Raw genomic sequence first — 57,671 nt, forward strand, 5'->3', positions numbered from 1 at the left:
GGAACGCTTAAACTCTTCCGAAAAACTACGCTGCTTTTGAATTAATTTTACATTGGCTTTCATATAAATTGACTTTAAGTGGTCAACCTATATCAGGGACGTACATTATATTACTATTAACCCATAATATTATACCCTCCGTCCACGTGCCTTATTTCACCGGTAATTCTGCCGTTAGGTCTTAACAGGTGTAATACTTCATGCGCTAAATCTTCTGGCAGAGCATTACCCAGAGGACTCTTGCGATGTGCGTGTTCGACATCTTTTTGGTTTAGCGTTGCATTCCCAGCTTTACTTCCCATATAAGGGGAAAACCTAATGCAGTTCACCCGCGTGCCGTTTTTTCTACCCATTTCATCGGCAAGTTCAACAGTTATCCGTTCCAAAGCTGCTTTCGCGATGCTGATATTTCGGTAGGGGTGAAAAGTGACTTTTGAAGCAGCAATATAACTCAGAGAACAAATGGATGCATCGGCATTCAAAAGGTTATTTTTGAAAAGATGGCTTGTAAGGCTTATCAAGGAAAAAGCTGACACTTCCATGGTGTCACAAAACTCTTTAAAAGTGACATCCAATAGAGGCTTAACTACTTTATTTCTAATGGTTTTATCCATAGCTATTGCATGTAAAAAGCCGTCAACTTTCATTCCTTTAGACTTTAATGTCTCGCAGAAATCTTCTATGCTTTTTTCTAAGGACACATCTAAAATTTCTGTTGGTGTGTCTTTTCCTAATTCTTGATGAACACTATCTTGAAAATCTTTAAAATTTTGATTTAAGAAGGATTTAGCCTTGTCTGATAAGTCTTCGTGAAATTTACTCACACCTAAACCTGTACATATAACCTCACCTCCGTTTTCTTTTATTTTTTTTGCCACATACATGGCTAGTGAATGTTCATCTGCAATTCCTGTGATGAGATATGTTTTTCCTTTTAGCATTTTTTGAATTTTATTTACCATTTATAAAGTGCAGTTCCCCAAGTCCAGCCAGCTCCGACGGCTGCAAACAAGAGTAAATCACTTTCCTTAAATTTGTTTGCTTTATGTACCTCGTCTAATACTAAAGGAATCGTAGCACCAGAAGTATTGGCATACCTATCCATATTAGTCATCACTTTTTCAAAGGGCATATCGATTTTTTTTGCAATAGTTTTTAAGATTCCAATGCTAGGCTGGTGTGGAATCATAAAACTAATATCTTCAACTGAAGTATTTGTCTTTTCTAAAAGTTCATTTATAGACTCCGGAACAACTTCGGTTGCCGTATCAAAAACCTCTTTTCCATTCATCTGGAAATAATGCATTCTGTTCTCTATGGTTTCGTTTGAAGCGGGAGTTTCAGAACCTCCACCCGGAATAGTGAAATGCTCTTTTCCACGTCCATCAGAATGTAAATTGAAATCAATGAAGCCTTTGTCTTCTTCAGTTTTACTCAAAACTAAGGCACCAGCTCCATCCCCAAAAAATACAGAATCTCTGCGTTCCCAATCTATAATATTTGAAAACGTATCTGCACCAATGACCAATACATTATTATAAACCCCATTTTTTACAAACTGATGTCCTACAGAAATTGTGAACAATGCTCCAGAGCATACAGCGGCAACATCAAAAGCTACAGCATTAAAAGCTTTCATTTTTTCCTGTACAAAACACGCACAAGATGGAGCTTGTCGGTCTGGAGTTGTAGTTGCTACAATTATAAGATCAATATCCTCAACTTTTAAATTTGCATTTTCTACTGCATCCAATCCTGCTTTGTAAGCAAGATCACTAGTTGTTTCATCTTCAACAATGCGACGTTCTTTAATTCCAAGTTTGTTAAAAATCCACTCATCTGAAGAGCCAACTTTTTCAAAAAACGAATTAGGGACTACTTTTGGCGGCACATAAGCACCAGTTCCACTTATAAATACATTATGCATAGACGTTTATTTATGCGTTAAGTGGCGAAATTTAAGTTTTTAAATGAATTTTAAGAATGAATCTCTTATAAGTCTTTAAATTTTAACATTTATCCTGTTCAAATGTTAGGATTCAAACAAGTCAGATGATAAATAACGGTCACCTCTGTCACATATAATGCTAACAACGACACCTTGTTCCAGGCTTTCACAAAGCTTTACCGCAGCAGCTGTAGCACCACCAGAGCTCATTCCAGAAAAGATGCCTTCTTTTTCAGCCAGATACCTAGCCATTTCTCTAGACTCATCTTCATTGACTTCATAAATATGATCTACTCGTTTTGGGTCATATATTTTAGGTAGATATTCATCAGGCCATTTTCGAATACCTGGAATTTTTGTTCCTTCAGCTGGATGAACACCCACAAGTTGAATATCTTTGTTTTTCTCTTTTAGAAACCTCGAAGTTCCCATAATGGTACCTGTAGTCCCCATGGAAGATACAAAATGCGTTATTTTTTGATTAGTGTCACGCCAGACTTCAGGCCCTGTAGTTTTGTAATGAGCTTTCCAGTTGTCTTCATTTGCAAACTGATTGAACATATAGTAATTCCCGCTCTCTACTTTTTCTTCGGCATAATCTCTGGAATACATAATTCCCTTATCACCATCGGTAAGTGTAACTTTAGCTCCATAAGCCATCATGGTTTGCACCCGTTCTTGAGTCGCATTTTCTGGCATTACTAATTCAATGTCCAATCCAAAAATTCCTGCGACCATAGCAAGCGCAATTCCCGTATTTCCACTTGTAGGTTCTATAAGTTTAGTGTTTCGATCAATGTCACCACGTTTCATTGCTGATTTGATCATATTATAGGCCGCACGATCTTTGACACTTCCTCCAGGGTTTTGACCTTCTAATTTTAGATATAACTTGACATTCGGATTTTTTACTAAAGTTTTAGCCTCTACTATTGGCGTATTTCCTATAAGGTTTAATATGCTTTTACTCATGATTTTTATTTTCGTTTATTTTTACCATAGATTTATGTGAAACAGTGGAATGACCAGGTATGGATTTGGTTAACCAAACATTTCCACCGATAGTTGAGCCTTCACCAATAACAGTTTTACCACCAAGAATGGTAGCGTTAGCATAAATGGTAACATCGCTTTTAATGGTAGGGTGTCTTTTCTGGTGTTTCAAAGTTTTATCCACCGATAAAGCTCCGAGTGTAACTCCCTGATATATTTTCACTCTGTCCTCAATTTCTGAAGTTTCACCAATAACAACACCTGTAGCATGATCTATAAAAAATGGATTTCCAATTTTAGCTCCGGGATTGATATCGGTTCCAGTTGAAGTGTGAGCACATTCAGACATTAACCGTGGCACGATGGGTAAACCAAATTCTAGTAAAGCATGACTTAATCTGTAAATTGCTATAGCGTAAAATCCGGGATAAGCCAAGTATACTTCATCTATTGAATTGGCTGCAGGATCATTTTCTTTAATAAAGCAAGCGTCGTTATTCAGTTTCTGGAGAATATCGGGTAGTTTTTTCATGAAATCTGTCCAAATTTCTCGACAAGGATCTTCTTCCTTAAAGCAAACTAAATCTGCCAGATTTTTGAATTGCTTTTCCAATTCGTTCATACCAGTAGTAACATCTGTTTCTTTATCGAAAAGAGTTAAAAAAAGCTGTTCTGTAAATTTTACAGTTTCACTTTTAATTCGATATAAGTTTGAAACTTTTATTTTTTCAACTTCTATCTTTTTAATAATATCTTGTTTGAGTTTAGATGCCATAAAACTAATTTAAACAATTAAGAGTTTTTTCTCAAAATTGTTTTAAGATGTGAAAGTAAGAGTTCAATCGCTAAGTACATCTTTCAACCGTCAATTTTAAATTTACTTTACAATATTTGAATAAGTAAACATGATATTAAAATAGATATTTGCATTAAAAACCAGATGCCAAAAGTTTTAATAGTAGGAGCAGGATTAAGCGGATTAACTACAGCTTATGCTTTAGAAAACTCAAATTTTGATGTAGAAATTCTTGAAGCTAGACCAAGACTCGGTGGTCGAATTTACACTCTTAAAGATAAAAACTATAATTTAGAACTGGGTGCTACTTGGTTTGGGCTTCAGCATACAAGTCTTTTGGCGTTGATTAAGCAATTAGAAATTCCATATAAACACCAGGAAAATGGAAGAGAAGCGATTTATGATTTTAGACCCAAAGGGAACTTAGAACGTTTTCAAATCCCAAAACAAGGACCTCCTACATATAAAATTATAGGAGGCACGTCTTCGCTTATAGATAAATTACATCAAGAAATATCAGCATCTATCCATTATAAAGAAGTTGTAAACTCCGTAAAATTCGATAATCATTTTATAGTTGAAACTGAACACAACCAGTTTAAAGCTGATTATCTAGTCATAAGTATTCCTACCCAATTGTTAGCTCATACTATTGAATTTGAGCCGAGTTTACCTGAATCTTTCAAAGTTTTATTATCTAAAACTCATACGTGGATGTCAGATTCCATAAAGTTTTCAGTGGCATTCGATTCAGGATTTTGGAAAAACGAAAGATTCATTGGTACTTTGATGAGTCAACATCAAATCATTCAAGAAATGTATGATCACAGCGATATGGACGATTTACAAAATGCACTTGTCGGGTTTTTAAACTCAAGTTATTCAGTGCTTTCTGAAAAAGAGAGAAAAGCCCAGTTTTTAAAACAATTGGAAGGTATTTTTTCCAACAATACTAGTTCTATTTCGACATACGCCGATGTCAATTGGAGAAATGAAAAATATACAATCCATGAAGAAGCTGAATCTCTTGTGCCGCATCAAAACAATGGAAACGCAAGATTAAGACAGGTCTTTTTTGATGAAAGACTATTCTTTTCAGCTTCCGAAACAGCCGCTCAAACTCCTGGATATATGGATGGTGCTGTTCACCGAGGAATGGAGGTAGCAGATTTACTTTTGAAAAAGCTAGTATGAAGCCTTTGTGTTAATTTCTGAAATTTTCTCTAGTAGATATAAATAATCTTCTCTATTGTCAACAAAATCTAAATCTGAAATATCTATGATTTTCACATCAATTTTATTTTGTGAGTTGAAAAAGTTTAAATAGCCTTCATGTATATTTCTGAGGTAATCTGGTGATATATTTTGTTCGTAATCTCGACCTCTTTTTTTGATATTGCTTAACAGACGCTCTACATTTTGATAGAGATATACATAAACGTCAGGTTTAGGCACATCACTATACATGATATTGAATATCTTTTTGTACAAAGCGTATTCATCTTCCTGAAGCGTGACTTTTGAGAAAATAAGTGATTTATTGGGGTTATAATCTGAAATCGCAAAGTCTGTAAATAAGTCTAATTGTGAGATATCGTCCATCAATTGATGATGACGATCTGCCAGAAATGACATTTCCAGAGGAAAAGCAAAGCGTGTCTGGTCTTCATAAAATTTAGGTAAAAAAGGATTATCCTTGAAGCGTTCTAAAATCAATTTACCGTTAAAATCTTCAGCAATCATTTCAGCTAGACTCGTTTTTCCAGAACCTATATTACCTTCGATTGTCAAATAATTCACCTGTCTAAATTCGGCTTTTCTAGGTTGAAGTTTATCGGTAATTGGTTCAATAGACGAATCATCTTTACTATTCTGTATTAACGATGAAATAGGTTGATTTAAAGTAGGATGAATCATTTCCGGGACCAAATTAGCTAAAGGATACAATACAAAATTTCTCTCAGTAAGTTTTGGATGTGGAATAGTGAGTTGATTAGTTTCAATAGTTGTATTGCCGTAAAACAAAATGTCGAGATCTATTGACCTAGCCTGGTAGCCCTTTTTATTTGATCTTATTCTACCTAGATTTTGCTCAATTTTCAAAAGTTTTTCTAAAGTAACTTCAGCAGAAAACCTAGTTTTTACTTCTATAACAGCATTTAAAAAATCATCACTTTCAAATCCCCATGCTGGTGTTTTATATACTTCTGAAACTCTCGTTACATCTCCTATTGATTTATAAATTTCTTCAGTAGATTGCTTGAGCCAATTCAATTTGTCGCCTTGGTTACTTCCTAAAGCTATATAAGTAGTGATGGTGCTATTCAATTTGTTAAGAAAATTTTAATGAATATTGATTTACAATCAACTGCGAAATTGGTTAATTCCAAAAATTTACAGCTTAAATTTGTCACAAAGGTAAATATCAAATCCATATATTATTGACGGCATTACAAAAACTTTCAGCAGAGCGAATCTATCTTATACTGGCAGCTTTATTCATTACTTCTTTAGTAGTTTCTAATCTAATTTTTCAAAAATTCTTTTATTGGGATTTTTTTGGTTTATACAGATTTGAAATATCTGTAGGTGTTTTACCTTACCCTATCACGTTTTTAATAACTGACTCTATTAGCGAAATTTACGGAAAGGAAAAGGCAAATCAAGTTGTCACTATTGGAATATTCGCTTCTATATTTTCACTTCTTATTATTCTCGTTGCAAATGCAGTCCCTTCGACGACCTGGTCACCCATTGGCGATGAAGTTTTTGATAATGTATTTGGTGCGACAACCATTGCCGTCGCCGCCTCCATGATGGCTTATTTATTAGCTCAATACGTCGATATTTATGTCTATCATTTCTGGAAAAAACTGACTAAGGGAAAATACCTTTGGCTAAGAAACAACTTCTCAACATTTACCTCTCAATTTGTAGATACATTTTCCGTGGTTTTTTTACTTACTGTTTTTGGCCAACTGGACTGGTCTTTGTTTGGGGGCTTACTCTTAAGTGGTTTCCTTTTTAAAGTACTCATAGCGCTTTTTGATACTCCTTTTTTGTATCTCATAGTTTATATATTTCGAAAGAAATTTCAGCTTAAACCAAATGAAGAGCTTACCGAATTTTAATTTTTTCAACTTGAACAAATCTAAATTTTAATTCTTTTTTTGGTATAAAGGAAAAGGCTTTACGTAATTTTATCTTTAAATTATTAATTATGAAAAAGGCTTTAAAGATTATAGGAGTGGTTCTTTTAGTTATCATCATTGCTTTATTTCTTACTCCAATTTTATTTAAAGGGAGCATAGAAAAAATGGTGAAGAAAACAGCAAACGATAATGTGAATGCACAGGTAGAATGGTCATCTTTAGATTTAAGTTTGTTCAGGAATTTTCCAAATGCTAGTTTGAGTTTAGAAGATGTATGTGTAATCAATAAAGCTCCTTTTGAAGGTGATACTTTAGTGTATGCGAAAGAATTTGATTTAGCTATGGGAATTATGCAGCTGTTTAAAGATGAGGGTTTAAGTATCGACCAGATTTATTTGAACGAAGCTTTTATCAATGTAAAGATTGATTCTCTTGGAAATACAAATTATGATATAGCTAAAACTTCTGAATCCAGTGAAACCTCACCCGCTAAAGGTGAAGAACCTTTTCAGCTCAACTTAAATCATTACGAAATCAATTCGTCTAAAATCAATTATCTAGATGAAAGTGGAAAAATATTCTTAAAACTAAAAGACTTTAATCATACTGGTGATGGTGATTTCACTGCTTCCGTGTTTACACTCGAAACCCATACAGATTCTAAAATTTCTTTTGATTTTGACGGAACTAATTATTTAAGGAACAATTCTATCGTTTTAGATGCAGACCTGGAAATGGATTTAGAAAACATGAAATTTACTTTTCTAGATAATGAGGCTGTTGTAAATCAACTTCCCTTAGAATTTGAAGGTTACGTTCAGGTCTTTGAAGATTATAATGATATTGACCTTCAGTTTTCTACACCATCTTCAGATTTTAAAAACTTTTTGGCCTTAATTCCTGAAGCCTACGCAAGTAACCTAGATGGTGTCAACACAACAGGCGATTTTCAACTGGAAGGTTTGATAAAAGGTAGAGTAGATGAGCAGTATATCCCCAAGTTAGATATTTCAGCTTCAAGTTCTAATGCGTCTTTTCAATATCCAGACCTGCCTAAAAAAGTGGAGGATATTTCACTTAATCTAGAGATTAAAAATGAAACCGGACTTGTTGATGATACATTTATCAATTTTAACGATGTCAAATTCAGAATAGATGAGGATCGTTTTGTAGGAAGTGGCTCTGTGAAAAATCTCACCTCGAACATGCTTATAGATCTAAAAGCTGATGGAAGATTGAACTTGGCTAATATTTCTAAGGCTTATCCAGTTGACTTAGAGCAAGAACTAAGCGGTTTTCTAGATGCAGATTTGACAGCCAATTTTGATATGAATTCTATTGAACGTGAAGCTTATAAAAATGTGAAGGCCAATGGTTCCATGAAACTTTCCAAGTTTGATTATGCTTCACCAGAACTTGCTAAACCTCTGCATATTGAAGTCGCTACAGTAGACTTTACAACCGATGCGGTGAGATTGAACAATTTTGAAATGACAGCTGGCTCTACAGATTTAAAAATGACTGGTGATTTAACCAACCTGCTGGGTTTTGCATTTTCAGACCAAGCATTGAAAGGCAGCTTTAATGCCACATCAAATAGTTTTGATGTAGCAGATTTTATGGTAGAAGATGAAGTGACTTCAGAAACAGCATCAAGCTCATCGGCCGAAGCTATAAAAATTCCAGGATTTTTAGATATTCTATTAAATTTTGATGCTAAAAGTGTAAAATATGATAATCTAACTTTGAAAAACGCTAAGGGTAGTCTTGCTTTAAAAGATGAGAAGGCTGTTTTGAATAATGTCAATGCAGATATATTTGGAGGAAATATTAAGCTTGACGGCATTGTATCTACTGCCGATTCTCCAAACTTTGACATGAAATTGAGTCTCAATACTATCAAGATTTTAGAAGCTTTCCAGCAAATGGAGTTAGTCAAAGGACTGGCGCCAATAGCTCAAGCGCTTAATGGTATTGCTAGCTCAGAAATTGCATTGAAAGGTAACCTCACCAGAGATTTAATGCCTATTTATACATCGCTTTCCGGTAATGCTTTGGCCAAAATAATAAGTGCCCAAGTAGAACAAAATAAAATGCCTCTGGTGTCTAACCTTAATAATCAATTTCAGTTTTTTGATTTTGATAAGTTGAAGGTGAATGATTTGATTGCAAAATTGAAATTTGAAGATGGGGCGATAAGCACTGAAGATTTTGATTTTAAATTGGACGATGTAAATGTCATGGTATCTGGTAGTCATAATTTTGATAACACCATGAATTACAATCTAAAATTCAATGTACCAGCAAAATACTTTGGAGATGAAGTTGGAGGGAAATTAGCTCAACTTAGCGATACAGATATAAGTGAAATGAATGTAGCTGTTCCTGTATCTTTATCTGGAAGCTTTAAAAATCCTAAAATACAGGTAAATACTCAGAACGCCATCCAAAGCTTAACTCAAAAATTGATTGAAGTTCAAAAAGAAAAGGCCAAACAAACTATTACCGATAAGGCTGGAGAACAAATCAATAAGCTCCTAGGCGGCGGCAAAAGCAAAGACAGTACTGCAACAGACAGCACTAAAACCAAAGAAGAGGTTCTTAAAGATAAGGTTAAAGATATTTTTGGAGGATTTACTAACAAGAAGAAGAATAATTAGAATTTTCAATTTATATTATAGTTGATGTTTAATCTTATAAGAAACGGTTGTCTGGGTAAAAACATTCTGGGGTTTTTAATACTTGTGTTTTTAAACTCAAGTATTAATGCACCGGATATATACTTAAAAACGATAGATTATAACGAGCAGGAAACAATTATAGAACTTATAGTTGAAAAAGGTTTGGGTTTTGAAGACGCTATAAGAGAACAGGGACATGATAACGAACTCCCAGAAAAGTCAGCTTCAAAAAAAGTTCAACTAGACCTAATTTATAACTCATATAGTTCTGATTTTTTATCTTTTAATTTTAATACTAAAGATAGTTTGGCTATTAACTATTCAGACTTAATATATAGTCAAAATCATTCAAAAATATTTTTACCGCCTCCAGAATTTAGAGTTTAAAATCAAATTTTTTAAAATTCATTTTAACTCAAATTCATTAAAACAATGTCAACACAACTTTCATTGAGAATAGCCTTATCCTCAATATTCATCATATGTTCTACTTCTGTATTTAGTCAAATTACAAAACAAGAAAAAGATAGTATTTATATAGCAGAAACCGAAGAACAAGAAAACTTACCAGCCAAAGTTCTGCATGCAGAACCACTTTATATTGATCTGATTAGGGATCTCGGAGCTAGGAAAGGGGAGCGTGAATGGAACCTTGGCTTTGGTATTAAGGACAATAACAATTACGAAGAATACGAAACTTTAATAGAGTATGAATGGGCTGTAATAGATCGTTTAGGGTTGGAAGTAGAACTTCCGTTTACATTTTATTATGACAGACGTGGAGTATCCAATGGTGAAAATAGTTTGCCAAGTAGTAAATTAGAGGGTCTACAGTTAGCTGCTCAATATACATTTCTTGTCGATCCTAAATACAATTTATCTATGGCGGGAGGTTATCTTCATAAATTTACCATGAATGCTTTTGACAATTATAATTCGAGTCGTTTGTTCACTGGAAACTTAATGAGTCCATTTATGGTTGTTGCTAAACGGTTTGGGACAAACTTCCATTCATTAATTTACACTGGACCAGTATGGGAAAGAGGATTTAGCGGTTTTGAAAACGAATTTTTCTATCAGATAAATACGAGTTTTCATTATATGATTACAGGAACTCGTAACTTTATTGGTTTAGAAATCAATAAAATTATAATTGATGGTAATTTGGAAACTACTTTGAGGCCTCAGATGAGATTGGGGATTTCAGATCATTTAATGATTGGTATTGTAACAGGGGTTCCTATTGAAGCAAATAATGATCGTTTCAGTACATTTTTTAGATTAATTTATGAGCCAAAAACTAAGCATTAACCTTTTTATTTTAGTTATTTTACAATTTATAATTCACCTAAGCTATAGTATGAAAGCTCAAAAATACCATATTTATCCAGAGTCTATAAAAAATGAAATTGAGGTTGCTTTGGATCATTTTCCACAATTGAAAGATGTTAAGATCACATTTAAATTCAAATCTGATATTAAAAAATCTACGATGCAGGCTCAGCCTAGGTTTAAAAGTTTATTTAAACCTAGGTCAAAACGAGAATACTATATTTTTATAAGCGAAAAATTCAAAATTTCTGATAAGGAGTTCAAAACTATAAATGTCCCACCAGATGTAATGACAGGCTGGATAGGGCATGAGCTGGGACATATTTTGGATTACGAAAATCGAAGTGTTTTAAATCTGATTTGGTTTGGAATCAGATATTTGTATATGGAAAAACATATTATAGAAGCCGAACGAGCTGCAGATACTTTTGCAGTTAATCAAGGAATGGAAGAATATATTCTAAAGACTAAGAATTTTATACTTGATCATGCAGCTATTGATGAAAACTACAAAAAGCGAATAAAAAGGTTTTACTTATCACCAGAGGAAATCATGCAAATTGTACAAGAGCGCTAATTAATGCTCTTGTACAAATTTTTCCCAGTCTTCAAATTTCTCTTCATTCATTACCCGTTCCATTTTTACTTGGCCACCTTTCTTTTTATTTCTAGCGTTCCATTCGTAAAAAACTTCAGGTTTTATAAGATTTACTTTTACACCTTTTAGAGCTTTAGTTCTTGCTACTTTATAATTTTTATTAGCAGCTTGTAAAGCTTCATCAAGAGCATCTGCCACTTTTGAAGTATCTAAGTCTGTGGTTGAAGCACCGAGATACCAAAAGTGATAAAATTCTCCATCCTCAGCACGTTTTGCACAAATGGTATACTCTGAAATGTCTACATCAAACTGCTCTTCTAACTCTTTCATGGCAGCATCCATTTTATTCACAGAAAGCTGAGAACCGACTGTATTTAAGAAGAATTTGGTTCTCCCAGTGATTTTGATTTCTGCTTTTTCTATATCGGTAAATTGAATGGTATCTCCAATGCTATAGCGCCAGGCACCACTCACTGTACTTACTAATAGAACATAATCTTTATCGAGTTCTACATCTTCTATACTAATACTTGGAGAGTCTGGTTTTAAGGAACCATCTTGGTTGATATATTCTGGCTGGAAAGGTACAAACTCAAAAAAGATTCCGTTATCGGTCAAAAGTTGCATTGAATCTGTTTCTGGTCTGGTCTGTAAGGCAATAAATCCTTCTGAAGCTAAATAGGTATCAATCACTTCAACTGGGTTACCAGTTAAACGTTTAAAGCTTTTTTCATATGGACCAAAAGCTACGCCACCAGAAGTGTACACTTTTAAATTAGGCCAGATGTCATGAATGTTGTCAACCTTGTGATAGTCAATTACTTTTTCCATCATAAGTTCCATCCATGATGGAATTCCACTTAAGGCGCCGATATCCCAATTTTTAGCATTTTCGGCTATTTTTTGAACGCGTTCATCCCAATCATCAATTTTTGAAATTTCCTCACCAGGTTTATAAAAACCACGGAACCAAAATGGTATTCTACTTGCACTAATTCCACTAATTTCTCCTTCTACGTGATTATTATTTTTTTCAAGATTGGTAGAGCTTCCCAACATCATGATTTCCTTTTCAAAAAAATCGGCAGGTAATTTGAAGTTTTCCATCGCCAAAACCTGCTTGATTCCTGCGTTTTTAATAGCTTCAATCATGTCATCGGTTACAGGAATTCGCTTACTGGTTTTTCCTGTCGTCCCAGAACTCAAAGCAAAATAATTTGGATGTCCAGGCCAGGTCACGTCGTCCTTACCTTCATGAAGTTTGTACCACCACTCGTTCTGGATTTTTTCATAACTAAAATAAGGAATAGTGGACTTGAATTCTTTATAAGGATTTTCAGAGTCTAATACTTTGGAAAACTCATAGTGTTTTCCAAATTCTGTATGCTTAGCTTTCTCTAATAAATAAATTAAAGTTTCTTTTTGATTTTTGACGTGATCAGTTTCAGAAGAAATTGAATTTCTGAGGTTGATAACGCCTTTTATAAGATTTCCTATAATAGCCATGACGCGATTGGTTTTATGCTAAACTAAGATTTTACCTTTTTTTAATTCTGAATTTCTTATTAAAAAGCTCAAGAAAAAAATCAGATTAATCTTAAAAACTATCATTTAGAATCTCTAAAATTTGAATTGCCGCATCACTTATTCTGCTTCCTGGTCCAAAAACCGCTACAGCACCAGCATCAAATAAAAATTTATAATCTGCAGAAGGAATCACCCCACCTACAATGACCATAATATCTTCTCTTCCAAGTTTTTTGAGTTCAGCAATAACTTCAGGCACCAGTGTTTTATGTCCAGCGGCTAAAGAAGACACACCGAGAATATGAACATCATTTTCTACAGCTTGTCTAGCAGCTTCTTGAGGTGTTTGAAACAACGGACCAATATCCACATCAAAACCAACATCAGCATAGCCAGTGGCTACTACTTTGGCGCCTCTATCATGTCCATCCTGTCCCATTTTGGCAATCATGATTCTTGGTCTTCGACCCTCTTTTTCTGCAAACTCATCTGCTAAGGCTTGCGCTTTACTAAAAGATTTGTCTGTTTTCATCTCTTTGCTATAAACTCCACTGAAGGATTGTATTTTGGCCTGATGCCTTCCATAAACTTTTTCCAAAGCATCACTTATTTCTCCAAGAGTAGCTCTTTCTCTGGCTGCTATGACAGCAGCTTCTAGGAGATTATCATTTTCTTCTTTAGCAATTCGGGTGAGTTCGTTCAAGCTATGTCTAACTTTTTCATCATTGCGTTCTGCTTTGATTTTATCAAGTTTTTCAAGTTGCTGTTTCCTCACCGTTTGGTTATCTACTTCCAAAGTAACGATAGGATCTTCTTTCTTTAATCTATAAGCATTGATGCCAATGATCTTATCGGTTCCACTATCGATTCTAGCTTGTTTTTTTGCAGCGGCTTGTTCTATCCTCAATTTTGGAATTCCAGCTTCAATGGCTTTGGTCATGCCTCCAAGTTCTTCTACTTCTTCTATAAGTTTCCAAGCTTGTTGAGCTATATCATGAGTTAACTTTTCAACATAATAGCTTCCAGCCCAAGGATCTACAGTATTAGTAATTCCTGTTTCTTCTTGCAGGTAAATCTGAGTGTTTCTCGCTATTCTTGCCGAGAAGTCAGTTGGTAAAGCGATAGCTTCATCCAGCGCATTAGTATGCAAACTTTGAGTTCCACCAAAAGCGGCAGCTGTCGCTTCAATACAGGTTCTTGCTACATTATTAAATGGATCTTGTTCTGTAAGTGTCCAGCCACTGGTTTGTGAATGGGTTCTTAAAGCTAAAGATTTAGGATTTTTGGGATTGAATCGTTTTACCAATTTCGCCCAAAGCATTCTTGCGGCTCTCATTTTGGCAATTTCCATAAAGTGGTTCATGCCCACCCCCCAAAAAAAGGAAAGTCTTGGCGCAAACGTGTCAATGTCCATTCCTGCATCCAATCCTTTTTTGATGTATTCCAATCCATCAGCTAGAGTGTAAGCAAGTTCAATATCCGCAGTGGCTCCAGCTTCCTGCATGTGATAACCAGAAATACTGATGCTATTGAATTTGGGCATATTTTGAGATGTAAACTCAAAAATATCAGAAATAATTTTCATCGATGGTGTAGGAGGATAGATGTAGGTATTACGCACCATAAATTCCTTCAAAATGTCATTTTGAATCGTCCCAGAAAGCTGTTCCTGCTTAACACCAGTTTCTTCTGCAGCAGCGATATAAAACGCCATAATCGGTAAAACAGCACCGTTCATAGTCATCGAGACAGACATCTTGTCCAAAGGAATCTGATCAAATAAGACCTTCATATCTTCGATGGTATCGATTGCTACACCTGCTTTCCCCACATCGCCAACAACGCGTTCGTGGTCACTATCGTAACCTCTATGAGTAGGTAAATCAAAAGCTACAGAAAGCCCTTTTTGTCCGGCGGCAAGATTTCGTCTGTAGAAAGCATTACTTTCTTCAGCTGTAGAAAATCCGGCATATTGCCTTATTGTCCAAGGTCTTCTTACATACATAGTCGAGTAGGGGCCTCGTAGATTGGGAGCTAGTCCTGCAACAAAGTCACGGTGTTCTGTCTTATCTAAATCTTCTTTCGAGTAAATAGATTTGATTTTAATCTGCTCTGCGGTTTCAAACTTCGATAACTCGTCTTGTTTCTTACGAGACGCCGACTTTAAAGTCATTTCCTGTATATTCTTTCTTTCCATACTACGCATTTGATTTTGAAGATGGATTCATTTTTTCTTTTTCTAGCCTTTCTTTCTCTATATTCTCTGCTAAACGCCTTTCAAGAATAGGTTCGATAAGAGTTTTTCTTTGATGTTGTTTTAGGAACGGAAAAAGCTCCAGGTCTTGCGACATCTGGTCTTCAAGGTTTTCGTATTTGTTCAATCCAACAAGAGTAAATTTTCCAGTATTGACTTTCGCTTGTTCTTTTTCAGAACTTTCTTTTATTTTCTTCTGAATTTTCCCTTCGAATAACTGATGGATAAAGCCTTTTCCAGCTTCAATCGTTTTAAAGATAGCTAGAGCTTTTTCAGCTAGTTCTTTGGTCAAATTCTCAATGTAATAGGTCCCGTCTACTGGATTCAATACTTTATCAAAATAGCTTTCTTGTTTCAAAATCAGTAATTGATTTCTGGAAATACGTTCTCCAAACTCATTTCGCTTATGAAAAACTTCATCATAAGCTAAATTATTCACCCAGTCTGCGCCACCAAGAATCGCACTCATACATTCCGTGGTGGTGCGTAACATATTCATATTATAATCGTAAATCGTATGATTTCGCTTGCTGGGTTCAGCTATAATGTGAAGTTTTAAGTCAAAATCATATTGGCTAGCCAAACTATTCACCAAGAGTCGGAAGGCTTTCAATTTTGCTATTTCAAAGAAATAATTGGAGCCTTGTGAAATAAGAAGATTGATGTTGATTGAATTCAGCTTTAAATTAGAATCATTCAGAAGGTTTAGATATTCATTAAGGTGAGCCAATCCATAAGCAAGCTGCTGAATGATAAGACCGCCAGAATTTTGGTAAAGTCTGGCATCAACACTAATTTGATTTTTAAAACTTGAAAATTGAATTGTTTTTAAAAACACTTTAAAATCTTCTTTCTGACTTTTAAACCAATTCCCTGAAGAGGATAACTGGTGAACAGGATCAAATCCTAACCATATTTTTTTATTTTGTTTCTTTAAAACAGTATCTAACTTTTCTAAAAACTCAATATCTTGAAATAAAAACTCAACATATAGTGGAGTTTGATCATCACTAAGTGCTTCGAAGAATTTTAATTTCTTGTCATCAGCTTCAGGAATGATAATCCAGAGGCTTTCTGCACCGCGTTCTATTACGTCTTTGGCATTTTCAATGGTAATGTCAACATTTTCGAGATAAAGTTTTTCTGTTACAAACCAGGAAGGTGATTCTGGAAGCGAAAATTCGTAATCATGATCATCAGCGTGATAAAAAGGTTTTATATCGATACCTTCATCAGTAGAATTGACTAAAGTTTCATTATAATCTGCACCTTTCAGGTCAGCTTGTATTTTTTGCTTCCAAGCTTTGGCCGAAACAGGATCAAACTCTTCAAATAATTTTTTACTCATCTTTATCAGTTTTTAAGCTGTCTTCGTATTCGATAATGTAAATGTCTTCATTTGGCCGCTTCATGAAATAAGTTTCTCTGGCAAAACGCTCTATTTCAATACTATCATCCAACTCTTTCAGAATCTGCTTATCATTTTTTATTTCTTCTTGATAATAGGCTTTATTGGCTTTGATTTCTTCAATTTCCTGATTCAATTCTCTGTGAATCAACCACGAGTTGCTGTCCAAAAACAACATCCAAACAATAAAGACCGTGAGCACCAACACATATTTGTTGCTCATAAATTTAAACCAGGGCTTCTTTTTCAGGTCTTTATACTTCATAGTTGTAAGTTACTAAAATTACAGGAGTCTTTCCTTGATAATAGTTTGAACTATGTCTATCGCCACCGTATTGAATCTATTGTTAGGGATAATAATGTCTGCATATTCTTTGGTTGGTTCTATAAATTGCTGATGCATGGGTTTTAAAGTCGATTTGTAGCGATCCAAAACTTCATCGAGATCTCTCCCCCGATCGGTAATATCTCTTTTAAGTCGTCTCATCAAGCGTTCATCGCTATCGGCATGAACAAAAATCTTGATATCAAACATCTCTCTGATGTCGGGATGTGTGAAAATCAAAATTCCTTCTACAATCATCACCTTTCTGGGCTTGGTCGTAATAGTTTCTTGGGTTCTGTTATGTTCTTTGAAAGAATATACAGGCTGCTCAATAGAATTTCCGGATTTCAAAATTTTTAAATGCTCTACTAAAAGATCAAAATCTATGGACTTTGGATGATCAAAATTGATCTTTTTACGTTCTTCCATCGATAAGTGAGACAAATCCTTATAGTAAGAATCCTGATAAATCACATCGACTTCGTCATGTTGCAGTTCGTTTATAATTTGGTTCACCACAGTAGTTTTACCACTTCCGGTTCCCCCAGCAATGCCAATAATGAGCATAAAAATAGGTGTAAAAAATTAGTTGTCTTGTTTAGCTAGCCAGTTTTTGAAACTTTGAAAGTTTTGTGGATTGATCCCATGTCCCACAGGGTATTCTTCATAGGTGAAATCGATATTCAATTGATCTAGAAACGCCTTATTATTTCTGGCCCATTCCACAGGAATCACCTGGTCCACACTTCCATGAGAATTATAAATCTTCAAATGGCTAAAATCATTGGACTCATATCCCGCTTTCAGCATATTAGGATCTACATAGCCAGATAAACCTATGATATTCTTCACCAGGTGAGGATACGAGAGACCTAAAGCAAAACTCAAAATAGTTCCCTGGCTAAAACCAAGCAGCGTGATATTTTCAGTATTAATTGGGTAAGCTTCAAGTGCTTCTTCAATAAACTTCTTCACCAATTCTCTGGATTCAATCGCCTGTTCCACATCACTAAACTTCCCTTGCTGCGCATCAAAATTAATCGCATACCAGGCATTGCCCATGGGTTGCATAGAATGTGGAGCTCTCAGTGAAATAATCATGTACTCTTCTGGCAATTCGCCAGCAAACGAAAACAAATCATTTTCATCACTTCCATAACCGTGAAGCATGAGTATGAGTGGCGCTTTTCCAGATAAGCTCGAAGGTCTTATGAGGTGCGTCAGAGATAAGTCTTTAGTTGTCATTAAGTTAGTTTTTTAAAAATGGTTTGACACAAGTTTCCAATAATTGGGACTTTATTTTTCTTTCCGGAAACAGCTCCTATAAATCCGTAAATCCATAAAATGAAATGAGCCAGATAAAGAGGAGAGCTTATCATTATACTTTGTAGATTACTTATGTTTTCTGGAATTCCACCCACAATTACACCGATAAAAATCAGCAATAAATTGATTCCTAAAGCCTGTCTTATATGAAAACTTGCAAACTCATTTTTATTTTCATCAGTATTGAGAAATATGGCCAAGATGCTTCCAAAAATGGTAAAATAAGCCACAATAGCTGCGGTTTTTCCGCTTCTTTCCTTTTTAATTTTCATAGAACGAGTCGTTATAAATGCTTCCAAAAACTTTTCCTTTTAGGCTTTCGCCAATGAACATACTGTTCTTAGATTTTGAAATTAGATGCTGTTTTTGAAAGATATATTCTGAATTTGGGTCGAACAAGCTTAAATCTGCACGTTGGTTAACCTCTATTTTTGAGGTTTTCAATCCAAAATTCGTCTTTGGTTTGGATAATAATTCTGAAGCCTTTTCGATTCCAAATAAGGTATTCATTACTGAAAATGCTGATTCTAAGCCAATACTGCCATAGCTTGCATTTTCAAATTCAAGTTCTTTGTGCTCTTCATCCATAGGTTCGTGGTCGCAAGTCACCATATCGATAATTCTATCCTTTACCGCTTTTGTTAAAGCTTTGGAGTCTTCTTTGGTTCGCAGTGGGGGAAGGATTTTATACTTACTATCAAAAGTCTCCAGTTTATTGCTGGTAAAGAATAAATGGGGCAAGGCTACGCTACAAGTTAGGTTTAGGCCTTTAGCTTTAGCCTTTTTTATCAATTGAACGGAAGCTTTGGTGGACACATTAGGAATATGCAATTTTCCGCCAGTATATTCAAGAATATATAAATCTCTGGCGATTTGTAATTCTTCTGCTAGATTTGGAATCCCCTTGAGGCCAATGTAAGTTGTAAATTCGTCCTCATTGACTTGAGCTTTACCCGCTATGGATTTATCTTGAGGAAAAGAAAAAAGTAAACCATCAAAACTTTTTACATACTGTAATGCAATTTTGAATAAGTTGGCATCTGCAATAGGTTTTTTAAAATCGTAGAATCCTACAGCACCTGCCATTTTCATGTCATAAAGTTCTGCAAGATTCTTTCCGTCAAAACTTTTCGTAAGTGCACCAAGTGGTTTAATGTTGATAAGTTGAGTATCAATTTGTTGCTGTAAGAACTTTACGGCCGAATTTGTATCGGTAACTGGATTGAGGTTTGGATTTAAAAGAAAACTCGTAAACCCAGAACGTCTGGCAGTTGTTACACCGTTGGCAAGTGTCTCTCGTTCTTCAAAGCCAGGCTCACCAAAAGAGACAGAACTATCAAAAAATCCGTTGGAAACGTGTAAATTTTCGCGATTTATAATTTTATCAGCACTTTCAATGGAGTCTTCTATTTTGGTAATCTCTCCATTTTCTACCAAAATATCTTTGGTTTGCAAATGATGTGAACTCTCTGTATCGAGAATTTTTGCAGATTTTAAAAGTATGGAAGACATAGGCACTAATTTAAAAATCTTAGAATTATAAGTTCCGTTAGAAAGAAACCGATTGCAAAAATAAGCATCCAAATCCAAAGCTCAAGGATTTTCCTGTCTTCTGTGAAAGAATTAAATGCTTCTGGAATAGAAGAGAAGGTTTTGGTCTCCAAGGAGCTCACATCTATAGGATTGAGCTGACTTTCACTTCTATCTTGATTAAAGCTTAAATGCAATAGAGTGGAATCTCCTTGAACCAACTCAAAATGTCCAGAGGTTTCTGGCTGGTACTTTGTGTTGATTTGGATAGAATTTCCAAGTCGGTTTTGTTGTGGAATCACTTGTTGGTTTTTGTTTTTAAGTTTCAAAACTTCATCTTTTCCAAGATTTGCTTCAACATTGATGAGATTTTCTTCTCCAAGTATAGAGTAAAGCTGAGGGCTTGGAGTACTTTGCAAAGCCATATTATAAAATACAGGAACAACCAATGGTGAATTTGTGAAATTTGAAATTTTAGTATTTAAAGCTGATGCAAAGCTGAATATTTTATTGTTTTCGGCGAAAAAGGACTGACCATTACTGAATTTTAAAATAGGTGTAAAGGAGGCATGCATGTCCATGAATTTGGAAGTAGAGGGATAATCAAAATTTTGAATTTTCTCTGAAAAAACATTTTCAAATAATGGATGGTCAAAATTTATACTGGTGATTTCTCTTTTAGCATCTATTGAATTTAGAAAGATAGCAGGAGTATTGATAAGTTGCTTGAATGTTCCTGGAATTGTAGATTCATTAGGAATTATGACTAGAGTACCTCCATTGTTTTTAAACTCCCTTAATCTGCTGATGAGGATCGGATTCACCTCTTTAACTTCGTTCAAAATTACAAGGTTAGCCTCAGAAATTCTTGAATAATCAAAATTGGAAATGGAGTATTCCTTGAAATTAAACAAGTCCGTTTGGTAAATAGAAGCTAGAAAAGATTTGTATTGATTTGATTCAGAATGAACCGAAAGAACACTGATTTTCTTTCCTTTATTTAGGCTGAAAAACAAAGTATTATCATATGACATTCCATCTGTTTCAATTTCTAACTTTCCCTGTTCAAAATCTCTGTTGGATAAGTCGAAGTTCACTAATACTGATGTAGATTCTTCAAAATTAGCTTTGGTTTTTGCTATGAGTTCGTCTTTATCGTAAAGCGAAACAGTGATGTCTTTTTCTGTTTGTGAATGAGATTTTATTTCTGCTTGTATGGTTTTACTTGTATTGTTGGATAGCAACTGGGCTGAAGTAATATTGAAATTTTCAAGTGAAGATGGAGATTTCACTATCAAATTGATATTCAAATCAGTGCGAGACTTCAGGTGAATGTCATCTTTAAAATTAAGCGCATCTGAGATTATAAATAAACTTTTGCTAGACATCTGCTCTTGAAACATAGACTCCGCTTTAAGCAATAGGTTCTCAAAACTTAAATGAACGGGAGCAAATTCAATAGAAAAAAAATCTGCTTTGATATCGCTTTTTGTCACTTTTTTCCAAGACTTATCATTGGTAAATAATGAAAATCGCTGGTCTTGCTTGAGTTGTTCCCATAAATTCTGCTTAGCTTCTTCGAGCAATGTCAACTGTTTTCCTGGCAGTTCCATGGAAAATGAATTGTCTAAATAAATAACAATTTCATTTTCTTGCAGTGCAGTATTTGAGTTTGGAATGAATGGTTTTGCAAAAGCCAGAATTAAGAATATTAAACCTAAAAGTCTGGTTATTAGAATCAACCATTTTTTTATTATTGAGCTCTTTCTAGTTTGTAATGTGATGCGTTCTAATAATGCAACATTGCTAAATTTGGTGGTTTTGTATTTTCTAAGCTGAAATAAATGAACTAAAATGGGTATGATGAGCAAAAAGAGAAAGTAGAGTACATCTGGCTTTTCAAAGATCATCAATCCTCAATCTTTTTAGTTCGCTCTATTGTAAACTCGAAGGTTGTTCCTTCGCCTTCAACAGAATTAACTGTGATTTGACCTCCCAAATTATGAATCATTTTCTTTACTGTAGAGAGTCCAATTCCATTGCCTTTGTTGCCTTTTCTATCATTTTCTGCTACAATTGAAAATAGATTGAAAATTTCTTTCTGCTTATCTTTTGGGATACCAATACCGTTATCTTTTACATAAAATCTATAGAAATCTGGTTCCTTTTTAAAATCGATATCGATTTCAATTTTTGACTTATCGTTGTATTTGAGGCTATTGCCTATCAAGTTGAGTAAAATCTGCTCCAATGCTACACGATTAGTGAAAATATCTATACTTTCCTCTGGAAAACTTATATCACAATCATCTCCAATGTCGAGCATTTCTACAATATCTTCTACCAATGTGTGCACATCAAAAACTTCTAGTGAGTCACCATTATTTGTGATGTTATCACTTTCGTAGTGAGTAAGAATATTGGTAATGTAATCGCTTAATTGAAATGAAGATTTCTTAAGATTATTTAGGTAATCTAGCCCAGCATCGTCTAGAGTGTTTTTGTACTTTACTTTCAGGATGTCTATAGTTACAATCATATTGGCCAGAGGCATCTTCATATCATGAGAAACAACACCAGCGAAATTTTTTAATTGATTGTTTTTCTCCTTGAGTAGCTTCTGGGTTTTTTTTAATCCCTTATTTATGGAGTGGAGCTCAAATAACTTATTGACCTGGTTGGCTAAAAATAATAAGCCTTCTTTTTGTTTTTCGGATAAAGTTCTTGGTTGATGGTCTATCACACATAATGTCCCTAACGCATTACCATCTTTGTCTCTCAAGGGTGCACCAGCATAAAATATGATTTGCTCCTTTCCACTCACTAGAGGGTTTTTTTGAAATCTTTCATCCTCACGTGCATCGGATATTTCCATGATTTCATCTTCAGATTGTATGGCAAAATTGCAAAAAGAAAACTCTTTTTTGGTTCCGCAAGAATCAATCCCAACTTTGGATTTGAACCATTGTCTATCTTCGTCAAGTAGCGAGATAAGAGCCACTGGAGTATCACAAATAGAAGCCACCAGTTTGGTTATTTGATCATATTCTTGTTCTGGTAAGGTGTCTAAAATATCTAAGGACCTAAGCGCATTAATCCTTTGGGATTCACTTTTTGAATTGGTTTTCATCTAAACTTTATCTAAACTGATTCTAAATATCAACAATTCGCAATATACAAAAAATAGAGTTTTATACCTACTTTAGAAATTTTCAAAAGCACCGAGTCCAAAGAGAGCAAAATCGTATTTTACAGGATCCTCTGGGTCTAAAAGGCGCAAATTAGCATCCAGTTCTTTTACTGCTTTAGCATCGTTCTGTTTCCTCTCTAGAAGACCTAATTCTCTTGCTATTCTTCCAGAATGAACATCGAGAGGACATGATAGGAGTGAAGGTGATAAGCTTTCCCATATACCAAAATCTACACCGTTTTTATCTTTTCTTATCATCCAGCGTAGAAACATATTGATGCGTTTTGCTGCTGAATTTTTTTCAGGATCACTTACGTGTTTTTCAGTTCTTTTTTCATGATCAAGTTGAAAAAAAATGGATTTAAAATTATGAATAGCTGGTTGAAGAGAATCTCTAGTTTGATGTTTGTTAAAAATCGATTCTAAGCCATCATACTTTTTGTATATGCACTTCAGAGCCCTGATGAAATACTTTAAATCTTCAGCATTGAAAGTTCTGTGTACGAAACCGTTACATCTTTCAAGATCATCTTCAGTATGATTTAAAATGAAGTCATAAGGTTCAAACTGTAAAATCTCGCAAAGCTTTTCGCCATTGTTGAGAATACTTTTTCTGTTGCCCCAGCCAATGGTTGCAATCAAAAAACCTATAATCTCAATATCTTCTTTCTTTTGAAATTTATGAGGAATAGAAATGGGGTCTGTTGCAATAAACTTAAATTGATTATATAGGTTTACTTTTTCATCCAGAAAAGGCTTTAAATCATAGATTTTAGACAAATTTACCATCCTTCATTTCTAATTTTCGATCTGCCATATCAGCTAGTTCTTCATTATGAGTCACGATGACAAAAGTTTGATCAAATTCATCTCTCAATTTCAGGAATAGTTGATGTAGTTTGTCTGCAGAGGCAGAATCAAGATTTCCAGAAGGTTCATCTGCAAAGATAACTTTGGGCTGGTTGATAAGTGCCCTTGCTACAGCTACTCGCTGTTGCTCACCACCACTTAATTCGTTGGGCTTGTGGTTTGCTCTATGGGTTAAATCCAAGTAGCCAAGTAGTTCTTTCGCTCTTTTTTCTGCGTCACTTCTAGAAGTTTTATTGATGAAAGCAGGAATACAAATATTTTCAATGGCAGAAAATTCTGGAAGCAATTGATGAAACTGAAAGATAAAGCCAATATTCTCATTTCTAAATCTAGCCAAAGCCTTTTTCTTGAGGCCGTTAATTTGTTGACCGTTTATTTCTAGTATTGAGTTTTTATTTTGATCTGGCTGTTCCAGTGTACCTAAAATTTGAAGTAAAGTAGTTTTTCCAACACCAGAAGGCCCTACAATAGAAATAATCTCTTTTTGTTGAATCTCTAAATTTATATTGTTTAGAACTTTCAGCTCTCCATAGTGTTTGCTGATGTGTTTGGCCTTTATCATTTATCAAAATTGAAATTCAAAAGTCAGAATAAAATCTGAATTAAAAAAAAGTCTTCAGCTACTAATATTTCCTTAAATGAAAAAATAATGTTTAATATATGATTAGTTTTGTTCAACAAAATATAATTATGTCAGATCAAAATTTTGAATTAGCCACTTTTGCAAACGGATGTTTTTGGTGTACCGAGGCTGTTTTTCAACGACTTGAAGGTGTAGGGGAAGTTAAATCTGGTTTTACTGGAGGAAATATTAAAAACCCACCCTACAGAGAGGTTGTGATGGGAAGAACAGGTCACGCTGAAGCTATACAAATTGAATATAATCCAGAAATTGTTGATTATAAAATATTACTTTATGTGTTTTTTTCTACTCATGATCCCACAACTTTAAATAGACAGGGTTATGATGTTGGTGAGCAATATAGAAGCGAAATATTTTATCATACAAAATTTCAAAAAGAAATTGCAGAGTCATTAATTAAAGAACTTGAATCTGAAAATATTTTTGAAGATAAAATTGTGACCAAACTTTCTAAGGCATCTGAATTTTATACAGCCGAAGAAGAGCATCAAAATTTTTATAACAATTATACAGAAAATAGATACTGCCAATTGATCATTGAACCAAAACTAGCTACATTAAGAAAAAAGTTTAGCCATCAACTCAAATCCTAAATCATGTCTTACAAAACCTACGAAGAATATACACAGCCTTTTGTTGACGAAATAAAGTCAAATTACTTATCAATAATTGAAAATATTGGTGAAGATCCATCTAGAAATGGAATACTAAAAACACCAGAACGCGCAGCGAAAGCTATGCAGTTTTTGACTCAGGGCTACGAAATGGATCCTCAGAAAATTTTATTAGGAGCTATGTTTGAAGAAGATTATGATGACATGGTTTTGATTAAAGATATTGAATTATATTCTCTCTGCGAACACCATATGCTTCCATTTTTTGGTAAAGTTCATGTAGCTTACATTCCCAATGGAAAAATTGTTGGGTTAAGTAAAATTCCGAGGATTGTGGATGTTTTTGCGAGAAGATTACAAGTTCAAGAGCGCTTAACTCATGATATTCTAGAATGCATAAATGATACTTTACAGCCTAAAGGAGTAGCAATAGTTATTGAAGCCCAACATATGTGCATGATGATGAGAGGTGTGCAAAAACAAAATTCTGCAACTACGACCTCAGGATTTAGAGGTGAATTTAAAAAACAAGAAACACGTAATGAATTCCTTAAGTTAATAAGCTAATTGAGTATTTCAGTTTTATAAGATATAATGAGAACCTTGAATTTGCTTCAAGGTTTTTTGTTTTAAAAATGGTATTAATATTTAATAATGAAATTTTAATACCACTTTCTAGTAAACAATTTGAAAATCGTGGACAAATCTAAAGAGACAATAAATCTTATATTTCGATCATAGTTATCCTGTCCAATTTCCCAGCCATTGCTTGAGTATATGGGGAGGTAAAGTTCAAAATAGTCTTCAACAAAACTTAGTCTGATACCAGAATCGTATACAAATTGAGGATCTCTATAACTATTCTTGAAAAAACCAGCATCACCATAAACAAATATCCAGTTCCAAATGGTAGTACTTACATTCGTAGAAGCAATCCATTTATCTGCAAATCTTTCTTCAAATTGAGATTTGAAACCTCCTTCTGCCATGATAAACTGTTGGCTAAATAAACCACTTTCTTCACTTCTTCCGTAATAATTATAATCAAATAAATAATCAGTGGGTCTGTCTAAAGCAAAGCTGAAAAAATTGGAATCCTGAGTATCATTATACAAAAATAACCCTCCAAAAAAGCGTAGGTTAATCTGTCTATTGTTGTTAAAAAGCTTTCTGAAACTGAAAGTTGAAGAAACTTTACTAAACTTTTGCGCGATCTGATAATCGACGGAAGTTGTAAAAAATCGATCTAAATTTTTATCTGAGAAGTTATATCGTATGTTGAAGATATTATAATTCGGTTCTTCAGTTTCTATAAATTCATTTTCATCTTGATCTACATTCACTGTTCTTATGGATAAAACGTGTCTAGCATTATCCCGTAAGTCTTCTGGTCTATAGGTCATACTAATATAACCCGAGTATCTCTTGTAAAATAAATCTTGATTGTAAGAAAATCTAGAGCCAGTCAAACCATACCTCACGCTAAAAAGTTCTTCGCCTTTTAAAAACTGAGTATAGTCAATAGAAGCACCACCAACAAGAGCATTGCTTGTAAGACCATATTTAGGATTAATTTTAAAACTTAACTGTTTTGGAAGTAGGGATGTGTTGTATAGTTTTGGCCCTAAAGCAAGTCCATCGTACAAATTGTAAGTGAACTCTGGTGTAATAAACAATTGATTGTACTTAGGGTCATCAATATCTTCTAATAACCTAAACTGGAATGGTTTATTGAGTAGTTTTCCTCGGCTTTTGAAGTTGTTTCTAGGGTTGAATTCAGGAATGATTTCTTCATAATTTAAAGCAACTTGATCGCTACCCAGATCCTTTATATAAACAATTGTGTCTTTTTTAAATGCATTTACCCAGTCTTTTGAAATTATGCGATCATCTTTTAGTTGATAAACGGCAACGGGCATTGCATTTCTAGTTTTATTTAGGATTTCGACTCTAAGAGAATCCGAAGATTTTTTAATATTCTTGATTTTAAAATCAATATCTTTTTGACTACCTAAATAATTGGATTGAAACCAGTCGATATCTTTTTTAGTTAGGGAAGAAAGTATTTCAAAATAATCAGCTGGTTCAGAGCGTTCTATGCTATTTTTATTAAAGTAAATTTTCAGACTTTTATTTACGATATCTTTACCTAAATAATCTTCTAAATATTTGAATCCAAGCCCCCCTTTATAAGGGTTGGATAGCTTCTGATTAAATTTAAGAAGGCTGTCTTGCGGAAAATCAACTGGTTGTCCTAGATTTTGACGAATTGTTGTTTCATGAATGAATTTATATCTGTCGTTAAACATTAAGTCTGAGGCATGAAACCATCTCACCCCTAAAAAGTTTGAGAATGTACCAAGTAAATTGACATCTGGATAGTATGTTTCTACATAATCCATCATCATTTTTACTAATATAGCATCAAGAAACCATTGATTTTCTCTTGTATTAGTTAACAGAGAGCGTCTTAAGTATTGATCCGTAAGTGTTTTAAAAACTTTAAGATCATATTGAAAACCATCAGGAAATGGTCTTATAAAACTTGGTAATTGATTAAGACCATAAACGGGTGATAGGTTATAATCTTCTTCGGTTACCATCATGGTTTCAAAACCAAATTCTCCAAATTGTTCTTCAAGAAAATATACAATTCTATCCAAAATTAAAGCCTCAATTTCAGGCCTTAGTTCGCTATCCTTGAGGTTAGTGTAAACCTTAACATGGTCTGTTTGGATGGATTCAAAATTATCAATTCGCTTTACAAAAAGGGTAGAACCAACTAAATCTTTACCCTCAAGCTTCAATTTTTGAAAACCAGTCAGTGGACTTTTTAATTTTCTTTGGCTGAATATGGATTTTACTGAATAAGTGTTTGGAAATTCAAAATTTAAGTCATAGTCCAACTTTTGTAGTGGATAATCATTTAAGTCTTTATGACTGTATAAAACCCAATCTTGTTCAAGAATTGCAGGTAATATGAGCCATTGTTTCAAGTTCAGTTCACGTTCATTCCATCCAAATCCTGTAAATTTTTGATCTGGAACAATAAGAGAATAATTAAGATTTATATTTATAGATTCACCAGGTAGTAATAACTTATCTATATCGATTTGAATTAAATCCACTTGACCTTCAACAAACTTCCATTCTGAATTTATGTTTGGGATTGACAAAGAATTGATAGTTGTACCTCCTCTTTCATAACTTGACGCAAAGTGAAATCTACGGACAAATTCTTGCGCATAACGTTTAGCAAGTGGACTCTCTTTGTCTGAAAACGCATTTAACCAATTGTATAGAAAAATTGAGCTTAAAGGTTTATCACTTGTATTTTCGAAAGTGATAGTTTGGACTACGGTGAGTATTTTGAGATCTTCAGAGGTAAGAATATCTGCTTTAATCTTATTTTGAGCTACACTTGAGATAGAGAAAAAAGAGAGTGATAATAGAGCGTAAAATAAGATGTTAGTTTTCAATGGTTTATGTAAAATTTTTTTATTAATGGTAACTGTCCTACTTTTATATAATATATGCCACTAGACATAGTGGAAGTGTCAATTGTTTCGTTAATATCATAAACAATAAAGTTAAAAACTTCTTGCCCTAAAGTATTATAAATTCTTGTTGTTTTATAAAGCAATTCTGAAGAAAACTTTAAATCGAGTACTTTTGAAACAATATTTCCAGATATAAACGTGACTGAATTTGAGAAATCGTAACTGTTAGTAGATAAAAATTCATCATTAATTTTCAAATCCATTACAACAGGTAAATGGTCACTCATTTGATAAAGCCATTCTCTTAATTCTAGACTAAATACACCACTACAATCAGCACTGTTAATATTGCTATTAAAACAATTAGCATTATTTCCCCAGGCTTTATAACTATCTTCAATATAGGTGATATTGTTTGCTTCTGAATTCATTACATCTGAAATTAACATCATATCAAACCTATCATCTAAACCCCCACCAGCTCCAAAATCATCAAATTCTGCATTGCTTATGCGAGTACTTTGGGTATGAATACCAGCAAAAGCTGAGTTGTTATTCCAATCTCCAGAAGAATCTATAGGATCTAGTATTTTTATATTCTCTGTACCGTTCAATAAGGTTTGAAAAGCAGGCTCAGATGAAGAGTAAAGATTAAAATCACCAGCAAAAAGTATGTTTGTATCTGAAGAAAATTCGTCTATATAATTAATAAACTGCTGTGCTTCATAAAGGCGTTCGACTTCATTCTGTTCACCTCGAGAAGCTTTGAAGTGAGCTACAAAAACTTCTAGTGCAATATTAGAGTTGGTCTTCAATTCAAAGCTATAGTGATTTATGCTTCTTATATTAGTCTCAATTTGATTTGTATAATTTAATTTAAACTTTTCAGAGTTGTAATAGACTAATTGATGAATTAAAGACGCTCCCGAAGTATTAAATAGAAAGGGAGATTGAGCCATTTTAGCAGTCGTGTAGTTAAATGACTTTTTCAAAATATTTTGAGCATCTATTTGAGATTCAATTTCACAGACCATAAATAAATCAGGCTCATAAGTGCTCAATATTGAATTTAAGATTTCAAGTCGGTTTGCAGGTGGAGCACTTGAAAAATTCAATAAGTTATAGAACATAGTTTTAATTTCTGCTTGTCCAAAACTAATCTGAGTAAAAAGAAAAACAAAAAATAAAAACTTTATTTTTTTCATGAATTAAAAATTCGGACTTAAGTCGTACTTATTATAAAAATTCTCAAGGATTTCAACAACTTCGTCTTCTGTGTCAACGAGATCAATGAGATCAAGATCTTCTATATGTACTGTTCTGAGTTTTTCAGCTAATGTTGATTTAATCCAATCTAGCAGCCCACCCCAAAACTCGGTACCAACTAATATGATTGGAAATTTAGCTATTTTTCCAGTTTGGATAAGTGTAATTGCTTCAAAAAGTTCATCCAGAGTTCCGAAACCACCTGGTAAAACTACAAAGCCTTGAGAATATTTCACAAACATCACTTTTCTGACGAAGAAATAATCAAAATCAAGATTTTTATCAGAGTCTACATATGGATTATCGTGTTGTTCAAAAGGCAAGTCAATATTAAGACCAACAGAAGTACCACCTTCTAAATTTGCTCCTTTATTTGCAGCTTCCATAATGCCAGGTCCGCCTCCAGTTATAATTCCATAACCCTGTTCTACAATTTTGCTGGCTACTTTAACAGCTAGCTCATAGTATTTTTCGCCAGGTTTTGTTCTTGCAGAACCAAAAATAGAAACACAAGGACCAATCTCGCTTAAACGCTCATAACCATGAACAAATTCGCTCATGATTTTGAACAATGCCCAGCTGTCATTTGTCTTTATTTCGTTCCAGTTTTTAGGATGTTTGTCGACCATTTTGTTTTTTATAAATTTAATTCTTTCTTTAAAAATTGAGCAGTATAGCTTTTTTTATTTTTAATAATTTGCTCTGGAGTTCCTTTAGCAACTAATTCACCACCTTTTTTACCACCTTCATATCCAATGTCAAAAATATAGTCTGCAAGTTTAATTACATCCATATTATGTTCAATAATTAAAACAGAATTTCCTTTTTCAACTAATTTTTGGAGGACTTCCATTAAAACGCGAATATCTTCAAAATGAAGACCAGTTGTAGGTTCATCCAAAATATAAAACGTATTTCCAGTGCTTATTTTAGATAATTCTGTAGCTAGCTTAATTCGTTGTGCTTCACCACCCGATAGGGTCGTGCTTTGCTGCCCTAAGGTAATATAACCAAGACCAACATCTTTTATAGTTTTTAATTTTCTATGAATCTTTGGGATAGGTTCAAAAAATGATGTAGCCTCGTCAATAGTCATTTCTAAAACATCACTTATAGATTTTCCTTTGTAACGTATTTCTAAAGTTTCACGATTAAACCGTTTACCCATACAGGTCTCACATTCTACATACACATCTGGTAGAAAGTTCATCTCAATCACCTTAACACCAGCGCCACCACAAGTTTCACAACGACCGCCTTTTACATTGAAACTAAATCTGCCAGGTTTGTAACCTCTAATAAGAGCTTCTGGAGTTTTGGCAAATAAGCTGCGTATTTCACCAAACACACCGGTATAAGTTGCAGGGTTAGAACGCGGTGTTCTTCCAATTGGAGATTGGTTAATGTCGATAACTTTATCCAGATGTTTAAGGCCTCTCACCGTTTTATGAGGAAGCGCTTCCATTTTTCCATTGAAAAAATGATTGTTCAAAACTGGATATAAAGTATCATTAATTAAAGTCGATTTACCACTTCCTGAAACACCCGTGACGACTATAAGTTTGCCAAGTGGAATTTTTATTGAGACATCTTTCAGATTATTTCCGGTTGCATTTAGTAAGTGCAGATGCTTACCATTTCCTCTTCTTCTTTTTTCAGGAATTTCGATTTCTCGTTTTCCTGAAAGGTAATCAGCAGTGAGGGTGTCGTGTTTTAAAATCGTCTTGGGATCGCCTTCACTTATGATTCTTCCTCCATTCTTCCCTGCATGCGGACCAATATCGATTACATGATCAGCTCTTTCTATCATATCCTTATCGTGTTCCACCACAATAATGGAGTTTCCAACATCACGTAAAGCAACCAAAGAATTGATCAGTTTTTCATTATCGCGTTGATGAAGACCAATGCTCGGCTCATCGAGAATGTACAAAACACCGACCAGTTGTGAGCCAATTTGTGTTGCTAATCGGATACGTTGGGCTTCTCCACCTGATAAGGTTTTAGAACCGCGATTTAAATTTAGATAATTAAGACCTACATCTTCAAGAAAAGAAAGTCTGGTTTTTATCTCTTTAATAATTTCTTCGGCTATTTTTTGTTCGCTTTTACCAAGTCTTTTGTGTAAACCTTTAAAGAAAACGACTAATTCATCAACATCCATATTGACGATTTCTGCCATGTTTTTCTCGTCTATTTTATAATAAAGCGATTCTTTTTTCAATCGACTTCCTTGGCAAGTTTCACATGGTTTTTTATCCATGTATCTCTTTGCCCAGCGTTTTAAGGCTGCAGAAGATTCTTTTTGATGAAAAGTATCTTCAATGAATTTAGCAACACCTTCAAAATTATAACTCAGCGTCTTACTCACCTTAGAGGTCTCGCTGTATTTCTTGAAATTAGCTTTTCCACCATGTAGAATAACTTCTAAAGCTTCTTTCGGAATTTTTTCAATCGGATCTGTTAACTCAAAATCAAAATGTTCTGCAATAGAACGCAATTGCTTAAACACCCAGTTGTTCTTCTTTTCCTTACCATGAGGTTCTATACCACCAGCTTTAATGGATAAAGTTGGGTCTGGAACAATTCTCTCTAAATTAATTTCATAAACTTCTCCGAGACCGTTGCACCTAGGACATGCACCTTTTGGTGAGTTGAAAGAAAAGTTATTTGGCTCTGGATTGGGGTAGGAGATGCCAGTGGTTGGACACATGAGATTACGACTAAAGAATTTTGGATCTTCTTTTCCGTGCTCCAAAATCATCATCACATTATTACCTTGCTTCATGGCAGTGGTAATACTTTCGCTTAATCTTTTATTGGTATTGATATCCTTATCAATCTTTAGCCTATCAACAACTACTTCAATATCGTGGATTTTATAACGATCCACTTTCATACCTTTCTCGATGTCCTTTATTTCACCGTCAATCCTGACTTTTACAAAACCTTGTTTGGCAACTTGTTCAAATAGTTCTCTGTAATGACCTTTTCTGGAACGTATGACAGGAGCGAGTATATTGACTCTTTTTCCTTCAAAATCTTCAATAATTTTATTCTGAATTTGCTCATCGGTAAAACTTACCATCTTTTCACCAGTTTTATAACTGTAAGCGGTTCCAACTCTGGCAAATAGAAGTCTTAAAAAATCGTAAATTTCAGTAATTGTCCCGACAGTACTTCGGGGACTTTTTGAAGTGGTTTTTTGCTCAATGGCTATTACGGGAGAAAGACCATCAATTTTGTCTACATCTGGACGTTCTAAACCACCCAGGAATTGCCTGGCGTAGGCAGAAAAGGTTTCGATGTAACGGCGTTGTCCTTCAGCATAAATAGTATCAAAGGCAAGAGACGATTTTCCAGAACCCGATAAACCAGTGATGACCACAAGTTTATTTCTTGGAATTTTTACGTCAATGTCTTTTAAATTATGTACTCTAGCCCCGAGGACTTCAATAAATTCTTCTTTTTTCTTCATAGCGATTTCAACGCGCGAATTTAAGTAAACAAATTGATATTAAAAGGGATAATACCATTTGCTTATCAATTGTTGAAAGCTAGAATCAGATTATAGTTGGATTACTTAAATTGTGATTCCTGTAGGGAGTAAATCTTTATATTTTAGTCTGTTTCTTCTGAAGAATTTAGCTACTTCAGGTGACGTAGGCATAACCTTGATACGTGTATCAATAAAGCTATCTAAGATTTTTGAAATGAATTGATTTTGAATTTCAGAATCAATATATTTTTCAGGTACAGTTAATTTAGTTAAAAATATTTTACGATCGTGTTCAGAAAATTCAACTGCTAAAAGTTCATCGTCAATTTTAGTTTCGTATTGTCTTTGAAACTCATTTTTAGTAACATCAAATTCTTTTTCCATATTTCAAAGATTTATAAATTTTAAAATCTGTTAAACTACACAAATCTTAGCGAATTGTGTATAATTTATTAATCAACAAAGGTAAACAATAAATTTATAACCTATTTTTGCAAGTAGCCCTCAAATCAAAACAATAAGAAGTGATTAATGTGTATATGATGCCGGGAATGGCAGCAAATCCAAGTATATTTGAAAGGATAGAATTGCCTAAAGATAAATATCAAATAATTTGGTTATCATGGAAAATTCCAAATAAGGATGAGCCGCTTTCATCTTATGCAAAACGAATGGTAGAAGAAGTTGTTAAAAATGAGCCTATTGTGCTTATTGGGGTTTCTTTTGGTGGAGTTTTGGTAGAAGAAATGAGTAAATTTGTAACTATAAAAAGGCTTATTATTATTTCAAGTGTGAAGACTAAACATGAGCTTCCAAGACGAATGAAAATAGCCAGAGACACAGGAGTTTATAAAATTTTACCGACTAGTTTACTGGATTATATAGCACATATAGAAAAATTACCAGTAGGTAATTTGATAAGAAAAAGACTAAAACTCTATCAACAATACTTGTCTGTAAATGACAAAGAGTATTTAGATTGGGCAATTGAAGAAATGTTATGTTGGAGACAAGAAGAACCTATTAAGGGCATAATACACATTCACGGAGACGAAGACTTGGTTTTTCCAATCAAAAATATTAAGAATTGTATTGTCATCCCGAAAGGAACTCATATCATGATTTTAAACAAATACAAGTGGTTCAATAAACATTTACCAGAACTAATAACAGAAGGAAAAATAAAAACATAAAAAATATAGCATGAAATTAGACACTTTTTTCAAAAAATCAATATTTACATTAGGGATAATAACATTGACATTAGGAACCTATTTTGCAATTACAAGTTTTATAGGTTTAGACGAAGAAGAAACTGTAAACAAAAACCCTGAAAAGAGTTTTAAAAATGATTACAATGTATTCGCATTAGAACTTCCAGAGAAAATTGATTTTGCAGGGGAAAGAACACCTCTTGAAATCCCTGACGTTAAAGAAAGATTGGATAAAGAGTTGTTGGTAAATACCTACTGGCAATCCAATGCTTTGCTACTTATAAAAAGAGCTCATAAATACTTTCCGATCATAGAACCTATTCTTAAAGAATACGATATTCCTGATGATTTTAAATATCTCGCAGTAGCAGAAAGTGGTTTGGAACATGTTGTTTCTCCTGCTGGAGCTACGGGTTTTTGGCAGATCATGAAAGCTACAGCTCAGGAATATGGACTTGAAGTAAACAATAATGTTGATGAACGTTATCATATTGAAAAAGCTACGAGGGTGGCTTGCCAATACTTTAAAAATTCTAAAGAACGCTTTGGAACATGGACTCTTGCAGCGGCAGCTTATAATGCTGGAAATACTGGGGTTTCAAGAGAGCTGAAACGTCAAGAAGTACAAGATTACTATGATTTACTGCTGAATCCAGAAACGTCTAGATATGTTTTCAGAATTATAGCTCTAAAGCATATTTTGTCTAATGCAGAAGATTTTGGTTTTAAATATGAGGAAAAAGATCTTTATGAAATAGAACCCATTAAGACTGTAGAAGTGGATACTGCGGTAACTGATTTTGTAAGATTCGCAGAAAAATTTGAAATGAATTATAAATCATTGAAGATTCATAATCCATGGTTAAGAGACAAGCATTTAGACAATTACTCCAGTAAGGTATATGATATTAAAGTTTTAAAATAAATTTATTAATTCAATGAGTTTGTAAACGATTTAAATATTTGTCACTTTAGGTTTACTTGCTGGATTTTCAAGTGGTATTTTAAGAGTAGGGGAGTTGTCATTTTATATTTAATATTGTTTTGCTTTTAGATTTTTCATAATATCAAGCTCAAGGAACAAGTCTCGCAGTATTAGCTGTTACAGAAACACTTGCAGCAGCTTATAATTATTATCAGGGTTGGAAGTTTCATTCTGAAGTATGCATACCTTAGTCATGGCTGTAACGTTTATTGTAGAAGGTTATTTAGGATCAAAATTAGACCTTAAATCTAAATGAAAATTGCTAAAACGAATTATAGGAGATGTTTTTGATTGTTTTCGGATTGAGAATATTTTTTAGTCAATAATCAAAAATCTTCATGTTTTCGTAATAGCATAATGTCATTAGAAATATTTTTATAACACTTTTGCATAGCTATTTCTTTGTCTACAGTAGGATGTACTTGGGTATTTTTCCTGATATTTAGAATTATTTTATCACTACATATAGTCAAGGAAATAGGCATACCTAGTTTATGTTTTAGCATTTTTATTGTTTTGGTTTCAGTATTACTTAATTCATTAACGTATAATACTTTAGTTTTTGGATGAAATTGCTTCGCAAACTTCTTAGCATCCACTTTTTTATCCCACAAAATAAGAACAAAGTCCATCCAGTCAGAATGTTTATCAATTAATAGCTCTAGAGCTTCTAGTTCACCATTACTTGGAACACACCATGAAGAGTAGCTCATAAGATAAAAAGGCTTTTCAATTTCATAAATGTGATTAATCTTTTCATTAATACCAGAAACTTTGAAATTATCCAAAAAAGTACCTTTCAATTTATTATCAACCAGGGAGTTGAAATATTCTTCTGAAGCTTCATGATTTCCAAGATGGAAATTTAAAGAAGATTTTCGTTGGAAATCTTCATGATGAATAGCTAACATTTCTGAAAAAAGGATGCTGTCGATTTCCTCAATATTTTGGGAGAAAACCGGGAAAGAAAAAAAAAATAATAGCATAATTTTTTTCAATTTGAATTAGATATTAGTTACTTTTTTAAATTTAAGAAATTTAATTACGATTTGCTTAATCAATCTTTCTGTCTATTTAGCAATTATTATAAACAGATTGTTTTTAATGTATTATATTTGCTTTAACCAATTTTTTAGAAATTCATTTTATGACCAATGAAATCAAAGAAGATCATGAAAAACTTAGGGAAGTACTAGACAAAACACTTCACAGATTCAAAAATAATCTACAAACCCAACTTAGTTTGATGAATATCCAGACCTCTACTAACAGGTCTTATTTTGATGATAAAAAAGTAATTGTAGATAGAGTTTTTGCCCTAACACACGTTTATGATTTATATTACAGAAGTAATAAAGGTGAATCACTTTCAAATGATTCTTCAGTATCTCTTCAATCTTTTTTCCTTCAATTTTTTCAATATCTCAAAACTTCAACTCCAAAAATTGATTTCGATTTATTAGAAGTTTCAGAAGTTGATGTAGATGTTGATGATTTGTTGCTTTTGAGTTATATTCTTGTAGAAATAAATGACTTTAGAAAAAGTCTTGATGACAATCTCAATATTGAGATCTCACATAAAGACAAAAATGTATTATTGAAATTTTCTTTTTCTAGTATAGAAAACCATGAGAATTTTCAGGAATTATTTAAAGATCAATACAAGATTTTTGACCTTATGGTTTTGCAGCTAAAAGGTAAATTTGATTATAAAAAGAAATTTGTAAGACTATCATTCCCAATCCTATGAAAACAAAAGTACTAGTAGTTGAAGACGATAAACTCGTTTCTTATGAAATAAAAACCATTTTAGATAAAAATGGCTTTGATGTAAATATCTGTGATAGCTATGCCTGCTGCATAAAAAACCTCGACACTTTCAAGCCAGAACTTATTCTTTTGGATATTGATCTTGACAAGAAATATGAAGGTATTCAGATCGGTTCATATCTAAATTCAAAAGCTGACATCCCATTCATTTATATAACAGGGTATACTGATATTGAAACCCTAAAGAGAATACAAACCACAAAACCTGTTGGTTATTTATCAAAACCTTTCAGAGAAATAGATATTATTAATAATATAGAACTTGCCCTTTACAATAAAAAAGCAAGCCAAGATGATGTCACAAATCCTGAAGAACAACAGGAAGAAAGTAAGTACTCTAAACCGATAAAGCGGGCTCTAGAGTATATTGATACCAATATCAATCAAGAAATTAAGACAGATGAACTAATAAGAGTTTCTGGGTGGAGTAAGTTTCATTTTATAAGAGAATTTGCAAAAGAAGTTGGCATGACCCCTTATCAATACATTTTTGATGAAAAGATGAAATTGGCTTCCTCAAAACTTAAAAACACTTATCAAACGGTAAAAGAAATAGCTTTTGATCTTGGTTATACATCCAATTCTAGTTTTACAAATGCATTCGTAAAACATTCTGGGTTGTCGCCATCCAATTTTAGAAAAAAGTATTGTAGATAAATGATTTAGAAGCGTTTCATCTGCTTCTTCATCATCTGGATTTGCTCATTTAACATTCCATGCTTATCCAGGGATTTTGCTTCTTTCAGTAGAAGTTGAGCTTCACGCTTTCTGCGTTTGGTCATCGCAATTCCAGCTAAATTCAATTTCGCCATTGCTAAATCTTGTTTCATGGACAAACCAAGCTTTATGGCTCTTTTGAAATATTTTTCAGCCTTAGTCATATTTGTTTGTGATAGCAGTAAACCGTGTATGTAATTAAAATAACCCTGTTGCTTTTGAGTTAGAGCTGTTTCAGGATTTTTAATTTTGTCAAGCCATTTACGAGCACCTTCAAAATCCTGTTTTCTCAATCTCAAAAATGCTAATAAGATCATTTCGTTTTTAAAATATAAGAATATAAATATACCAGAGAGTAGGATAAGTGTTATACCATTTCCTATATTACTTTCTACAAATTGATAAACACCTAAAGCAATAATTAGTCCTGCTATGATGAGTTTGAAGTTCTTGTTAAACATGCTTAAATATTTAGATGCAAATCTAGCAAAAACAAATGAAAAAAACTTTACTTCAAGACTTGTAAAAATAAAAATGAATCGTATATTTGCACGCAGTTTTCAAAAAAATAGATAATACTTTTAAAGTCATAAAACAATGAAAAGAACTTTTCAACCTTCCAATAAAAAGAGAAAGAACAAACACGGATTCAGAGAAAGAATGTCTTCTGTAAATGGTCGTAAAGTTCTAAAGAGAAGAAGAGCAAAAGGAAGAAAGAAATTGAGTGTTTCTTCTGAAATGAGTTTAAGAAAACGATAAAATGATTGATTGATTTCACAATATAAAGGTGTTGCTATTCGCAACGCCTTTTTTTATATCCAATAGTTTCATTATTAAAGAGTTCCGATATGCCAAAAAACAACAACATTAAAACAATGCTCATAATAGGTTCTGGTCCTATTGTGATAGGTCAAGCTTGTGAGTTTGATTATGCAGGTTCCCAGTCTTTAAGATCTCTTCGAGAAGAAGGGATTAAGACAATACTTATAAATAGCAATCCTGCAACTATTATGACGGATCCGTCAATGGCAGATCATGTCTATTTAAAGCCACTCACAACAAAATCAATTATTGAGATCTTAAAAGATCATCCAGAGATTGATGCAGTTTTACCGACCATGGGAGGACAAACAGCTTTGAATCTTTGTATAGAAGCAGATGATAAAGGAATATGGGAAGATTTTGGTGTAAAGATTACTGGGGTAGATATCGATGCCATCAATATCACAGAAGATAGAGAGAAGTTTAGAAAATTGATGCAGGATATTGGAGTAGGAGTAGCTCCTTCAAAAACAGTCACGTCCTTTTTACAAGGAAAAGAAGTAGCACAAGCCTTTGGGTTTCCATTGGTGATTAGAGCATCTTTTACTTTAGGAGGAAGTGGAGCTTCTATAGTTTATGCGGAAGATCAGTTTGAAGAATTGCTAACAAGAGGTCTAGAAGCTTCGCCTATTCATGAAGTGATTATTGACAAAGCTTTGTTAGGTTGGAAGGAATTTGAGTTAGAATTACTTAGAGATCGCAACGATAATGTTACTATCATTTGTAGTATAGAAAATATGGATCCTATGGGTATTCATACAGGAGATTCAATTACTGTTGCTCCAGCCATGACCTTAAGTGATAAAACCTATCAGAAGATGAGGGATATGGCCATCAAAATGATGAGAAGTATTGGAGATTTTGCTGGAGGATGTAATGTTCAGTTTGCCGTGAGTCCTGATGAAAAAGAAGATATTATTGCCATTGAAATCAATCCTCGAGTTTCTCGATCTTCGGCTTTGGCCTCTAAAGCCACTGGATACCCCATTGCTAAGGTTGCTTCAAAACTGGCTATAGGATATCATTTGGATGAACTTCAGAATCAAATCACTCAGACCACATCTGCATTTTTTGAACCTACTCTTGATTATGTTATTGTAAAAATTCCGAGATGGAATTTTGATAAATTTGAAGGCTCAGATAGAACCTTAGGACTTCAAATGAAGTCTGTGGGTGAAGTTATGGGAATTGGTCGTTCATTCCAGGAAGCCTTACATAAAGCTACTCAATCTCTAGAAATTAAGAGAAATGGACTTGGTGCAGATGGAAAGAGTTATACAGATTACAATCAGGTATTGAGTAAACTTGAGTTTGCAAGCTGGGATAGGGTTTTTGTAATTTATGATGCTATTCAGATGGGAATTCCACTTAGTAGAATTCATGAGATCACAAAAATTGACATGTGGTTCCTTAAGCAATATGAAGAGCTTTTCAATTTAGAAAAGGAAATTTCAAAGTATTCCATTGAAAATATAAGCAAGGATTTGATGCTAGAGGCTAAACAGAAAGGCTTTGCAGACCGTCAAATTGCTCATATGTTGGAGTGTTTAGAAAGTGAAGTATATACAAAGCGAGAAGAATTAAACGTCAATAGAATTTATAAATTGGTAGACACTTGTGCAGCAGAATTTGAAGCACATACCCCTTATTATTATTCAACTTTTGAAGCTGATGTCCTAAATAAAGATGGTGAAAAAGTAAATGCCAACGAAAGTATTGTTACCGATAAGAAAAAAGTTATTGTTTTAGGATCAGGACCTAACCGAATTGGACAGGGGATAGAATTTGATTATTGCTGTGTTCATGGGGTTATGGCTGCTGCGGAATGTGGTTATGAGACCATCATGATTAACTGTAATCCAGAAACAGTTTCTACAGATTTTGACACGGCAGATAAACTTTATTTTGAACCTGTCTTTTGGGAACATATTTATGATATCATCAAACATGAGAATCCAGATGGGGTCATAGTTCAACTTGGTGGCCAAACTGCATTAAAACTTGCTGAAAAGTTGAGTAGATATGGTATTAAAATCTTTGGGACAAGCTATGAATCTCTTGACTTAGCAGAAGATAGAGGAAGCTTTTCAAAATTATTACAAGACAACGATATTCCTTACCCAGAATTTGGTGTAGCTGAAACAGCAGAAGAAGCTTTAGACCTTGCAAGAGAACTAGATTTTCCTATTCTTGTAAGACCATCTTATGTTCTTGGTGGACAAGGAATGAAAATTGTCATAAATGAAAAAGAGCTCGAAAATCATGTGATTGATTTGCTGAGAAAAATTCCTAATAATAAATTGCTTTTAGACCATTATTTGGATGGAGCGATAGAAGCAGAGGCAGATGCTATTTGTGATGGTGAAGATGTTTATATTGTGGGTATCATGGAACATATAGAGCCTTGTGGTGTACATTCTGGAGATTCCAATGCATTACTTCCACCTTTCAATTTAGGCGACTTAGTTTTAGAGCAAATAAAAGATCATACTAAGAAAATTGCTTTAGCTCTAAATACTGTTGGTTTGCTTAATGTTCAATTTGCAATTAAAGACGATCATGTTTATATCATAGAAGCTAACCCACGGGCTTCCAGAACAGTTCCTTTTATAGCTAAAGCTTACAAAGAACCTTATGTCAATTATGCGACTAAAATTATGTTGGGTGAAAATAAATTAAGTGATTTTACATTTAACCCTCAATTAGAAGGTTATGCGATAAAACAGCCCGTATTTTCTTTTGATAAGTTTCATAATGTCAACAAGCAATTAGGTCCAGAAATGAAAAGTACAGGAGAAAGCATTTTGTTTATAGACAGTTTAAAAGATGATACGTTTTATGAGCTTTATGGAAGACGTAAAATGTACTTAAGCAAATAATATGGCTTTAATTCAATCTATAAAAGGGATATCTCCACAATTGCCTTCCTCATGTTTTCTAACTAAAAACTCTACAGTAGTTGGTGATGTCAAGCTAGGTGAAAATTGCAGCATTTGGTATAATGCAGTAGTACGTGGGGATGTGAATTCAATTGAGGTAGGGGATGAGACCAACATTCAAGATGGGGCGATTATTCACTGTACGTATCAAAAGGCAGCGACCAAGATTGGAAATAGAGTTTCTATAGGTCACAAAGCTATCGTTCATGGCTGCACAATTCAAGACGATGTTTTGATAGGTATGGGAGCCATCGTGATGGACCATGCTGTAATCGAAAGTGGAAGTATTGTCGCAGCAGGAGCAATTGTAACAGCTGGAACTAAAGTCGAAGCAAATACTATTTATGCTGGCATACCCGCTAAAAAGCTGAACACTGTTTCTGAAGAAAATTTAGAAATGATTAAACGTACAGCTAAAAATTATACACTTTATAAAACTTGGATAGATTGATCTAAATAAGATAAAACAAAAAAATCCCGCTTCAAAAATAATTTGAAGCGGGATTTTTAATTTTTGAAATAAAATTACTGATTTCTAAACACCAATTTTCCATCAAACTGGTCGAGTAAAATGATACTATCTGTTTTTATATTTTCAGCCAGAATTTCTTTAGAAAGCATATTCAACACTTCTTTTTGAATTGTTCTTTTCACAGGTCTTGCTCCATATTGTGGATCAAAACCAATTCTAGCTATGTATTCGATAGCTTCTTCAGTTGCATCAATGGTGATACCTTGCTTCATCAACATCTTCTTTAAGTGGTTGATTTGTAAGCCTACAATTTCTTTGATATCATTTTTAGAAAGTGGTGTAAACATCACAACGTCGTCAATCCTATTCAGAAATTCGGGTCTTACGCTTTGCTTTAAAAGACCAAGCACTTCAACTTTTGCACTTTCCATTGCCGTTTCCACGTCTTTTGAAGTGTCATATTTTTCCTGAATTATATGACTACCAATATTGGAGGTCATCACAATGATTGAATTTTTGAAGTCAGCCAATCTACCTTTATTGTCAGTTAACCTACCTTCATCTAGCACCTGTAATAAAATATTGAAGGTATCCGGATGAGCTTTTTCGATTTCATCTAATAAAATCACAGAGTAGGGCTTCCTTCTTACAGCTTCCGTCAATTGTCCACCTTCTTCATAACCTACATAACCCGGAGGAGCCCCAACCAATCGACTTACAGAATGTCTTTCTTGGTATTCACTCATGTCTATTCGAGTCATTGAGCTTTCGTCATCAAACATATACTCAGCTAGAGCTTTGGCCAATTCTGTTTTGCCTACACCAGTTGTACCTAAAAACAAGAATGAACCTATAGGTCTATTTTGATCTTGTAATCCAGCTCGGCTTCTTCTTACTGCATCTGAAACAGCTTGTATAGCCTCGTTTTGCCCAACAACTCTATTATGTAATTCATCCTCTAACTTAAGAAGTTTTTCACGATCAGACTGCAACATTTTGGTAACTGGAATACCTGTCCATTTAGCTACAACTTCAGCAATATCCTCATAATTGACTTCTTCTTTTATTAAAGTGTTTTCTGATTTCTGATTTTCAACTTCATTTTGAAGTTCTTCCAGTTTCTCTTGAGCTTCTTTAATTTTCCCATATCGAATTTCAGCTACTTTTCCGTAATCACCTTCACGTTCTGCACGTTCTGCTTCAAGTTTATAATCTTCGATATTGGTTTTTATTTTCTGAATATTATCTACAATATCCTTTTCATTTTTCCACCGTGCATGAAGTGTGTTTCGTTCTTCTTTGAGATCTGCTAAATCGGCTCTGAGAGATTTTAATTTAGTATCATCATTTTCACGCTTAATCGCTTCAATCTCAATTTCCAGTTGCATGACTTTCCTGTCCAAAACATCAAGTTCTTCTGGCTTGGAATTGATTTCCATTCTCAATTTTGAAGCAGCTTCATCCATCAAGTCAATAGCCTTATCCGGAAGAAACCTATTGGTTATATAACGCTGAGAAAGTTCTACGGCACCAATAATAGCTTCATCTTTGATTCTCACTTTATGGTGAGTTTCATACTTTTCTTTAATTCCTCTTAAAATGGATATAGCACTTTCAGTATCGGGCTCATTTACAGTTACCTTTTGAAAACGCCTTTCCAGTGCCTTGTCTTTCTCAAAATACTTTTGAAATTCATCTAGAGTTGTTGCTCCAATAGCTCTAAGTTCTCCTCTGGCAAGTGCAGGTTTCAAAATATTTGCTGCATCCATGGCGCCTTCGCCACCACCAGCTCCAACAAGGGTGTGGATTTCATCTATAAACAAAACAATATCACCATCACTTGATGTAACTTCTTTAATCACTGATTTTAAGCGTTCTTCAAATTCACCTTTATATTTTGCACCAGCTATAAGTGCCCCCATATCTAAACTATAAATCTTTTTAGATTTTAGATTATCAGGAACGTCACCGCTAATGATTCTATGAGCAAGACCTTCTGCAATAGCTGTTTTACCTGTACCAGGTTCTCCTACCAGCATTGGATTATTTTTGGTTCTTCTGGAAAGAATCTGAAGTATTCTTCGTATTTCTTCATCTCTTCCAATGACTGGGTCCAGTTTCCCTTCTTCAGCCATTTTATTGAGGTTATTCGCATACTTGTCTAAAGAATTGTAGTTATCCTCAGCGCTTTGAGAAGTCACTCTATCACCATTTCTCAATTCCTGTATAGCTGCTTCCAACGCTTTTTCAGTAACTCCTTGATCTTTCAAAACCTGTGCTACTTTACTTTTACTTTTAAAAATTGCTAAAATGAGATGTTCTATTGAAACATAGTCATCTTTCATTTTCTTAGCAACAATACTAGCTTCATTTATGGTCTTCCCTGCTTCCCTTGAGAGCATGATATCACCACCAGAAACTTTAGGGAAATTCTCCAAATTTTTATCAAGTATTTGAAGAAAAAGTTGTGTATTAACATTCAGTTTTTTTAGTAAAAAAGGAGTAACATTCTCATCAACTTCAGAAATGGCTTTAAAGATATGTTCATTTTCAATTTGTTGATGACCTAGTTCTTGTGCAATCAGTTGTGCTTTTTGCACAGCCTCTTGTGTTTTTATAGTAAAATTTTTAAAATCCATCTTTATTATTTTGAATAATCAATTTCAAATGCTATACCCAAAACATAACATGTCATATTGGCATAAAAATAATCACTAAGAGCTTGTTAGCTAGATAATTAAATTTAGTAATAAATTATTGATATAATTATTATTTTAAATATATTTATAGGTTTTAAAAAAATTATTATGAAAAAATACAATTATCTACCATTAATAATTGCTTTATTTTTCTTTTTCAATGTAAGTGCACAAGTTACAAATGAAGGTAAACCTAAAAGTTGGAAACTGAATTTAAATACTTCGAAATCTATATTGATGCCTGGATTTGATTTGAAATCATTACAGGAGGAAGACAAAATCAATGATGAGAAAAATGATCAACCATATAGATTTGGATATGAATATCAAGTAAGTTTAGATTTTGAAAATGGTAATTGGAACGAACTTAAGAACGGAGATAGAATTTGGCTTTTGAATATTAAATCTAAGGGTGCTAAGACATTAAATTTCTTATTTGATGAATTCCTTATTCCTGATGGTGCTAAGCTTTATTTTTATAATGATAAAAGAACCGATTTATTAGGAGCTTATACATCGACACAAAATAGAGATGATATGCAATTTGGTACATGGCTGATTGATGGTGATAATGTTTGGATAGAATATTATGAACCGGCAGAAGCTGAATTTAAAGGGCAATTACATATCTCAAAAGTAGTTCATGGCTATAGAAGCATTTCAGATATCCCAGCTTTGGATAAGGCATTAAATGATTCAGGAGCCTGCAATCAAGATGTAGATTGTCCAGTGGGTGGAGATTTTGATAGCTATAAAGAGCAGCTTAAAAAATCAGTTGCGATGACAATAGTTGATTCAAGTGGTTTTTGTTCAGGTTCACTCGTAAACAATACAAATAATGATGGGAGTCAATATTTTTTAACTGCAAATCATTGTTTGGGAGGATCTGTTGGTAGTTGGGCTTTTAGATTCAATTGGAGAAGTCCAGACCCTTCTTGCTCTACAAATACAAATTCAACTAATGGAGATTTTGATCAGACACTAAGCGGCGCTACTTTACTGGCTAGTAATTCAAAATCTGATTTTGCTTTATTAGAAATTGATTCTCCATTTCCAAGCGACTGGGATTTAGTTTGGGCTGGATGGGATAGATCAGGTAATATTCCAGATTTTACTGTTGGAATTCACCATCCAAGAGGTGATATCATGAAAGTATCGAGAGACGATAATAATCCATCAAAAAATTCAAGGCCTTTTAATGGTATAAGCAACATGGATAATTGGTTCCTTGATGAGTGGGAAATAGGTGTGACAGAGCCAGGCTCTTCAGGTTCTCCTCTTTTTGATCAAAACGGTCGAATTGTTGGTCAACTTGCAGGTGGAGCGGCTGATTGTGTTGGAACTGAAAATAATGGATCTTATGACTATTATGGAAGATTTGATATTTCATGGGATTATGGAAATATACCGTCAAAACGACTTAAAGAATGGTTAGATCCAGCTGCTACAGGTGTTTTTACTCTTGATAAATTTCCTCCTGATCAAGTATTTGATAATGACGTTGCAATCATAGTCGAGGGTGCTAGCAACCAGATATGTGCTAATGAGTTTACACCTACATTTAATATCCTGAATAGGGGGAATAATATTGTTACAAGTGCTACGCTAACATATCAAATTGGCTCTCAGGCTCCAGAAATCATTGAATGGACGGGATCTATAGCTTATCAAGAAAGAGCTATTATTGCATCTCCACTCCTTGATTTAAATTCCGGTAATAATTTAACGGCTTCTATTGAAATAAATAATGTAGTTGACGATTTTCCTGATAATAATACATATATAAAAATTATAGATAATTATCAAAGTGAGACTTATGTTACTGATAATGTAGTACTCACCTTGATAACAGATGAATTTGCAGGTGAAACTTCTTGGCAATTTTATAATCAAGATGGTACATTAATTAAAGAGGCACAACAGGGAACATTGATAAATGAAACAACTTATATTGAGACATTTAATGTGAGCACGGATAATTGCTATGAATTTATTATTTCAGATTCTTTTGGAGATGGGATCTGTTGTGAGCATGGAGATGGATCCTATAGGTTAGTAACAAATTCTGGTGAAATAATTTCTGAAGGTGGTGAATTCGGATCTACGGAAGTTATAAGTTTTAGAATCTTATCAAGTTTATCTTCTGATGACTTTGAATTTACTGAGTTTGAAATTTATCCCAACCCTACCGGATCTCTTATAAATATTAATCCTAAATCGAGCGAGTCTTTCAATATTGCACTCTTTGATATTACTGGAAAAAGAGTATTAAAAACTCAAATTAAGGGAATGAGCGTTTTAGATCTTAGCTCTTATACAAAAGGAGTTTATTTTGCTAAAATTGATAATGGTTCTCAGTCTGTTACCAAAAAAATAATTAAAAAGTAAGTCTTCAAATATTTATAATTAAAATGCCCAAATCTTAAAGATTTGGGCATTTTCCTAATCGTAAACAAAAAACAAATTCAAACTTTTATTAAAACCTAAACTCAAATCCACCATAAATTCCAAAAGGATGACCTGGTCTTAATCCAGCCGGAACTCTTGACACTTCATATTCATGATCAGCTAAATTTATAATATTTGACGTCAAACTAAAATTTTTAGTTAAATGGTATTTTGCAGATAAGTCAATAATAAAATTACTTCCTACTTTTTCTCTGCTGGGAATACTTCCTGAGCCTGCTTGAGTTCTAAATTCTCCTCTATACCTGGCGTTGGCATGGGCCTCAAACTTACTGGCAATGAAACTTAATCCTGCATTAAATTGATGTCTTGAAATGTAAGGGACTTCATCTCCATCTCTTACTTCACCCCAAATACCAACATTACTGTCAAATGAATTCTGGAAAGTTGCATCAGTGAATGTATAAGCTATTGTAAGTGGTAAACTAAAATTTGAATTTTCTTTTAAAAAATCATACGAACCTTGTACTTCAAGGCCAGCTACATTTACTTCACCAGCATTGAATTGATCTAGAGTTCCTACACCACCAGTTGCAGCAAAGTCACTACCAAGTAAATTGCTATAATCATTATAAAAACCAACTAACTCACCAGATAGTCCATTGAAATTAAAACGAGTTCCTAATTCGTAATTTACGCTTAGCTCAGAGCTTTCTTCTGGTCTTGTTCCTCCTGGTGAAAAACCTTTATGGATCCCTCCAAAAAGTGAAAACTGCTGATTCAATTTATAATTTGCACCAATACCTGGTATAAATTCATTTATTTCATTGGATCTTGAAGAAAGACTAGAACCCGTTCTTGTGACATCATTTTTTCCATAATCATTTCTTTCTAAATTGATATTTTCATATCTAAAACCTGGAGTTAATGTTAATCTTCCATATTTCAATTTATATAATACATGAGCAGCAAAAGCTTTGGCATCTGTCACACGGTTGGAGTCGGTTCCTGGTACACCAGCAGCGACTAAATTCATATTTCCATCAACCATATTGTATCCATCAACCCATTGAAAACGGTCTTCCTCATCTTGATGAAATCTTAAACCAACTTCGATATCATGATAGACTTGACCAGTAAGGAAGTGATAATCTGCTTTAGTTTGAATACCTTGAGAATAATATTCTCTGTTGTTATTTTTCAAATTGAGTGCAGAGTCTGTATAGTTTTGACTTCCATTTACAATACCAAAAAGGAACGGAAAATCATTTGGGTTATCTAATAAATTGGCGATACTGGAAGACTCACCGTTTGCAGATATATCATTGAGTTTATACCAATTTCTTTTAAAATCATTCCTATATGCAGTAGTTGTGATTCTGAAATAATCTGAAAAATTAGCCGTATGTGTTAAAGTGAATTGTGTATGCTCAGTACTCATCAAATCTTCTTGTGATCCAGCATAACGTCTAAATGGCGTTCTTTCAAAATCCTCTTGAGTTAAACCTAAATAAGTTTCATCAGATTCTTCATCTGAATATTGAAATTTAAAATCTAAAGATTGTTGAACAATAGCTTCTGGATTTGTGTTAATTCTAAATTTTGCTACCACATCATTCATTTCAAATCCTGTATCATCGCCATTATCTAAATTTTTAAATCCTTCAGATTGTCTTCTGTTATACTCAACCATATAACCGAAGTTTTTGAAAGAGTCTCCTACGTTAGCATAACCATTCAGTGTGTTATAAGAGCCGTAATTAGCTCTTACATTAGCACTAAAATCTGAAGGGATTTCTGTAGAAATAAAATTGATTGCTCCACCAGTCGTATTTGGACCGTACTGAACCTGACTACTTCCTTTTAGAACTTCAACAGATTGCATACGGTTCACATTTGGAAAATAATAAGCTGCAGAAGCACTATATGGAGCAGGAGCCATCAAGATTCCATCTTCCATTATATTTATTTTAGAGGAGCGTTCCGGAGACGTTCCTCTAAGACTAATATTTGGTCTAAGTCCAAAACCATCTTCCTCATATATATTGACACCGGGAATTTGACCTAATACTCTGTTGATATCAAAATAATTTTGTTGCTGAAGTTCTTTCTTAGATAAGAAATACGCTGAGCCAGTTCTATTCCTTGCCTCGAATTTACTGCCAAGAAGTTTGTTTGCAACAATTGTAACCTCCATTAAGTATTGTATAGAATCCTTTGAAGCTGTTTTTTGATTTTGAGCAATTAAAAAACCAGAAGTTAGTAACAATAAAACAGCTGTAATAGGCTTTAAATTCATGTTTATTTAGATTAATTATGTATAATTTTTTATTTTCGTGCAAAAATAACATCCAACGCTAAATACTACAAGTTTATTTAGACTTAATTTAGATTAAAGGATTTACTATTTTGATATTCAGTAATATAAATTCTAAATTTATTGAGAATAGATTATTTACATTTGTAGAATTATAATTTAGAATATGAAAAAACTTTTACTTCTCTTCAGTGTATGTATTTTAATATCATGTAATTCAGTTAAGAAAACACAACGCGCACTAAATTCAGGGAATTATATTGAAGCCATTGATAGGTCTGTAGGGAAACTCCAAAAAAATAAAAGCAATAACAAAAGTTCTGCTTATGCTTCTTTGTTAAAGCAATCTTTTGAAAAATATAGAAAATCTACTTTAGAACGGATTGATTTTCTTGAAAGGGAGACCTTAAAGGATAATTCAAAGCCTGTTTATGAATCATATATTACACTTAAGAATATTCAGAATAAAATTAAACCTCTTTTACCACTAGAGGATGGGCAAGGCGAAATAATAGATTTTGAATTTTATGATTTTTCTGAAAATATTCTTATTGTTAAGGAAAATTATGCCAATTACCTTTACACCAAAGCTACTGACCTTTTAAGATCTGGAGATAAAATTGATAGTCGTTTAGCCTATAATAGTTTAATTGAATTAGAAAACTTAGCACCAGGATTTAAAGATGTTTCTCTTCTAAAAAGAGAGGCTTATTTAAAAGGCATTGATTTTATACTTGTTTCTTTATTTAATGATACTCAACAAATTATTCCTGCTCAAGTAGAGGATAGGCTGCTAAATTTCAGCACTTTAAATCTTGATGACTTGTGGACAGAATACCACGTAAATGCAAGAGAAGATATTACTTACAATTATTCTATAGAAATATATTTTACTTCTATTCAATTTTCCCCAGAGCGTCTTTTAGAAAGGCAAATTCCTTTAGAACGAGAAATAATTGATGGGTGGAGGTATAAAAAAGATAGAAATGGCAATTATATTCTGGATGACAGGGGCAATAAAATTAAAGAGGACATTACAGTTATTGCGAATGGCACTCTCTTTGAAACCGTCCAGTCCAAAGAGGTGAAAGTTATTGCCAACGTTAATTACTTTGATCTTTTTACAGATCAAAAAATCAATACTTATCCATTGGAAAGTGTTTTTGTTTTTGAGAACAGATTTGCAAATTTTGACGGAGATTCCAGAGTATTAAATAAAGATGAAGCTTATTTAGTAAGACGAGGTCCTATTGATTATCCAACTGACGAACAAATGCTTGCCGATGCATCTGAAGATATAAAAAATAAACTGAAAGTAATTTTAAAACAACAATTATCTAATTAATTGTCTATAAATTTTTTGTAGTGTTCATATCTTTTGAATATTTCTTTCACATAATTGAAAGGTTCTTCACCTCTTACATATCCGTATTTTATGAAGTCTTTATTATAATGTTCTGGAAAGCTCAAATCTAATAAAGCAAGTTCTACGTTATTGTCCCAAACTAACGGATCTAAACCTTGTTTTTTAGCAAGTTTTTGAGCGTCTTTTACATGATATAAGCCACAATTATATGAACCAAGTGCAAACTTAACACGCTGTATGCTATCTTTTACGTTTTCATGACTGCTGAGCATTTGGTCAAGATATTTAGCTCCAGCCTTTAGACTTTGTCCTGGATTGTAAGGATCCGTAACTCCAAGTTCTCTTGCAGTTGCAGGCATAATTTGCATTAGACCGCTTGCACCGGCCCAAGAGTCTCTATCTGGTTTAAATTGGGATTCTTGATATGCAACAGAGGCCAGAAGTCTCCAATCCCAATTTATGAGTTCTGCATTTTCTTTAATAATGTCATCAAAAGGACTTATTTTATTTTCATTTAAACTATAAAAATTACTAACTACTCTCTTTTTGTATAGTCGTTTGTTTTTAAAATATTTATTGTAGATAACATGATAGTCTGTAGTTTTCTTAGCATTTTCCAACCACTGATTTACAGATGAAAGTAAAGATGTATCCCTTTTTCTAACTGCCCATCCAATTCGTTGTGAGAGACTTAATGATGTCCCTATGTCTAAAATAGGGTAATATGAAGAATTTATAAAAGCTATATTTTCATCCGCTATAGTATATTTTATATCACCTTCTGCGACTTTTTTAATAATTTTATCAGTAGATAGAGTTCCTCTTAATGTATCGATTATAATATTACCACCTAATTCATTTGAAAGATTTAACACACGCGAAGCATATGATGAATTACGCTTTACAGATATAGTATCTCCAATTAACTCAACTGGATTGGTGACTAAATAATTTTTAATCTCATGCAATTTCATCCTTCTCCAATTTTCGGGCTTTCTTTGAACCAATACTTGGTGTGATAGGTAAAGTGGCGTAGTAAAATTGATTTGTTTTTTTCTTGACTCAGTTATTGTATAACCATAAGCCAAAAGATCACCTTCGCCTTTTTGCAATAAGTCTATGAGCTCGTTTTCATCTTTAGCGACCACCATTTCTAGTTCAACATCTAAGTCATCTGCCAATCTTTCTAGCAATTCATACTCAAATCCCATTGGTCGCCCTTTGTACAAGAAGTAAGTGGTTCCAGAATAAATTGTAAGTGCTTTAAGAGTTCCACTTTCTTTAATGGCTTCTAGATCTCTTGTAAATTTTTCTGCTTTTTTCTCAACATCCGAATTATTTTCGGATTGACAACTCATTAAAATTATCGATATAAGTAGTAAAATCTTTTTCATATTCTTAAATAAGAATCTTCAATATATGAATTACTTTATAGCAGTGAAACAATTTCTTAATGTTTTGAAAACAAAAAAGCCAGATATATCTGGCTTTTAATTTTTAATATATTGATTAATAATTACTTAATCGTCATCTTCCATGTCATCATCTTTTTGAGGTAAATCGACATAATTCATTTCCATTTCATCCTCATCATAGTCTTCTACATCAAATTTGGTCATTGTATCTTCAAGTCTTGTACTTATTTTCACCAAATAAACGGTGTCTTCAGTTTTAACTTCAACTGCTTCAATTGTTTCATTTTTGGCATTCTTGAAAACAACTACATCTCGATCATCATATCCGTCGGGATACTTTTGAACTAAAAGAGAAAGTATTTCAGGCGTAAGTTTTTTGTAATCAATTATGATGCGTTTCATGTTGTTTCATGTTTGTTATTAACAAACTTAAAATAAAAGTTTTTATAAAAAAATAAAATCATTTTAAATTTAAAGCTCTTTTTAAAACGGCCGTTGAATCACAATTTTCAAATATCAATCCAAGCTCTCGACTGTTTATAACCCCTTCAATTTGATAAATTTTACAAGGCTTTGCTTCGATGTTACTTCTTTTAAAATTAACATCACCAGATTTTAATATATAAGAGATAGATGCAGTATCAATTTTATTTTCTTCAAAAAATTTTAAAGCTTCAGTTTCAACAATACGCTCTTTGTTTCTTATGTTTTTTAAAACTCTAGCATCTAAACCCCAATCACAGGACGTTTTTTTTCCGCCCAAAAAAAACATGAGCATAATAATACCAACTACAAATCCAGATAAGTAATAACCTAGTCTATGAATAAATTTCATGTAAATTTTTTAAAATATAAGTAAATTCGGATCTCTGTGATTAAGATCAAACCAATCTCCAACAGACTTGTTGGTTAATATACCATGATAGAAATAAAGACCATTTCTTAAGCCTGAATCAATTCTAAGTGCAGGTTCAAGACCGCCTTCTTCTCCAATCTGAAGAAGATAAGGAGTGAAAATATTACTTATCGAAAGTGAGGCTGTCCTTGAATATCTGGAGGGTATATTTGGTACACAATAATGAATTATACCGTGTTTTTCTATGGTTGGTCTATCATGCGTTGTCATAACAGAAGACTCAATGCAACCGCCCATATCAATACTTACATCAATAATTACAGCACCTTTTTTCATCTTTTTGACCATTTCTTCAGTCACAATTACTGGAGCTCTATTTGTACCTCTAACTGCGCCTATAACTACATCGGCTCTTTTTAGAGCTTTTAAAAGTATTTTTGGCTGTAATGTTGATGTAAAAATAGGTCGCCCAAGATTGCTCTGTAAGCAACGTAATTTTGTGAGAGAACTATCAAAAACCTTAACTCCAGCCCCCAATCCTAAAGCACTTCTCGTAGCGAATTCACCAACAGTTCCTGCTCCAAGAATAACTACTTCTACGGGGGGGACACCACTTATATTTCCAAACATGAGTCCATTTCCTCCAAACATATTTGATAAAAGTTCAGATGCTATCAAAATAGAGGAGGTTCCAGCTATTTCACTGAGTGCTCTTACTGCAGGATAACCTCCAAATTGATCTTTAATAAATTCAAAAGCTAGAGCGGTAATTCTTTTCTTTGCAAGGGTTACAAAATAAGTTTTATTCCGAGTTTTAAGCTGAAGAGCAGAAATTATTATGGCTTGAGGTTTAATCATTTCTAGTTCCTCTTCAGAAGGTGGGGCAACTTTAAGAATAATTGGACAAGCAAAAACCTTGTTTGTATCTCTTGAGACCTCACCACCAGCTTCGCTATAATCTTTATCACTAAAGTTGGCTTGTAAACCTGCTCCGCTTTCTATTAATACTCTATGACCGTTCAAACATAAAGCACTTACGGCATCTGGTGTTAGACAGACTCTTTTTTCCTGATAAGAAGTTTCTTTTGGTAATCCTATAAATAATTCACCTTTTGAATGTTGTATTTCAAGCATTTCCTCTTGTGGAAGCAATTCTGAAGTTGAAAAAGGTGATTTTGAAGAATGTGGATTCATTGAAATAAATAGTTAAGCGAAAATAAATAAAATAAACCGGAAACCCTTCTTAATTATTTAAAACTCATGTAACGTCAATGAACGAGAGTTATGTTCATCTAGTTTTAATTCTATAAAAGTGTAGTGTTCTGGCCAAAGATTTGATATTTTTTCTGGCCACTCAATAAATACATAATGCTTATCATCTAAATAATCTTCAAAACCCATATCGAATGCTTCAGTTTCATCATCTATTCTATAAAAGTCGAAATGATAGATATCATTTTTTTCACCCTCATATTCATTTACCAAAGAAAACGTAGGGCTTGAAACTTTATTTTTGCTTCCAAGTTGCTTTACAAGTTCTTTTATAAGTGTTGTTTTACCAGCACCCATCTCACCAGAAAATAGTATGTATTTAGAATTAGCTTCATTTAAAATTTGAGTTGCGATATCTTCGAGTTCTTCTATCTGGTAATTTAGTTTCATAATTTTATTTTGGCTTCATTACAACAAAAGGTATAATCATTTCTTCAAGCGATATTCCGCCGTGTTGGTATGAGTTCTTATAATAATTTACATAATAATTATAATTATTGGGATAAGCTAAAAAGTAGTTTTCTTTAGCAAAAATGAATGAACTTGACATATTGATACTAGGTAAATGTATTTTTTTCGGATCCTTGGCAACTACAACATCTTTCTCATTATACGTAAGACTTCTGCCTGTTTTATACCTCAAATTTAAACTTGTATTTTTATCACCTACAACTTTTGATGGGTTTTTCACGTTGATGGTTCCGTGGTCTGTTGTCATAATCAATTTGAAACCTAAATTCTGTGCCTGTTGTATTATATCTAATAATGGTGAATTTTTGAACCAGCTTTGAGTTAAAGATCGGTATGATTTATCGTTTGATGCAAGTTCTTTTATAACTTCCAGTTCAGTTTTGGAATGAGATAACATATCCACAAAATTATACACTAAAACAGTAAGGTCGTTGTCTTTTTGGCTTCTGAAATTTTCAGCTAGCTTTTTGCCTTTTGTGACATTTGTAATTTTATGGTATTCTGTTTTGTAGTCTTTCCCGAGCCTATTTAGTTGAGCTTCAAGAAATTCTTTTTCAAATTGATTTTTTCCGCCTTCGTCAGTATCATTTAACCAGTATTCAGGATAAATCTTTTCCATATCTGCTGGCATCAACCCTGAGAACAATGCATTTCTAGCGTATTGAGTAGCAGTAGGTAAAATACTGAAATAAGGTTCTTCTTTGGTTTTTTTATAATGATTGACTATCGTAGATTCAAAAGATTTCCATTGATCGTATCTTAAATTGTCTACTACCACAAGAAGCGTGGGTTGTTTTTTAGATAATTCGGGAAGAATTTTAGATTTAAACAGTGTGTGAGATAGAGTAGGAGCATCTGCATTTTTTTCGAACCAAGTGGGATAATTTTGATCGATGAACTTACAGAATTCGATATTTGCTTCGATTTTTTGGGATTCAAGGATTTCAAACATTCCACTATCTTCAACAGTTTCAAGCTCAAGCTCCCAATAGATAAGTTTCAAATATAAATCAATCCATTCCTGGTAGGAATTTACATTGGTCATTTCCATAGAAATTTTTCTAAATTCCTGCTGATAATTTAATGTTGTTTTTTCTGAAATTAATCTAGAATGATCAAGGTTCTTCTTTAGACTAAGAAGAATTTGATTTGGATTCACAGGCTTTATAAGGTAATCTGCTATTTTTGAACCAATAGCTTCCTCCATAATATATTCCTCTTCACTTTTTGTAATCATTATGACTGGCAAATCATTTCTGATGGCTTTAAGTTCATTCAAAGTTTCAAGCCCGGTGAGACCAGGCATATTTTCATCAAGAAAAACAATATCAAAATTTGTCTTGGCGACTTCATCTATAGCCTCGGATCCGCTTTGACAAGTAGTAACTTCATAAGATTTTTTCTCTAAAAATAAAATATAAGGCTTTAACAAATCAATCTCATCATCCACCCAGAGTACTTTTATCTTTGACATATATAGCTGTATATTTGTGATTCTTAAAAAAAATTGATTTGAACCAAAGGAACAAACTTAAAATAATAAACGATCCTATTTATGGATTTATTACCATTCCAAGTGCTTTAATTTTCGATCTTATTGAACATCCATATTTTCAAAGATTAAGGAGAATTACTCAAATGGGATTATCCCATTTAGTATATCCTGGAGCAAATCATACTAGGTTTCATCATGCTTTGGGCTGTCTACATCTCATGAAGAAATCAATTGAAATATTAAAATCCAAAGGAGTTGATATTACAGAAGAGGAAGAGGAAGCTGTTCAAATCGCTATTCTACTTCATGACATAGGTCATGGCCCTTTTTCCCATGCGTTAGAACATTCTATCGTCAGTGATATTTCTCATGAGTATCTTTCACTCAAATTCATGCACCAACTGAACTCAGAATTCAACGGACAATTGTCACTTGCTATTGATATTTTTAGAGGAAATCATGAGAAAAACTTTCTTTGCCAGTTAATTTCAAGCCAGCTAGATATAGATCGTTTAGATTATTTGAAACGCGATAGTTTTTACACAGGTGTTGCTGAAGGCAATATTAACAGTGAACGGCTTATTAATATGCTGAATGTGGTTGATGACCAACTTGTTGTTGAAGAAAAGGGGATTTATTCCATAGAAAAATTTCTTGTAGGTAGACGTCTCATGTATTGGCAAGTCTATTTACACAAAACCAGCCTTTGTGCTGAGCAAATATTAATAAGATTGCTGCGTCGAGCCAAATTTGTTTTTGAAACAACCAACGAAAAAATTGAAAATTCTACCTTAAATTATTTTTTAAGGCATAAAATAAATTCTGAAAGTTTTGATGAGTCGACTCTTGAATTATTTTCAAAGCTAGATGATTATGATATAATTTCAGCTCTAAAGGTTTGGCAAAATCATGAAGATTTTGTCCTAAGTAAACTGAGTCAAAT

The 57,671-nt window shown here is 33.4% G+C and carries 50 protein-coding genes (1 of these 50 running past the window's edge); 18 read left to right on the top strand and 32 right to left on the bottom strand.

All coding sequences use genetic code 11. The annotated features are described in order from the left end of the window. Positions 1 to 116: 116 nt before the first annotated feature. The 4 genes from ACFQ0R_RS05825 to ACFQ0R_RS05840 form a co-directional block, all read right to left on the bottom strand. Complete coding sequence (locus tag ACFQ0R_RS05825) at positions 117 to 941, bottom strand: SDR family oxidoreductase (protein WP_379657450.1); 825 nt, start codon at positions 939 to 941, stop codon at positions 117 to 119. A 14-nt stretch (positions 942 to 955) separates the two neighbouring features. Continuing rightward, the gene (locus ACFQ0R_RS05830) at positions 956 to 1,927 is read right to left on the bottom strand and encodes a 3-oxoacyl-ACP synthase III family protein (protein WP_379657451.1); all 972 of its coding nucleotides are present in this window, start codon (positions 1,925 to 1,927) and stop codon (positions 956 to 958) included. Between the two features lie 105 nt (positions 1,928 to 2,032). After that, entirely contained in the window at positions 2,033 to 2,920 is an 888-nt protein-coding gene (gene cysM / locus ACFQ0R_RS05835) for a cysteine synthase CysM (RefSeq protein WP_379657452.1), read from the bottom strand. After that, positions 2,913 to 3,716: a serine O-acetyltransferase gene (locus ACFQ0R_RS05840; protein WP_379657453.1), complete on the bottom strand. Its 804-nt coding sequence runs from the start codon at positions 3,714 to 3,716 to the stop codon at positions 2,913 to 2,915. The genes cysM and ACFQ0R_RS05840 overlap by 8 nt, the downstream gene beginning before the upstream one ends. 165 nt (positions 3,717 to 3,881) lie before the next feature. Between ACFQ0R_RS05840 and ACFQ0R_RS05845 the strand changes: the two genes are divergently transcribed. Further along, entirely contained in the window at positions 3,882 to 4,931 is a 1,050-nt protein-coding gene (locus ACFQ0R_RS05845; RefSeq protein WP_379657454.1) for a flavin monoamine oxidase family protein, read from the top strand. On the opposite strand, the gene folK is transcribed toward ACFQ0R_RS05845, so the two are convergent. Then, the gene (gene folK, locus ACFQ0R_RS05850) at positions 4,923 to 6,065 is read right to left on the bottom strand and encodes a 2-amino-4-hydroxy-6-hydroxymethyldihydropteridine diphosphokinase (RefSeq protein WP_379657455.1); all 1,143 of its coding nucleotides are present in this window, start codon (positions 6,063 to 6,065) and stop codon (positions 4,923 to 4,925) included. The two genes, ACFQ0R_RS05845 and folK, sit on opposite strands and share 9 nt — an antisense overlap. Before the next feature lie 113 nt (positions 6,066 to 6,178). Here folK and ACFQ0R_RS05855 point away from each other — a divergent pair, with 113 nt between their 5' ends. The 5 genes from ACFQ0R_RS05855 (at position 6,179) to ACFQ0R_RS05875 (ending at position 11,479) form a co-directional block, all read left to right on the top strand. Then, a complete protein-coding gene (locus ACFQ0R_RS05855; RefSeq protein WP_379657456.1) occupies positions 6,179 to 6,868 on the top strand; it encodes a queuosine precursor transporter in 690 nt (229 codons plus the stop codon). Positions 6,869 to 6,957: 89 nt separating this feature from the next. Continuing rightward, entirely contained in the window at positions 6,958 to 9,549 is a 2,592-nt protein-coding gene (locus ACFQ0R_RS05860; protein ID WP_379657457.1) for an AsmA-like C-terminal region-containing protein, read from the top strand. A gap of 24 nt (positions 9,550 to 9,573) precedes the next feature. Beyond that, complete coding sequence (locus ACFQ0R_RS05865; RefSeq protein ID WP_379657458.1) at positions 9,574 to 9,957, top strand: hypothetical protein; 384 nt, start codon at positions 9,574 to 9,576, stop codon at positions 9,955 to 9,957. A 45-nt stretch (positions 9,958 to 10,002) separates the two neighbouring features. Then, the gene (locus ACFQ0R_RS05870) at positions 10,003 to 10,881 is read left to right on the top strand and encodes an HAEPLYID family protein (RefSeq protein ID WP_379657459.1); all 879 of its coding nucleotides are present in this window, start codon (positions 10,003 to 10,005) and stop codon (positions 10,879 to 10,881) included. Between the two features lie 49 nt (positions 10,882 to 10,930). Then, entirely contained in the window at positions 10,931 to 11,479 is a 549-nt protein-coding gene (locus ACFQ0R_RS05875; RefSeq protein ID WP_379657460.1) for a hypothetical protein, read from the top strand. On the opposite strand, the gene ACFQ0R_RS05880 is transcribed toward ACFQ0R_RS05875, so the two are convergent. The 12 genes from ACFQ0R_RS05880 to ACFQ0R_RS05935 form a co-directional block, all read right to left on the bottom strand. Beyond that, positions 11,480 to 13,006: a GH3 family domain-containing protein gene (locus ACFQ0R_RS05880; RefSeq protein ID WP_379657461.1), complete on the bottom strand. Its 1,527-nt coding sequence runs from the start codon at positions 13,004 to 13,006 to the stop codon at positions 11,480 to 11,482. Positions 13,007 to 13,097: 91 nt separating this feature from the next. Beyond that, the gene (gene scpA, locus ACFQ0R_RS05885; protein WP_379657462.1) at positions 13,098 to 15,224 is read right to left on the bottom strand and encodes a methylmalonyl-CoA mutase; all 2,127 of its coding nucleotides are present in this window, start codon (positions 15,222 to 15,224) and stop codon (positions 13,098 to 13,100) included. A gap of 1 nt (position 15,225) precedes the next feature. Then, the gene (locus ACFQ0R_RS05890) at positions 15,226 to 16,629 is read right to left on the bottom strand and encodes a methylmalonyl-CoA mutase subunit beta (protein WP_379657463.1); all 1,404 of its coding nucleotides are present in this window, start codon (positions 16,627 to 16,629) and stop codon (positions 15,226 to 15,228) included. After that, a complete protein-coding gene (locus ACFQ0R_RS05895) occupies positions 16,622 to 16,954 on the bottom strand; it encodes an FtsB family cell division protein (RefSeq protein WP_379657464.1) in 333 nt (110 codons plus the stop codon). Before ACFQ0R_RS05895 ends, ACFQ0R_RS05890 begins: the two co-directional genes overlap by 8 nt. An 18-nt stretch (positions 16,955 to 16,972) precedes the next feature. Beyond that, positions 16,973 to 17,581 (bottom strand): uridine kinase, encoded by a 609-nt coding sequence (gene udk, locus ACFQ0R_RS05900; RefSeq protein ID WP_379657465.1) that lies wholly within the window; start codon positions 17,579 to 17,581, stop codon positions 16,973 to 16,975. Positions 17,582 to 17,599: 18 nt separating this feature from the next. Beyond that, positions 17,600 to 18,259 carry an alpha/beta hydrolase gene (locus ACFQ0R_RS05905; RefSeq protein ID WP_379657466.1) on the bottom strand — a complete coding sequence of 220 codons (660 nt, stop codon included), beginning with the start codon at positions 18,257 to 18,259 and terminating at the stop codon, positions 17,600 to 17,602. Further along, the gene (locus ACFQ0R_RS05910; RefSeq protein ID WP_379657467.1) at positions 18,259 to 18,612 is read right to left on the bottom strand and encodes a DUF4870 domain-containing protein; all 354 of its coding nucleotides are present in this window, start codon (positions 18,610 to 18,612) and stop codon (positions 18,259 to 18,261) included. Before ACFQ0R_RS05910 ends, ACFQ0R_RS05905 begins: the two co-directional genes overlap by 1 nt. Further along, entirely contained in the window at positions 18,602 to 19,852 is a 1,251-nt protein-coding gene (locus ACFQ0R_RS05915) for a dihydroorotase (protein ID WP_379657468.1), read from the bottom strand. Before ACFQ0R_RS05915 ends, ACFQ0R_RS05910 begins: the two co-directional genes overlap by 11 nt. A gap of 5 nt (positions 19,853 to 19,857) precedes the next feature. After that, entirely contained in the window at positions 19,858 to 21,780 is a 1,923-nt protein-coding gene (locus tag ACFQ0R_RS05920) for a BatA domain-containing protein (protein WP_379657469.1), read from the bottom strand. Beyond that, complete coding sequence (locus ACFQ0R_RS05925) at positions 21,780 to 23,000, bottom strand: sensor histidine kinase (RefSeq protein WP_379657470.1); 1,221 nt, start codon at positions 22,998 to 23,000, stop codon at positions 21,780 to 21,782. Before ACFQ0R_RS05925 ends, ACFQ0R_RS05920 begins: the two co-directional genes overlap by 1 nt. A 72-nt stretch (positions 23,001 to 23,072) precedes the next feature. After that, positions 23,073 to 23,849, bottom strand: coding sequence for a TIGR02757 family protein (locus ACFQ0R_RS05930; RefSeq protein WP_379657471.1), 777 nt, complete (start codon positions 23,847 to 23,849; stop codon positions 23,073 to 23,075). After that, positions 23,833 to 24,492: an ABC transporter ATP-binding protein gene (locus ACFQ0R_RS05935; RefSeq protein ID WP_379657472.1), complete on the bottom strand. Its 660-nt coding sequence runs from the start codon at positions 24,490 to 24,492 to the stop codon at positions 23,833 to 23,835. Before ACFQ0R_RS05935 ends, ACFQ0R_RS05930 begins: the two co-directional genes overlap by 17 nt. 128 nt (positions 24,493 to 24,620) lie before the next feature. Here ACFQ0R_RS05935 and msrA point away from each other — a divergent pair, with 128 nt between their 5' ends. After that, a complete protein-coding gene (gene msrA / locus ACFQ0R_RS05940; RefSeq protein WP_379657473.1) occupies positions 24,621 to 25,166 on the top strand; it encodes a peptide-methionine (S)-S-oxide reductase MsrA in 546 nt (181 codons plus the stop codon). A 3-nt stretch (positions 25,167 to 25,169) separates the two neighbouring features. After that, complete coding sequence (gene folE, locus ACFQ0R_RS05945; RefSeq protein WP_379657474.1) at positions 25,170 to 25,754, top strand: GTP cyclohydrolase I FolE; 585 nt, start codon at positions 25,170 to 25,172, stop codon at positions 25,752 to 25,754. 95 nt (positions 25,755 to 25,849) lie between these two features. On the opposite strand, the gene ACFQ0R_RS05950 is transcribed toward folE, so the two are convergent. From ACFQ0R_RS05950 to ACFQ0R_RS05970, 5 genes are all read right to left on the bottom strand, one after another. Then, entirely contained in the window at positions 25,850 to 28,666 is a 2,817-nt protein-coding gene (locus ACFQ0R_RS05950; protein ID WP_379657475.1) for a metalloprotease, read from the bottom strand. Continuing rightward, the gene (locus tag ACFQ0R_RS05955) at positions 28,663 to 29,892 is read right to left on the bottom strand and encodes a T9SS type A sorting domain-containing protein (RefSeq protein ID WP_379657476.1); all 1,230 of its coding nucleotides are present in this window, start codon (positions 29,890 to 29,892) and stop codon (positions 28,663 to 28,665) included. The genes ACFQ0R_RS05950 and ACFQ0R_RS05955 overlap by 4 nt, the downstream gene beginning before the upstream one ends. Positions 29,893 to 29,895: 3 nt before the next feature. Continuing rightward, on the bottom strand, positions 29,896 to 30,582 hold the full coding sequence (locus ACFQ0R_RS05960; protein WP_379657477.1) for an LOG family protein: 687 nt from the start codon (positions 30,580 to 30,582) through the stop codon (positions 29,896 to 29,898). 8 nt (positions 30,583 to 30,590) lie between these two features. Further along, positions 30,591 to 33,431, bottom strand: coding sequence for an excinuclease ABC subunit UvrA (uvrA, locus tag ACFQ0R_RS05965; RefSeq protein ID WP_379657478.1), 2,841 nt, complete (start codon positions 33,429 to 33,431; stop codon positions 30,591 to 30,593). Between the two features lie 105 nt (positions 33,432 to 33,536). After that, on the bottom strand, positions 33,537 to 33,836 hold the full coding sequence (locus ACFQ0R_RS05970; RefSeq protein ID WP_379657479.1) for a GNAT family N-acetyltransferase: 300 nt from the start codon (positions 33,834 to 33,836) through the stop codon (positions 33,537 to 33,539). A 158-nt stretch (positions 33,837 to 33,994) separates the two neighbouring features. On the opposite strand from ACFQ0R_RS05970, the gene ACFQ0R_RS05975 reads away from it, so the two are divergent. Both ACFQ0R_RS05975 and ACFQ0R_RS05980 read left to right on the top strand, forming a co-directional pair. Further along, positions 33,995 to 34,645, top strand: coding sequence for an alpha/beta hydrolase (locus ACFQ0R_RS05975; protein ID WP_379657643.1), 651 nt, complete (start codon positions 33,995 to 33,997; stop codon positions 34,643 to 34,645). A 10-nt stretch (positions 34,646 to 34,655) separates the two neighbouring features. Next, positions 34,656 to 35,591 carry a lytic transglycosylase domain-containing protein gene (locus tag ACFQ0R_RS05980; RefSeq protein WP_379657480.1) on the top strand — a complete coding sequence of 312 codons (936 nt, stop codon included), beginning with the start codon at positions 34,656 to 34,658 and terminating at the stop codon, positions 35,589 to 35,591. Positions 35,592 to 35,977: 386 nt separating this feature from the next. Here ACFQ0R_RS05980 and ACFQ0R_RS05985 read toward each other — a convergent pair whose 3' ends face one another. Further along, positions 35,978 to 36,637, bottom strand: a complete 660-nt coding sequence (locus ACFQ0R_RS05985) for a thioredoxin (RefSeq protein ID WP_379657481.1) — start codon at positions 36,635 to 36,637, stop codon at positions 35,978 to 35,980. A gap of 161 nt (positions 36,638 to 36,798) precedes the next feature. On the opposite strand from ACFQ0R_RS05985, the gene ACFQ0R_RS05990 reads away from it, so the two are divergent. Together ACFQ0R_RS05990 and ACFQ0R_RS05995 are read left to right on the top strand one after the other, a co-directional pair. Further along, on the top strand, positions 36,799 to 37,401 hold the full coding sequence (locus ACFQ0R_RS05990; protein WP_379657482.1) for a histidine kinase dimerization/phosphoacceptor domain -containing protein: 603 nt from the start codon (positions 36,799 to 36,801) through the stop codon (positions 37,399 to 37,401). After that, positions 37,398 to 38,138, top strand: a complete 741-nt coding sequence (locus tag ACFQ0R_RS05995) for a response regulator transcription factor (protein WP_379657483.1) — start codon at positions 37,398 to 37,400, stop codon at positions 38,136 to 38,138. Before ACFQ0R_RS05990 ends, ACFQ0R_RS05995 begins: the two co-directional genes overlap by 4 nt. A 5-nt stretch (positions 38,139 to 38,143) precedes the next feature. On the opposite strand, the gene ACFQ0R_RS06000 is transcribed toward ACFQ0R_RS05995, so the two are convergent. Then, entirely contained in the window at positions 38,144 to 38,659 is a 516-nt protein-coding gene (locus tag ACFQ0R_RS06000) for a tetratricopeptide repeat protein (protein ID WP_379657484.1), read from the bottom strand. Positions 38,660 to 38,795: 136 nt separating this feature from the next. Here ACFQ0R_RS06000 and rpmH point away from each other — a divergent pair, with 136 nt between their 5' ends. The 3 genes from rpmH (at position 38,796) to ACFQ0R_RS06015 (ending at position 42,410) form a co-directional block, all read left to right on the top strand. Then, entirely contained in the window at positions 38,796 to 38,957 is a 162-nt protein-coding gene (rpmH, locus tag ACFQ0R_RS06005) for a 50S ribosomal protein L34 (RefSeq protein WP_003438882.1), read from the top strand. An 89-nt stretch (positions 38,958 to 39,046) separates the two neighbouring features. Beyond that, on the top strand, positions 39,047 to 41,899 hold the full coding sequence (gene carB / locus ACFQ0R_RS06010; RefSeq protein ID WP_379657485.1) for a carbamoyl-phosphate synthase large subunit: 2,853 nt from the start codon (positions 39,047 to 39,049) through the stop codon (positions 41,897 to 41,899). Between the two features lies 1 nt (position 41,900). Next, positions 41,901 to 42,410 carry a gamma carbonic anhydrase family protein gene (locus ACFQ0R_RS06015; protein WP_379657486.1) on the top strand — a complete coding sequence of 170 codons (510 nt, stop codon included), beginning with the start codon at positions 41,901 to 41,903 and terminating at the stop codon, positions 42,408 to 42,410. 74 nt (positions 42,411 to 42,484) lie between these two features. On the opposite strand, the gene clpB is transcribed toward ACFQ0R_RS06015, so the two are convergent. Next, the gene (clpB, locus tag ACFQ0R_RS06020) at positions 42,485 to 45,070 is read right to left on the bottom strand and encodes an ATP-dependent chaperone ClpB (RefSeq protein ID WP_379657487.1); all 2,586 of its coding nucleotides are present in this window, start codon (positions 45,068 to 45,070) and stop codon (positions 42,485 to 42,487) included. Between the two features lie 168 nt (positions 45,071 to 45,238). On the opposite strand from clpB, the gene ACFQ0R_RS06025 reads away from it, so the two are divergent. Further along, positions 45,239 to 47,518, top strand: coding sequence for a T9SS type A sorting domain-containing protein (locus ACFQ0R_RS06025; protein ID WP_379657488.1), 2,280 nt, complete (start codon positions 45,239 to 45,241; stop codon positions 47,516 to 47,518). An 88-nt stretch (positions 47,519 to 47,606) separates the two neighbouring features. Here ACFQ0R_RS06025 and ACFQ0R_RS06030 read toward each other — a convergent pair whose 3' ends face one another. Continuing rightward, positions 47,607 to 49,835, bottom strand: a complete 2,229-nt coding sequence (locus tag ACFQ0R_RS06030; RefSeq protein WP_379657489.1) for a TonB-dependent receptor family protein — start codon at positions 49,833 to 49,835, stop codon at positions 47,607 to 47,609. A gap of 184 nt (positions 49,836 to 50,019) precedes the next feature. Here ACFQ0R_RS06030 and ACFQ0R_RS06035 point away from each other — a divergent pair, with 184 nt between their 5' ends. Then, a complete protein-coding gene (locus ACFQ0R_RS06035) occupies positions 50,020 to 51,198 on the top strand; it encodes a hypothetical protein (RefSeq protein ID WP_379657490.1) in 1,179 nt (392 codons plus the stop codon). Here ACFQ0R_RS06035 and ACFQ0R_RS06040 read toward each other — a convergent pair. The 6 genes from ACFQ0R_RS06040 to porX form a co-directional block, all read right to left on the bottom strand. Beyond that, positions 51,195 to 52,613: an MltF family protein gene (locus ACFQ0R_RS06040; RefSeq protein WP_379657491.1), complete on the bottom strand. Its 1,419-nt coding sequence runs from the start codon at positions 52,611 to 52,613 to the stop codon at positions 51,195 to 51,197. The two genes, ACFQ0R_RS06035 and ACFQ0R_RS06040, sit on opposite strands and share 4 nt — an antisense overlap. Positions 52,614 to 52,739: 126 nt before the next feature. Further along, positions 52,740 to 53,036: a hypothetical protein gene (locus ACFQ0R_RS06045; protein ID WP_379657492.1), complete on the bottom strand. Its 297-nt coding sequence runs from the start codon at positions 53,034 to 53,036 to the stop codon at positions 52,740 to 52,742. Between the two features lie 58 nt (positions 53,037 to 53,094). Next, positions 53,095 to 53,469 carry a hypothetical protein gene (locus ACFQ0R_RS06050; RefSeq protein WP_379657493.1) on the bottom strand — a complete coding sequence of 125 codons (375 nt, stop codon included), beginning with the start codon at positions 53,467 to 53,469 and terminating at the stop codon, positions 53,095 to 53,097. A 9-nt stretch (positions 53,470 to 53,478) separates the two neighbouring features. Then, positions 53,479 to 54,684 carry an alanine dehydrogenase gene (locus tag ACFQ0R_RS06055; protein ID WP_379657494.1) on the bottom strand — a complete coding sequence of 402 codons (1,206 nt, stop codon included), beginning with the start codon at positions 54,682 to 54,684 and terminating at the stop codon, positions 53,479 to 53,481. Between the two features lie 57 nt (positions 54,685 to 54,741). Beyond that, entirely contained in the window at positions 54,742 to 55,152 is a 411-nt protein-coding gene (gene tsaE, locus ACFQ0R_RS06060; RefSeq protein WP_379657495.1) for a tRNA (adenosine(37)-N6)-threonylcarbamoyltransferase complex ATPase subunit type 1 TsaE, read from the bottom strand. Between the two features lie 4 nt (positions 55,153 to 55,156). Continuing rightward, a complete protein-coding gene (gene porX / locus ACFQ0R_RS06065) occupies positions 55,157 to 56,707 on the bottom strand; it encodes a T9SS response regulator signal transducer PorX (RefSeq protein WP_379657496.1) in 1,551 nt (516 codons plus the stop codon). Between the two features lie 38 nt (positions 56,708 to 56,745). Here porX and ACFQ0R_RS06070 point away from each other — a divergent pair, with 38 nt between their 5' ends. Next, on the top strand, positions 56,746 to 57,671 hold the 5' portion of the coding sequence (locus tag ACFQ0R_RS06070; protein WP_379657497.1) for an HD domain-containing protein. Its footprint extends 304 nt past the window's final position; 926 of the gene's 1,230 nt are visible here — the first part of the coding sequence; it begins with the start codon at positions 56,746 to 56,748; the stop codon falls past the right edge of the window.

Origin of the sequence: Psychroflexus salinarum (assembly GCF_042677225.1) — a bacterium.
Taxonomy (GTDB): domain Bacteria; phylum Bacteroidota; class Bacteroidia; order Flavobacteriales; family Flavobacteriaceae; genus Psychroflexus; species Psychroflexus salinarum.

Bases quoted from the DNA above. Each gene is read 5' to 3' on its own strand.
- ACFQ0R_RS05825 (WP_379657450.1), bottom strand. From the start codon at position 941: ATGCTAAAAGGAAAAACATATCTCATCACAGGAATTGCAGATGAACAT.
- ACFQ0R_RS05830 (WP_379657451.1), bottom strand. From the start codon at position 1,927: ATGCATAATGTATTTATAAGTGGAACTGGTGCTTATGTGCCGCCAAAA.
- cysM (WP_379657452.1), bottom strand. From the start codon at position 2,920: ATGAGTAAAAGCATATTAAACCTTATAGGAAATACGCCAATAGTAGAG.
- ACFQ0R_RS05840 (WP_379657453.1), bottom strand. From the start codon at position 3,716: ATGGCATCTAAACTCAAACAAGATATTATTAAAAAGATAGAAGTTGAA.
- ACFQ0R_RS05845 (WP_379657454.1), top strand. From the start codon at position 3,882: ATGCCAAAAGTTTTAATAGTAGGAGCAGGATTAAGCGGATTAACTACA.
- ACFQ0R_RS05860 (WP_379657457.1), top strand. From the start codon at position 6,958: ATGAAAAAGGCTTTAAAGATTATAGGAGTGGTTCTTTTAGTTATCATC.
- ACFQ0R_RS05865 (WP_379657458.1), top strand. From the start codon at position 9,574: ATGTTTAATCTTATAAGAAACGGTTGTCTGGGTAAAAACATTCTGGGG.
- ACFQ0R_RS05870 (WP_379657459.1), top strand. From the start codon at position 10,003: ATGTCAACACAACTTTCATTGAGAATAGCCTTATCCTCAATATTCATC.
- ACFQ0R_RS05875 (WP_379657460.1), top strand. From the start codon at position 10,931: ATGAAAGCTCAAAAATACCATATTTATCCAGAGTCTATAAAAAATGAA.
- ACFQ0R_RS05880 (WP_379657461.1), bottom strand. From the start codon at position 13,006: ATGGCTATTATAGGAAATCTTATAAAAGGCGTTATCAACCTCAGAAAT.
- scpA (WP_379657462.1), bottom strand. From the start codon at position 15,224: ATGGAAAGAAAGAATATACAGGAAATGACTTTAAAGTCGGCGTCTCGT.
- ACFQ0R_RS05890 (WP_379657463.1), bottom strand. From the start codon at position 16,629: ATGAGTAAAAAATTATTTGAAGAGTTTGATCCTGTTTCGGCCAAAGCT.
- ACFQ0R_RS05895 (WP_379657464.1), bottom strand. From the start codon at position 16,954: ATGAAGTATAAAGACCTGAAAAAGAAGCCCTGGTTTAAATTTATGAGC.
- udk (WP_379657465.1), bottom strand. From the start codon at position 17,581: ATGCTCATTATTGGCATTGCTGGGGGAACCGGAAGTGGTAAAACTACT.
- ACFQ0R_RS05905 (WP_379657466.1), bottom strand. From the start codon at position 18,259: ATGACAACTAAAGACTTATCTCTGACGCACCTCATAAGACCTTCGAGC.
- ACFQ0R_RS05910 (WP_379657467.1), bottom strand. From the start codon at position 18,612: ATGAAAATTAAAAAGGAAAGAAGCGGAAAAACCGCAGCTATTGTGGCT.
- ACFQ0R_RS05915 (WP_379657468.1), bottom strand. From the start codon at position 19,852: ATGTCTTCCATACTTTTAAAATCTGCAAAAATTCTCGATACAGAGAGT.
- ACFQ0R_RS05920 (WP_379657469.1), bottom strand. From the start codon at position 21,780: ATGATCTTTGAAAAGCCAGATGTACTCTACTTTCTCTTTTTGCTCATC.
- ACFQ0R_RS05925 (WP_379657470.1), bottom strand. From the start codon at position 23,000: ATGAAAACCAATTCAAAAAGTGAATCCCAAAGGATTAATGCGCTTAGG.
- ACFQ0R_RS05930 (WP_379657471.1), bottom strand. From the start codon at position 23,849: ATGGTAAATTTGTCTAAAATCTATGATTTAAAGCCTTTTCTGGATGAA.
- ACFQ0R_RS05935 (WP_379657472.1), bottom strand. From the start codon at position 24,492: ATGATAAAGGCCAAACACATCAGCAAACACTATGGAGAGCTGAAAGTT.
- msrA (WP_379657473.1), top strand. From the start codon at position 24,621: ATGTCAGATCAAAATTTTGAATTAGCCACTTTTGCAAACGGATGTTTT.
- folE (WP_379657474.1), top strand. From the start codon at position 25,170: ATGTCTTACAAAACCTACGAAGAATATACACAGCCTTTTGTTGACGAA.
- ACFQ0R_RS05955 (WP_379657476.1), bottom strand. From the start codon at position 29,892: ATGAAAAAAATAAAGTTTTTATTTTTTGTTTTTCTTTTTACTCAGATT.
- ACFQ0R_RS05960 (WP_379657477.1), bottom strand. From the start codon at position 30,582: ATGGTCGACAAACATCCTAAAAACTGGAACGAAATAAAGACAAATGAC.
- uvrA (WP_379657478.1), bottom strand. From the start codon at position 33,431: ATGAAGAAAAAAGAAGAATTTATTGAAGTCCTCGGGGCTAGAGTACAT.
- ACFQ0R_RS05970 (WP_379657479.1), bottom strand. From the start codon at position 33,836: ATGGAAAAAGAATTTGATGTTACTAAAAATGAGTTTCAAAGACAATAC.
- ACFQ0R_RS05975 (WP_379657643.1), top strand. From the start codon at position 33,995: ATGCCGGGAATGGCAGCAAATCCAAGTATATTTGAAAGGATAGAATTG.
- ACFQ0R_RS05980 (WP_379657480.1), top strand. From the start codon at position 34,656: ATGAAATTAGACACTTTTTTCAAAAAATCAATATTTACATTAGGGATA.
- ACFQ0R_RS05985 (WP_379657481.1), bottom strand. From the start codon at position 36,637: ATGCTATTATTTTTTTTTTCTTTCCCGGTTTTCTCCCAAAATATTGAG.
- ACFQ0R_RS05990 (WP_379657482.1), top strand. From the start codon at position 36,799: ATGACCAATGAAATCAAAGAAGATCATGAAAAACTTAGGGAAGTACTA.
- ACFQ0R_RS05995 (WP_379657483.1), top strand. From the start codon at position 37,398: ATGAAAACAAAAGTACTAGTAGTTGAAGACGATAAACTCGTTTCTTAT.
- ACFQ0R_RS06000 (WP_379657484.1), bottom strand. From the start codon at position 38,659: ATGTTTAACAAGAACTTCAAACTCATCATAGCAGGACTAATTATTGCT.
- rpmH (WP_003438882.1), top strand. From the start codon at position 38,796: ATGAAAAGAACTTTTCAACCTTCCAATAAAAAGAGAAAGAACAAACAC.
- carB (WP_379657485.1), top strand. From the start codon at position 39,047: ATGCCAAAAAACAACAACATTAAAACAATGCTCATAATAGGTTCTGGT.
- ACFQ0R_RS06015 (WP_379657486.1), top strand. From the start codon at position 41,901: ATGGCTTTAATTCAATCTATAAAAGGGATATCTCCACAATTGCCTTCC.
- clpB (WP_379657487.1), bottom strand. From the start codon at position 45,070: ATGGATTTTAAAAATTTTACTATAAAAACACAAGAGGCTGTGCAAAAA.
- ACFQ0R_RS06025 (WP_379657488.1), top strand. From the start codon at position 45,239: ATGAAAAAATACAATTATCTACCATTAATAATTGCTTTATTTTTCTTT.
- ACFQ0R_RS06030 (WP_379657489.1), bottom strand. From the start codon at position 49,835: ATGAATTTAAAGCCTATTACAGCTGTTTTATTGTTACTAACTTCTGGT.
- ACFQ0R_RS06035 (WP_379657490.1), top strand. From the start codon at position 50,020: ATGAAAAAACTTTTACTTCTCTTCAGTGTATGTATTTTAATATCATGT.
- ACFQ0R_RS06040 (WP_379657491.1), bottom strand. From the start codon at position 52,613: ATGAAAAAGATTTTACTACTTATATCGATAATTTTAATGAGTTGTCAA.
- ACFQ0R_RS06045 (WP_379657492.1), bottom strand. From the start codon at position 53,036: ATGAAACGCATCATAATTGATTACAAAAAACTTACGCCTGAAATACTT.
- ACFQ0R_RS06050 (WP_379657493.1), bottom strand. From the start codon at position 53,469: ATGAAATTTATTCATAGACTAGGTTATTACTTATCTGGATTTGTAGTT.
- ACFQ0R_RS06055 (WP_379657494.1), bottom strand. From the start codon at position 54,684: ATGAATCCACATTCTTCAAAATCACCTTTTTCAACTTCAGAATTGCTT.
- tsaE (WP_379657495.1), bottom strand. From the start codon at position 55,152: ATGAAACTAAATTACCAGATAGAAGAACTCGAAGATATCGCAACTCAA.
- porX (WP_379657496.1), bottom strand. From the start codon at position 56,707: ATGTCAAAGATAAAAGTACTCTGGGTGGATGATGAGATTGATTTGTTA.